This is a genomic window from Arthrobacter sp. UYEF20 (genome assembly GCF_040546335.1).
Classification (GTDB): domain Bacteria; phylum Actinomycetota; class Actinomycetes; order Actinomycetales; family Micrococcaceae; genus Arthrobacter.
In genome coordinates this window covers 165,357-220,563 of the sequence record NZ_JBEPNP010000006.1, presented here as the reverse complement: position 1 = coordinate 220,563, position 55,207 = coordinate 165,357, and the positions used below count along the sequence as shown (strand labels likewise).

Below are 55,207 nucleotides of genomic sequence, written 5' to 3'. Positions count from 1 at the left end.
GAACGCAGGCCCCTTTGCTGTACCGGGAATTTGCTGTACCGGGAATGCCGGCGCCTGTAACTTTGGGACGGACAGCCGCGCCGCAACAACGGCCGCGCGGGCGCAACGGAAGCAACGGGAGGAATCGATGAGCGCCGGATCCAAGGAACCAGAGGACATCGTCAAAGACGGCGTCGAGGGAGAGGCCCAGGCCGGCGGAGCTCCGGCAGCCCGCGGGGAGGGTGCCGCCGCCCCCAAGGGGTCCGGCGCCACCGAGCAGCAGGCCGCCGTCGAGGACCGGGGTGCCAAGAAGGCGACCGGCCCGGCGGAAGAGCAGGATGAGCGGACCGCCGATGACCGCGGCCTCACCACGGATTCAAGTCCGGACTGAGCCCGCGGCCGCGGCGGTTCTGGCAGCGGCGGGCCCTGACTCCGGGTCAGGAGGACATGCCCATTCCTCGCGCCCGGGACCGGGCACAACCGGAATATGCCCATCCGCCGACCCCGGAGCGGGGCATGTCCTTATCCCGGGGGCACGTGCGGGTGGCTCCGCTGCGGGGGTCGGCCGCTCTCCGGGAGGACATGCCCATTTTTCGCGCCCGGGACAGGGCATGATCGGAATATGTCCAACCGCCGGCCCCGGCGGAGGGCATGTCCTGATCCGGGCGCACGTGCAGTGGCTCCGCTGCGGGGATCGGCCGCTCTCCGGGAGGACATGCCCATTTTTCGCGCCCGGGACAGGGCATGATCGGAATATGTCCAACCGCCGGCCCCGGCGGAGGGCATGTCCGTATCCCGGGGGCATGTGCGGGTGGCTCCGTTGCGGGGATCGGCTACTCTCCGGGAGGACATGCCCATTTTTCGCGCCCGGGACAGGGCATGATCGGAATATGCCCATCCGCCGGCACCGGCGGAGGGTATGTCCTTCAGCCCGGCCACCCCGCCAAGCCCGGACACCCCGCCGCCTGGACCTGAACCCCCACGAACTAGCGAAAATGCCTACTATGTGGCAGCCGGGGCCTGACCCGGCTCGGGCCCGACGTTGACCAGCCAGTCGACACCGAACTTGTCCTTGCACATGCCGAAGATGTCACCCCAAGGCGCCTTCTCCAGCGGCATGGACACGGTGCCGCCGTCGGACAGCTTGTCAAAGTAGCCCCGCAGTTCGCTCTCCTCGGAGCCACTGAGGGACACCGAGAAGTTGCTGCCAGGGGTGAATTCCATGCTGTTGGGCGTGTCGGCGCCCATCAGCACCATGCCCTTGGGGGTGGTCAGCATGGCGTGCATGATCTTGTCTTTCTCGGCCGGGTCTTCGGTCGCGTGGTAATCGCCAAAGGTGCTCATGGCCAGGTCACCACCGAACACGCTCTGGTAGAAGGTCATGGCATCTTTCGCATTGTCGCGGAAACCTAGGTAGGGGTTGAGCGTGGTCATGTCCGGACTCCTTGCAGCTTCGGGACGCCCGCCGCGATACCGCAGGGCAGCGACGGGACGGGTGCAGTTACAGGGCATATCCTGCCCCACTTCGGACGGACTGGGTAGGGGGTGCCGGGCGGTTTAGGCCGTCTGGCCGGCGTGCTCGCCCTCTGCGATCTCTTCCAGCAGTTTGTCGTTGAAGGCGGGCAGGTCGCCCGGGTTCCGGCTGGTCACGAGGCCCTGGTCCACCACCACTTCCTCGTCACTCCAGTTGGCCCCGGCGTTCCTCAGGTCCGTCTGGAGCGTGTGGTAAGAGGTGACGTTCCGTCCGCTGACGACGCCGGCGTCGATCAGCAGCCAGGGGCCGTGGCAGATCGAGGCAGCCGGCTTGTGCTGTTCGAAAAAGGCGCGGGTGAACGCCTGGGCGTCCTTGTCGGCGCGGAGGTGGTCGGCGTTGACGACGCCGCCGGGGATCACCAGGGCATGGAAGTCGGCGGCGATCGCCTCGGCAACGGTGAGGTCGACGTCGAACTTCTCGCCCTTGTCAGTGCCGTGGTAGCCCTGCAGCTTGCCGCTCTTGGGCGCCACCAGGGTGGGTTCTCCGCCGGCTTCCTTCACGGCATTCCACGGGCTGGTCAGCTCCACCTGCTCCACGCCGTCCGTCAGCAGAAACGCGACCTTCTTGCCTGCAATGTTGTGCTCTGACATTTGTCCTCCTCATGCCGAACGAGGGTCCAGAAGACCGTTTCGCCGTTCGTGGTGACCCCGCGCAAACTGTGATGCCTTACATCCCAACCCTAGGGAGCACCAAAATAATAAGCAAGCTGATGATGGAACAAGGCCGGTGCTCTGGCCACCACACTTCCGCCTCACTACGCTGGCGGAAGAACGCTACGCAGAAAGAAGGCCGTCATGGACGAACAGCACATCCTGCAACGAATCTCAGCCTTGGTAGAGGAAGAACAGGCTCTTCGCGAAAAGGCACCCTCCGCCTCCCCCGACTACGAGCACGGCCCCGATCACGCACGGCTCAAGAGTCTTCAGGAGGATCTGGACCAGTGCTGGGACCTCCTCCGGCAGCGGCGGGCGAAACGTCAGTATGGCGAGAACCCCGACGAGGCGGAACCCCGCCCCGTCGAGCAGGTGGAAAACTACGAGTCCTGACCGTCCGCGCCAGCGATCTCCCGGTTCACGGCGGGCATGATCTCGGTGGCGAGCAGTTCGATGGACCGCGCGGTCTCGGCGAAGGGCAGGCCGCCCAGCCCGATTTGGGCCAGGTAGCGGCTGTTGCCGAGGGTCTGGTGGATTTCCAGCAGCTTTTCGATGACCTGCTGCGGGCTTCCCACCAGCAGTCCGCCACCGGGCTCGGTCCAGTCGTCAAAGGTGGAGCGGGGGAAATGGTCAATCGGGCGCGGCATGTTCTGCTCGAAGTAGGCCCGGTAGTAGGGGTAAAAGGTGTCGCGCGCCTGCTGTGAGGTGGGGGCGGCGTAGAAGTGCCCGCCGGCGCCCACCTGCAGCCCGGCAGGGTCATGGCCGGCGTCGGCGGCGGCCTGGTGGTAGAGCTCCACGAGCCGGCGGAAGCGTGCGGGGCCGGACAGCAGGGCAATGAACAACGGCAAGCCCAGCCGGCCGGCGCGGGCGAAGCTCGCCGGCGTGCCGCCGACTCCAACCCAGACCGGGAGCTTGTCCTGCGCCGGGCGGGGTGCGATGTCCATCCCGGGGATGCTCTGCGTGAGCGTGCCCTGCCACTCCAGCGCGGCATTGTCCCGCAGTTCCAGCAGCAGGCAGAGCTTCTCATCAAAGAGGGCGTCATAGTCCTCCAGTTGGTGGCCGAACAGCGGGTACGACTCCACGAAGGCGCCCCGGCCGGCGATGATCTCGGCCCGCCCGTCCGAGATCAGGTCCAAGGTGGCGAATTGCTCGAAGAGGCGAACCGGGTCCTGGGTCGAGAGCACGGTGACGGCGGTACCCAGCCGCAGCTTCGTGGTCTCCCGGGCGATCGCGGCGAGGACGATTTCGGGAGCCGAGAGGGCGAAGTCCCGCCGGTGGTGCTCGCCCAGGCCCAGGAAGCTGAGTCCGGCCTGGTCGGCGAGCTTGGCCAGCTCGATGATGTCCTTCAGCCGCTGGTGCGGGGACAGCGCCCTGCCGATGCTGATGCTGCGGGAAAGCTCGCCAAAGGTAAAGATGCCAAAGTCCATATTTAGTTGAACTTTCAAGTTGCGGATTTCATTCCATCCCGCCAGAAGCTCTCGATCACGTTGGCCGCCGTCGTCATCGTGGCAGTAGGCCCGCGCGGGGCCCGCGAGGCCCGCGCGCGAGACCTTCCATCGGGACCGGGCTCCAGAGATATCCGCGGAACAGGGCAGACGCGTACCCTCATTTTGTGGACGTTGTCGAATTCCTGTCCCAGCGCATCGCAGAAGACGAGGCTGCGGCGCGGAATCTGCTTAATGACAGGTCCGTCTCCGAGTCGGGCAAATGGTACGAACGCCGCGTCCTGCTCGAATGCGAAGCCAAGAAACGGCTGATCGGCATCGTGGAATCCGCCCGCCAGGCCGCCCTGGCGGCGATGGTCCGCCACCCCGAGGGCGACACGCCGTGGATCCCGGAAGCCATCGAATGGACCACACTTTCCCTCAACGCCCTGGCGCTGCCGTACGTTGATCATCCGGACTTCGAGCGGCGCTGGCTGGGAACGTGATGTGGGGCCGCAGGACGTGACGGTGCCCGGGATCTAACGGCTGCGTAATCCGTACGCCCGTGTGACACTGGAGCATCGGACTCAACCGAGACTGTCTAACCTCATGCAACGCAGCAGCCACTCCAAGGAGTCACGCAGACATGAATGGTCAAGAAAAAAACGCATTCGACAGCCCCCGCACACATCGGCAGGGTGAAGCCCGGCCCGACCTCAGCAGTCCCCATGTCCGCGAGGACATAGCCCTGGCTGGCCGCTGCGCCAACGTCCACCTCCCCACCGGCCGCACCTGCACGGAACCGGAGCGTCACCGCGGCTCCTGCCGGTTCGTCGGGCCTGAAGACGCGGAGCACGCCGCCGCCCAGTAGCCGCGCCCTCGATCCGCGCCCCTCTTTGCCGGTCCCAAAGCTGTCCAAGGTTTTGCCGGTCCCAAAGCTGTCCAAGGTTTTCCAAAGGGCCTACCATCGGAGGGGGGCACTCGATAGCGAAGACGCTCAATGGGAGGCCACGATGTACAGCCGAATCCGCAGTCATTTTGCCCGAACGCAAGCATCATCGGCTGCGGCGTGGCCGCGGCGGCGCTGGGGTACCGCTTATCCACCGACGCATGGCGCGTGGTACCGGCGGATGCTTGGGGCTTTTGCAGCGATGGCGTTGGCTACCGGTGGCGGGATTGTGGCGGCTGCCCCATCGCTCGGCGCCGAGGCGGCGGAAAGCTACATTGTGGTCCTCAAGGACAGCGTGCCGGACGCGGCTGCGGTTGCGGCCGCACAAGAGAGCAAATTCGGTTTCGCCGGCGCCAGGGTCTACAGCTACGCGGTGAATGGGTACGCGGGCACGATGACGGCGTCCGAGGCGCAGGCCGTCGCGGCCGAACCCGACGTCGAGTTCGTCTCGCTGGGCCGGCACTTTGACAAGCCTCGCGACCCGGAACCGCCGAACACCCAGGTCGCGCCGTTCTGGTGGCTGCGCATGGGCGGGAACGTGGACAAGGCCCGGGACCACGCCGTCGGGGATGACGGCCGTAACGGTTCAGTCGACGTGAATGTGGCGGTCATCGACAGCGGGATCGACGGCACCCACCCGGACCTCAACGTGCGGGGCGGCATTGACTGCTCCTCGGGGACTCCGGTCAAGGTGGTGACCCCCATTGATGTCATGGGCCACGGGACTGCCGTGGCGGGCGTCATCGGCGCCCGGAACAACAACATCGGGATCATCGGCACGGCTCCCGGCACACCGCTGTGGTCCGTCCGGGTGGTCAACGACGCCCACGAAATCACCGAAGAGAGCCTGATCTGCGCCATCGACTGGGTGACTTCGACGCGCAAGGACAAGAACCCCAGCAACGACATCGAGGTGGCCAATATCAGCATCGGCGGCCCGGGCAGCGACACTCCTAACTGCGGGCGCGGCACGGATCCGATGCATTACGCGATCTGCCGCTCGGTCAAGGCCGGAGTCGCATATGCCGTCGCGGCCGGAAACGAGAGTGCCGACATCGCCGGAACCGTACCGGCTGCCTATCAGGAGGTGCTCACAGCGACCGCCATCGCGGACTTCGACGGACGTCCCGGCGGACTGGCTGCGCCGGTCTGTGGGACGGAAAAGTGGGCCGCCATCGGACAACTGGACGACCATCCAGCGGTCTTCTCCAACTTCGCCACACATTCCCAGGACAAGCGCCACACCGTCGCCGCCCCCGGCGTCTGCATGCTGTCGACAGCTCCGCTGGCGACAACGCCCGGCTACAGCGTGAACGCCGGAACGAGCTTCGCAAGCCCCGCTGTGGCAGGCTCGGTGGCCCTGTGCATCAGCAAGAAGGTCTGCCATGGCTCAGGCAAGAATGTCATGGAGGAGTTCCTGGACCGGGCCGCGGCCTTCAACAAGAAGGACCACGACCATGGCTTCGAGGATGACCCGCTCCACCCTGCCGACACGAAGTACTACGGCTACCTGACCCAGCTCACCATGTTCTGACCTCACCCCGCACTGAGCACCTGTTAACGTCCCTGAAACACGGCCGTCGCGTGATTGTCACGCCGGCACAATTCCCGTAACTTCCCTGCAACGTGCCGCCCCACTCCCGGAAACACGAATCCGGGAGCATTGAACCCGGACTGGGGGCCGGCGGCGATGCGCACCGGTACGGCGAATTGTGGAGAAGGGACGCGCCGGTGGAACTCACTGCGGGAAATGTCTGGGTGATGGTATCGGCAGGGCTCGTCTTGCTGATGACCCCGGCACTCGGCCTCTTTTACGGCGGCATGACCAGGGCGAAAGCCTCCCTGAACATGATCATGATGAGTTTCGTCTCCGCGGGGATCGTCGGTGTGGTCTGGGTCCTGTGGGGCTACTCCATGACGGGCGGGCGCGGCGTTCTGGGCCTCTTCGGTGATCCGTTCGCCAGCTTCGGCCTGCAGAACCTCCCCGGCTCCGCTGAACTGATCAGGGCCGGCTACGGCGCCACGTTCGCCATCATCACCGTGGCCCTGATCAGCGGCGCCATCGCCGACCGCGCCAAGTTCACCTCGTGGGCCCTCTTCGTGCCCATCTGGGTCACCCTGGTGTACTGCCCGCTCGCCTTCATGGTCTGGGGCGGCGGCCTGATGAGCCAGCAGGGGGCCGTCAGCTCCGTCTTCGGGCAAGTGATCGATTTCGCCGGGGGAACTGTGGTCGAAATCAGCTCCGGCACCGCCGCGCTGGTCCTGGTCCTGATCCTGGGCAACCGCCACGGCTTCGGCAAGGACCCCGCCCACCGCCCGCACAACATTCCCTTCATCATGCTGGGAGCCGGCATCCTGTGGTTCGGCTGGTTCGGCTTCAATGCCGGCGCCGCGACGACGGCGGCGCAGGCCGGCCTGATCTGGGTCAACACCCTGGCGGCCCCGGCCGCGGCCATGCTCAGCTGGCTGGCCACGGAAAAGGTCCGCCACGGGCACCCCACCTCACTCGGTGCCGCGTCCGGCGTGGTCGCCGGCCTGGTGGCGATCACCCCCTCCTGCGCCAATGTCAGCCCGGTCGCCGCCATCGGCCTGGGCCTGCTGGCGGGTGCCGCCTGCGCCGTGTTTGTCGACTTGAAATTCAAGCTCGGTTTCGATGACTCGCTCGACGTCGTCGGCGTCCACCTCGGCGGCGGGCTGGTCGGCACGCTGGCGCTGGGCTTCATCGCCCTGCCCGTCGACGGCGCCGGGGGCGGCCTGTTTTACGGCGGCGGGATCCAGCAACTGATCGCCCAGCTGGCCGCCGTCGTCCTCACCGTAGGGCTGTCCGGGTTTGCAACGGCGGTGATCGGGTTTGCCATCCACAAGACCATCGGCTTCCGGGTGAGCGGCGAAGCAGAAGTTTCCGGCGTGGACCGCTCCGAACACGCGGAGAGCGCCTACGAATTCGCCGACCTGGGCCAGAGCCGCTTCAACCCCTTCGGCCACCACGTCCGGGCCCGGCAGGTCCAGGCCCGGCATGAGAAGGAAGACAGCCTCGTTTAGGGAACCCGTCCGGGGAGCCCTTCCCCGAACCTGACAGAATGGCCCAATGGACGTCGCCCTCGGACTGCTGGTTCTCGTGGCGGTGGTGTGTGCCGGCAGCGCGCTGGGCAGGAAGCTCAACGTCTCCGTCCCGCTGCTGCTGGTGCTGGCCGGCGTTGCGGGTTCCTTCCTGCCGTTCGTCCCGCGGATCGAGCTGAATCCCGAACTGGTCCTGGTGGGGCTCCTGCCGCCGCTGCTCTATGCCGCCGCGCTGCGGACCTCGCTGTTCGACTTCCGCTCCAACCGCCGCGCCATCGGCCTGCTCTCGGTGGGCTACGTCATTTTCGGCACCATCACCGTGGGCCTGGTGGTGTGGTGGCTGTTTCCGGAGATCCCGCTGGCCGCCGCCATCGCCCTCGGCGCCGTGGTGGCGCCGCCGGACGCCGTGGCCGCGACTGCGATCGCCCGCAAGGTCGGCATGCCGCGCAGGATTGTCAGCATCCTCGAAGGCGAGTCGCTGGTCAACGACGCCACCGCCCTCGTCTGCCTGCGCGCTGCCATCGCCGCTCTGGCCGGATCGGTCTCCGTGGCCCAGATCGCCGGTGATTTCCTGATTGCGGCCGGCGGCGGACTCGTGGTGGGCCTGGCCGCGGCCTACGTCCTGACGGAGTTCCGCAAGCGGATCCGCAACGTCGCGATCAATACCACGACGTCGCTGATGGCGCCCTTCCTCGCGTACCTGCCGGCCGAAGCGATCCACGCCTCGGGGGTCCTCGCTGTGGTCGTCACCGGCCTGGTGATGGGCACGAAGGCGCCGTCCATGCCCAACGGCGCCGCTCGCCTGAGCCAGCGCAGCAACTGGAACACGGTGCAGTTCCTGCTGGAGAACTCCGTCTTTCTGCTGATCGGCCTGCAGGTCCGGACCATCATTGAAGGCGTCCAGGATGACTCGCTGGGGGCAGCCCGGATCTGGACCGGCTGCGCCGTGATCCTGCTTGCGGTGCTGGTACTCCGGCCGGTCTGGGTGTTCCCCGCGACCTATCTCCCCCGGCTGATCCCCGCCGTGCGCCGGAATGACCCCGCCCCGCCGTGGCCGTTCGCGGCAATCGTGTCCTGGGCCGGGATGCGCGGGGTGGTGACCCTGGCCGCGGTACTGGTGCTGCCCTCGGACCTGGAACACCGGACGGTGCTGATCCTGGCCGCCATGGTGGTGGTCGGCGGCACCCTGGCGCTCCAGGGCTTCACCCTCCCGGCCATGGTCCGGCTGCTGCGGGTGCAGGGCCCCGACCAGCGCGAAGACGCCCTGAACCAGGCCTCCCTGATGCAACTGGCTACCGCCGCCGGTGTGGAGCGCCTGCAGGAACTCCGCACTGACAGCGATCCGCCGGAGGTCATGGCCATGCTGAAACGGCGCACGCAGGAACGCGGCCTGGCGGCCTGGGAACGGCTCGGCCGGCCGTCGGCGGAAGCGGCCACTCCGAGCCAGCGCTACGCCCAGCTGCGCCTTGCCATGCTGGATGCGGAGCGGGCCAAGGTACTGGAGCTGCGGCGCGGGGGCGAGTACGCCCACGAGATCCTCAGCGCCGTCCTCGACCAGCTGGACGTTGAGGAATCAATGCTCGACGTGGCGCTGGACGAGCTGGACACATCCGGCGAGGGAGGCGGGGAAGGCATCGCCAGACCGGGCGGGATCTGCGGGCACCTGGAGTCCGCCACGTCCCCGGACGTGCCCGGCGGCGCTTATTGCGCGGACTGCGTCCGGGAAGGCACGACGACGGTCCACCTCAGGATGTGCCTGGCCTGCGGCAACGTGGGGTGCTGTGATTCCTCACCCGGAACGCACGCCTCCAGGCACTTCGACGCCACGGGCCACCCGGTGATGCGGAGCATTGAACCGGGCGAAGACTGGCGCTGGTGCTATCAGGACGATCTGCTGGGGTGACGGGCCTCCAGTGACCCGGAAGGGTCGGTCGGTGCCGTGAATGTGGCTACGAGTCGCCGATCCTCAAGGGGCTAGCGTTTGGGCGAGCCCGGCAAGTACCGGCTCACGGCCCAACTCGATATGTGAGTAGGCCAGCGAATAGGCCAGGTCCGGACGGCCCTTGAGGATAGCGTCGCAGAGCTCCACATGTTCGTCGCGTTGGAGTTCATTGCTGCGGTTGTGAGCCAGCCCGAAGATCCAGCGCATTCGGCCGAAGAGTGGCTTGACCGATTCGACCAGCAGACGGTTGCCTGAAAGCCGGACTATCTCGGCGTGGAATTCCGCACTGAGGCTCGCGACGTCCGCCGTCCGGCCGCTGTCGATGGCGAGCCGTGTTTCGTCCACCAGTTCCTGCAGGCGCATGCCGTTTTCGCCCCCCGCAACCCGGACTGCCGCCATCCGGGCAGCGAAAGTTTCAAGGCAGAGCCGGACGTCAAAGAGTTCGTTGACGTCTGTGAGCGTTAGCCGCCTGACCGCCGCGCCCCTGCGGGGGAAGGTCTCAACGAAACCGTCCTGTTCGAGGCGCTGGATGGCCTCCCGTACGGGAATTCTTGACACGTTATGGAGTTCCGATAGTTCCCGTTCGCGCAGCCGCGTGCCCTGCTCATATTTGCCGGCGACAATGCCCTCAAGGACCAACTGATACACGTTTTCAGCCCGGACCTCGTCGTCCCGACCGTTCAGCGCATCCCCCTTCGGTTCAACCACACTCACACCGCCATTCATCACTCACCCCGTGGCCCTGGCGGACGCGCCGCCCGGCGTTCCACCTGAGCATACACGTGCCCGACTGTCGGTTCCGGGCACCTTCAATGCCTCCCGCGCAGCCGGCCCCCAGTGCCCTGCCGAAGGGAAGGGCAGGCTGGCCACTTCGCAGTGGAACCCAGGCCAACAACTTTCTCTGGTATTCCAGGTCTCACCAATTTGTGATTTACATCGCACAAATGGTGCTCTAATCTTTGCTTGGTATACAAAACGATGGAGCTTGCTCCTTGGACCCTGAATCGAGCGTTCCCGATGACCCAGCTTCAGTCCGGTGCCGAACCAACTGCTGCGAGTCCGTTCCCGGCCGACCGCGACGACGGCGCGAGCCGTCCCTTGTCCCCCGGTGCCCAAACCACCCTCAGTGCTGTCCCCGCCGACGCACGGTCGCTGCTGGCCACGGCGTGGCTAAGGATCCGCAGGAGCAAGATCGCCCTGCTCAGTCTCTGTGTCGTGGTGGCAATCATGCTCTTTGCCGTCCTCGCGCCTTTCCTCAGTGCCTGGTCCGGAAATGATCCCTTCACCTCCAACACCAGCCCCGAAGTGCTTGATGACTTCGAAACCCCGGGCCTGCCACTTCCCGGCTACATGTACCCCTCTGGGCAGCACTGGCTGGGGGTAGAACCCGGGCTCGGGCGGGATCTGTTCGCCCGGCTTGCCTTTGGTGGTCAGGTTTCCCTCACCATCGCCCTCCTGTCAACCGCCGTCTCGGTTGTCCTTGGCACTGTGCTCGGCGCGGCGGCCGGCTACTTCGGAGGCAAGACGGACGCGATCATCAGCCGCATCATGGATCTTTTCCTCGCCTTCCCGCACCTCTTGCTGGTGCTCTCACTGACGCCCATCCTTCAGTCCCGGCTGCGCGGCACCGCCCTGGGCCAGGGCAGCTTCCTGCCCATGGCCTCGCTGGTAATCATCCTGGGGTTCTTCGGCTGGGCGTATCTTGCCCGGATCGTCCGGGGCCAGGTCCTCAGCCTCCGGGAGCGTGAATTTGTTGAGGCCGCCCGCTCGTTCGGTGCCTCGCACCTCAGCGTGCTGTTTCGGCAGATCATCCCCAATGTGATGGGCGTCGTGCTGGTTTACGCCACCATGCTCATCCCCACCAACATCTCCGCGGAGGCCGCACTGTCCTTCCTCGGCGTCGGCGTCAGGGACCCGACGCCGTCGTGGGGCCAGATGCTCAACGCCGCCCAGTCCGGCAACTGGTACCTCAGCGATCCATGGTTCCTGGCCGTCCCCGGCGCCATGCTGATCGTCACTGTCCTGGCGTTCAACCTGCTCGGAGACGCCGTTCGTGATGCCTTGGACCCCAAGGCATCACGCCACTAGCACCCATCACCATCACCCACCCCGTATGAGGAGAACCATGAAATACCCATCCAGAGTGCTGGCACTTGCTGTGCTGATCTCCATGGCCGCCACCGGCTGTGCCGCGTCCCAGGGCCAGCCGGGCACCACCAAAACCAGCGGCGCAGCGACGGAGCTGGCCGCGGCGGTGGTGAAGCCCGGCTTCACCACGAAGGGCGGCAACATCAATGTCCTGATGTCCTCCGACTTCCAGACGCTTGACCCTGGAAACAGCAACTACGTCCAGACGGCCAATGTCGGACAGTTGTACTATCGGACGCTCACCATGGCCAAGGAAACCGCGGGCCAGCCGCCCACCATCGTCCCTGACCTCGCCACGGACACTGGGAAAGTTTCCGCCGACGGCCTCACCTGGACATTCACGCTCAGGGACGGCGTCAAGTTCGAGGACGGCCGGCCGATCACATCGGCGGACGTCAAATACGGCATCGAACGCACCTTCGCCCAGGACGTGTACACGCAGGCGCCCCAGGAGCTGAATTCCGCGCTCGACGCCGGCGGCTACAAAGGGCCCTACAAGGATCCGGCCGCAGTGCTCCAGGCAGTCGAGACCCCGGACCAGCGCACTGTTGTGTTCCACCTGAAGAAGCCGTTCGCTGAATTTCCGGCGCTGGCCTCACGGTCCAACACCGCTCCTGTGCCCCAGGACAAGGACACCAAGCTGGACTACACGAACCACCCTGTCTCGTCCGGCCCTTACATGGTGGAATCGTACAACCGCGGCAAGTCGCTCAAGCTCGTCCGCAACCCGCATTGGGATCCCGCGGCGGACCCCAACCGCCCGGCGCTCCCGGACACCTTCAGCTTCTCGCTGTCCACATCTCAGGCCACCATCAGCCAGCAGCTGCTGGCCAACGCAGACACCAACGCCATCACCCTGGACTCGAACGGTGCCTTGCAGACCTCTGATTCGGCCAAGCTGGCCGATGCCCAGGTCAAGGACCGGGTCGCCTCGGGGCTGCTGGGCTGCAACGACGTGCTGAGCCTGAACACGCAGAAGATCCCGGACCCGGATGTCCGCAAGGCAATTGCGCTTGCCCTGGACCGCCAGTCGATCCTGGTCCAGTACGGAGGACGCCGGTTCGGCGAGCTCACCCAGACGCCGCTGAACGACAAGATGCGCGGGTACGTGGCCCAGGAGTTGGAGATCGATCCCAGCGGCAAGCCCAAGCTGGACGAAGCCAAGAAACTCCTCGAAGGCAAGACGTACCCCAAATCCCTCACCTTCGGCTACGCCAACAACCGGGACGCCTACAAGAACACGGGCACGGTGGTCCAGGAAAATCTCAAGGCCCTGGGCATCGACGTACAGCTGGTGCCGATTCCGGCCCCGAACTACTACTCCGTCATGGCCAGTGAGCAGCTGCCGGACATCGGACGTTCAGGCTGGTGCGGGGGCGCCGATCCCGCTTCGATCCGGACCTCAGCGGACCCCATCCTCGGCCCGAACAACGATGGCACCACTTACGGATTCTCCAACACCTCCCGCTACTTCGACCCTCAGGTATCCAAGGCCATGTTTGAGCTGCGGGACACCGCGGGGACCTCGGAGGAGCTGGGCAAGAAGTGGTCCGAGGAGTTCGGAAAGGCCCTGAAGACCTACCCAATCATTCCGCTCGTCCGCAGCCACACGAACAGCGTCGTCGGTTCCAACGTCCGCAACGCCCAGGTGGGCTACTTCTTCGGCGGCATCGACCTGTCCATCGTCGGCGTCGAGCACTAACCGGTCCTCACAGAAGGAGACGCGGGCCGCCCCGCTTCAGGCGGGCGGCCCGCAACCACAATGATCAGATTCATACTTCGCCGGACAGGCTCCCTGGTCCTGCTACTCATAGCCGTCAGCTTCATCACCTTCACACTGTTCCAGCTGGGTCCGGCGGATCCGGCCTCGGCTGCCTGCGGCCAGGAATGCACGCCGGAACGCGTCGCCGAGGCGCGCGTCGCCCTCGGCATGGACCAGCCGTTCTTCATCCAATACGCCGACTACATGCGCGGCCTGGTTTCGCCGCGCATGATCGGCGCACCCGGCGCCGAATCCGTCTGCCAGTGGCCCTGCCTCGGAAAATCGTTCCAGACGAATGAGAACGTCTCCGACATCATCAGCCGGTCCCTGCCCTACACGCTCTCGATGGCAGTCGGCGCCCTGGTACTTTGGACGGTTTCGGGCGTGGGCCTCGGCCTGCTCGCAGCCCTCAGGAAAGGCAGCGCCACCGACAAGTTCATCGTCGGCGCCGCGTCCGTGGGCGTCTCGCTGCCGATCCCGGTCACGGGCCTGTTCCTGCTGCTGGTGTTTGTCAATCAGCTCCATCTCCTGCCGTTCACCACCAATGAGATCAACAGCCCGTTCGGATCCCAGGGGCCGTGGGCATGGATGCTGAACTATCTGCTGCCGTGGATTGCCCTCGCCGTGCTGTTCAGCGCCTCCTATATCCGGGTCACCCGCACCAACATGATTGAAACATTCGGTGAGGACTTCATCCGCACGGCCCGGGCCAAGGGACTGGCCCCGCGGACCGTGACGTTCAAGCACGGCGTCCGGGCCGGAATCACCCCGATCGTGACCATGCTCGGCATGGACATCGGTCTGCTGCTTGGCGGCGCCGTCCTCACCGAACAGATCTTCTCCGTGCCCGGTCTCGGGTTCACCGCGGTCCGGGCCGCGATTTCCGGCGACCTGCCCGTCACCATGGCCATCACCATGCTGGCCGCCTTCTTCGTCATCGTCGCCAATGTCGCCGTCGACCTCGCCTATGCCGCCATCGATCCCCGAGTGAGGCTCCAATGACCCAGACCCATCCCAGCTCGGCGGCCACTTTCCCGTCCTCCGCGCCAGCCCCTGCAGCGGACGGCGGCGCGGCCGCCGCCTTCCTGGACGTCCGGAACCTGTCAGTGGGGTTCCCCACCGACGACGGCCTGGTCTCGGCCGTCAACGGCATGGATTTCACCCTTGAGCGCGGGCAGACGCTTGGCATCGTTGGCGAATCCGGATCCGGAAAATCGGTGACCAGCCAGGCACTGATGGGCCTGCTGAAAGGCACCTCGGCCCAGGTCTCCGGCCAGGCCCTGTTCCAGGGCAAGGACCTCATCACGCTGTCCGAGTCGGGGATGCGCCAGCTGCGTGGCCGGAACATCGGCATGATCTTCCAGGACCCGCTGTCGGCACTGCACCCGTTCTACACGGTCGGCCACCAAATTGCCGAGGCCTACCTCGTCCACCACCAGGCGAGCAAGAAGCAGGCCCGGGCTGCGGCCATCAATATGCTCGGCCGGGTGGGGATTCCCAGCCCCGAGCAGCGCTACGACGAGTACCCGCACCATTTCTCCGGCGGCATGCGGCAGCGGGCCATGATCGCCATGGCCCTCATCTGCGAACCGGAACTGCTCATCGCGGACGAGCCCACCACGGCCCTGGACGTGACCGTCCAGGCGCAGATCCTGGACCTCATGGCCGAACTCCAGGCGGAAACCAACTCTGCGCTGATCCTCATCACCCACGATCTGGGCGTCGTGGCCGAGGTCTGCGATTCCGTGCTTGTCATGTACGGCGGCCAGTGCGTCGAGTCCGGACCGGTGGACGAGATCTTCTACGACACCCGGCATCCGTACACCCTTGGCCTCCTCAATTCCATGCCGACGCTCGCCGGCACCTCCGGCCGCCTCAGCCCGATCCCCGGCCAGCCGCCGTCGCTGCTTGACCTGCCGTCAGGGTGCATCTTCACCTCCCGGTGCGACTACGCCGCGCTGGCCGGCGCCGACGTCTGCCGGGAGCAGCGGCCCGAGCTCCTGGTGGAGGCCGGCCACGGCAAGCGCTGCCATCTCAGCGGCCCCCAGCTCATCACTATCCGGACTTCGCGTTAGGACCCGCCATGGACAGGCAGCCAATTCTCCAGGTGGAGAACCTTCAAAAGCATTTCCCCGTCAAGGGCGGGCTCTTCTCCCGCGGCGGCGGCCGCGCAGCCAAAACAGTCAAGGCCGTCGACGGCGTCTCGTTCAGTCTCGAACGAGGCCAGACGCTCGGGCTTGTGGGTGAGTCCGGGTGCGGAAAATCCACGACGGGCCGCATGGTCGCCCGCCTGCTGGACCCCAGCTCCGGTCGGGTTGTCGTCGGCGGCGTAGATATCAGCAAACTGCGCGGGCGGGATCTGTACAGCTTCCGCCGCGAAGTGCAGATGATCTTCCAGGACCCGTTCGCGTCACTCAACCCGAGGCAGACAGTCGGTACCGCGATCGCCGCGCCGATGGTGGCGCAGAAGATCAATCCGCCCGCAGGGCTGAAGAACCGCGTCAAAGAACTCATGGAGCAGGTGGGCCTTAAACCCGAACATTACAACCGCTTTCCGCATGAGTTTTCTGGCGGCCAGCGCCAGCGGGTGGGCATCGCCAGGGCCATTTCGCTGCAACCCTCTGTGATCGTGTGCGACGAACCGGTGTCCGCCCTGGACGTCTCCGTCCAGGCGCAGGTGATCAACCTGCTCCAGGAGATCCAGCGTGACACCGGTGTCGCGTACATCTTCATCGCCCACGACCTATCCGTCGTCCGGCACATCTCCCACCAGGTGGCCGTCATGTACCTCGGCAAGATTGTCGAACAGGGCCCCCGTGAGGAACTGTTCCGCCTTCCCCTGCACCCGTACACGCAGGCGCTCCTGTCCGCGGTGCCGCTGCCCGATCCGCGCGCGGCCCGGCAACAGGTGAAGATCCGGCTCCGCGGAGATCTCCCGTCGCCGGCCAACCCACCCAGCGGTTGCGTCTTCCGCACCCGCTGCCCGCTGTTCGGCAAGCTGTCCGAGAGCCAGCAGCAGCTCTGTATCAGCGACATTCCCTCGCCGGCCGGCCCAGCCGCCCCGGCCTGCCACCACGCGGGGCTGGCAGCTGCCGCCCCCGCCGGTGTGAAATAGACCCAACACAAAGGAGCATTACATTGACTACCCTGATCCGCGCCGTCCGTCCCTGGGGACAGGCCCTGAGCGACGTCCTGCTAAAGGACGGCAAGATCGCCGGCGTCGAGCCGCATGACCCCGTTCGAACCCCGGCGGACTCGTCCGGCCCCCTGGGCGGGTCGGTAACCGTCGTCGAAGGCCGCGGCCGGCTGCTGGTCCCGTCCTTCTCCGACGTCCATGTTCATCTGGACTCGACCCGCATCGGCCTGCCGTTCCGCGAGCACACCGGCGGCCCCGGCGTCTGGACCATGATGATGAATGACCGGCAGAACTGGCGCCACGCCGAGGTCCCCCTCCAGGAACGCGTCAACCACACACTCGGCCGGATGATCGCGCGCGGCACCACCCGGGTCCGCTCCTACGCCCAGGTTGACGTGGACTGCCGGCTGGAGCGTTTCGACGCGGTCCTGGCGGCCAAGGAACAGTTCAAGGACCAGGCCGACGTCGAAATCATCGCGTTCCCGCAGGCCGGCCTCCTGCTTGAGGACGGCACCGTGCCGCTCATGGAGGAGGCCCTCAGGGCCGGCGCCAACGTCATGGGCGGCATCGATCCGTGCAGCCTGGACCGCGACCCCGCCCGGCATCTGGACCTCGTCTTTGGCCTGGCCGAGAAGTACCAGGTCCCCATCGACATCCACCTCCACGAGCCCGGCGAACTCGGCGTCTTCAGCACGGACCTCGTGCTTGAGCGCACCCGCGCCCTGGGGATGCAGGGCAAAGTCACCATGTCCCACGCCTACCAGCTGGGCAGCGTCTCCGAGGCCACCACGCACCGGCTGATCGAGGAATTCGCGGAGTTGGACGTTTCGATGGCCTCCGTGGCGCCCGCCCAGTCAGGGCAACTGCCGCTCCCGCTGCTGGCCGAGGCCGGCGTCCGGGTTGGCCTTGGGGAAGACGGCCAGCGCGACTACTGGTCCCCGTACGGCAATACGGACATGCTGGACCGCACCTGGCAGCTCGCCTTCACCCACGGTTTCCGCAGGGATGAGCTGATCGAGCACTGCCTGGCGATCGCCACCGTGGGCGGCGCCAGCGTGCTGGACCCGGCTGCCACCCGGTTGAAGGGGAGCGCGCACCGGCCGGGCCTTGAGGCCGGGGATCCCGCCGAGCTGCTGCTGGTGGACGGCGAGACGGTCGCCTCCGCAGTCATGGACCGGGGCACGGACCGCACCGTGATCCACCGCGGCCGCGTCGTGGCGGACCAACTGCAGTTGCTTCCCTAAGCCCACAACGCCAAGTGGCAAGCCCCTCCGCTCGAGGGACCTGCCACTTTTCCTTTGTGTGTCTTCTACCCGGCTCAGCTTCCGACGACGGCCGGCTGGGCGTCCGCGGCCGGTACGTCCCTTGCGTCGACGGACACCATCGGCCCCTTCGCTGCGAAGTATCCTGCCAGCGCCAGCAGCCCTGCTTCGCCGGCCAGGGCCCAGAACGTCGCCTCCCAACCGCCCGTCAGATCATGCAGCAGCGCAGCGCCCAAGGGCCCCAGCGAGGCGAGGGCAAACCCCAGGCCCTGGCTCATCGCCGAAAGCCTCCCGGCGGCCTTGGGCCCTGACGATCGGAGCACGACGAGCGCAATGGCAAGGCCGAATCCAGCGCTCTGGGCGACGCCCAGAACACCCACCAGAAGGAACTGCAGCTCAGCCGGGCCCGTCAGGACACCGAGCAACGCGGCCGCCACCAGCAGCCCCAAGCCGGGCGCCATGACCTTGAGGATCGCCGGCCGGCTCGCCAGAACCGGCGCCAGCAGGCTGGCGGGGAGGCCTGCCACGCTGTACCAGGCAAGGAGTGCGGCGGCGTCGCCGGTTGTCAGGCCTCGCGAGACGAGGTAGACCGTGAGCCACGAGGTCACGGCGAAGTACAGCATCGCCTGCAGGCCGAAGAACGCTGTCACTGCCCAGGCGGTTGCCTGCTGCCGCAGCGGCCGTGAGGCACGGGTGCGCCCCGGGGTGCCCGCGGGCAGGCCCTCAGCGGAGGAGCACGACGCGTGAGCGGAGACGTCAGTCTCCACGGGTGCCCGCGCACGGCCCCCCTGACGCAGGATGAGTGCCGCGCCCAGCAGTGCCGGAACAGCCCACACCGCAAGCGCCCCCGCCAGGTTTCCTCCCAGGACGCGTTGCAGCGGCTGAATCAGCCCGGCTCCCAATGCCGCCCCGAGACCGAAGCCCATGCTGCACAGGCCAGTCCACCAGCCCGAGCCCCGGTTGGCTTTGACGATCTGGGGCAGCAGCACGCTTGCCGTCATGATGGCCATCCCCGCAAGGAAAGTCCCGGGGAGCATGAGGGCAGGTACCAGCACACGAGCGGTCAGTGCCACGGCAAGCAACAGCATCGCAAGAGCGACGGCCTTCCTTGCGCCCAGCCGCCGGGCGAGCCACGGTCCGCATGGTGCGGAAATCCCGAAGGCAAGCACCGGAAGCGCCGCCAGGAGCGGGAGCGTCTGAGCAGCCACCCCGAGCCCTTCTTCCAGCTGGCCCATGGATCCGGCAATGGTGGTAATCGCCGGCCGAAGGTTGATGGAAACGAGGGTCAAAGCGATAAGGGTCAATGCGGCCTTGGCACCCGCTCGGATTCCGGACCGCCCCTTGGGCGCTTGGCGGATTTTTTCCACAGTCGTCTCCTGACTAATTTGGTATACCAAGGATACTCATCCTGGGGTGCGGGGTGGAATTGAGCGGGAGAATGCGGGGAACGACGCGCTTCAGACTCATTTTGGGATACCAAAGCAGTCTGAGTTTCAGGCGCGCAGAGGGGCGCCGGCGGTTTTCCGCCGTCGCCCCTCTGCGCCTCCCCGTCTACCCGGCTCGTTGGGTTCCGCGGCAGCCTCGCTAGCCGCCGAGCGCAAACTGGCCCAGTGCGGCCGCTGCAACAAAGGAGGCACTGTAGGTCAGGAGGGCGACGACGACGATCTTCCAGCTCAGGGACTTCAGCGCCTTGATGTCCCTGCCTACGGTGAGCCCGATCAGTGTCAGTGCTGGCAGCCCTATGAGGATGACGTCCAGGTGCTGGGTGAGACCCGCGATGAGCCCCGCAGTGGGCAGGAACGGCGCCGAAAGCACGGTGGTTAAGGTCAGTACCCACACGCTGGATGGCACCGAAGGCAGCAGCCGGGCGAGGCGGAAAGACAGGCCCGTCAGCAGCACAAGCACGGCCACGCCCAGCGCGTCATTCCACGTGACGCTCTTTGTCCCGACGTAGTTCATCAAAAGAGCCGATGCTCCGGTGATCGCATAGGCGAGAATCGCGGTCCGCCGGGTCACCCTGAGGGGCGGATCGACGTCCACTGCCACCGGAGGGGCAAGCTGCGTTTGGGCGGGCGCCGCCCCCGTGTTGCGGACCCTGCGGGTGGACGCGCCGTCGTCATCCCTTCCGACGAGACGGCTCCAGAACACGTAGAGGCGGCGGCACAAGGGCAGGGACAGGAACACTCCCGCATAGAAGCCCACGATGTTGGTGACAAGGTTGGACAACGCGGCCAGTGCCATGATTTCGCCGGCCTGGTCCGGGTACAGCAGGGACAGTGCCCCGACGCCTCCAAGCATCATCGATGCTGAGCCGAGGCCAAGCCCCAGGGCGAGCGCGCGCGGATCGAAGATATTCAGTCCGCCAAGGAATCCTGCCAGGAGGGAGATGAACACGGCGCCGAACAGGCTGCCGAGAAGCCACACCGAGAAGACGCCCCTGTACTCCCCGGACCGGACGCCGAACCGCTGTATGGCATAGGCGAGGAACGACTCGCGGTCGATGGACCACGTGGCTCCGACCGCCACGCGGCCCAGCCCCAGGGCCACGGCAACCGGCAGCGCCAGGATGACTGTGCCGAAGATATGACCCACTTCCTGAAGGAGGATCGCCGGGCCCAGCTCGGTGAGTTTCGCCAGGGACGGCCCGATCTGGGTGCCGAGCCTGGCGAGGAAGAGGATGATGCCAATCTCCAGGAGCAGCGTGGCAACGGCGCGGCTTGCACCGGAAACACGCCGGACTCGCTGGGTTCCGAGGATTCCACCGAGGACCACGGCCCAGATGATGGGGAAGAGGACCACCGGGGCCGGGCCAAGCTGGAATTTATGGGTGCCGATCAAGACCGCCGCCACTGAGACAAGCAAGGAAACGGCCACGACCGTCCACCAGTGACGGCGGGTGATCTGTGGTTCCTGGACCGGGCCAGGGGTTTGATCGATGAGCTGGGTTTCTGACGCCATGGGGTAACTGTCCTTGTGGGGAAGGTCTTCCGCCGGTACGAGGCGGGGGCGGGGGCGGGGTGGTGGAGGTGCATCCTGCTAGGAACCGTTTTGTATACCAAAATAGAATAGGTGAGCCGTGTCGAGATGTAAATCACTTTTTAGTTTGGCTCTTTGGAGGGTTTTTAGCCCAGCTCCCTCGACGTCCGTTAAAGTCCCGCTCTAGCGCCGGTATACCAAAACCGCTATGGTTTTGTTTGTGCGGTCCGACTGAGGTCCGCCCGGATCATCGAATCGGAGGTTGGTTTGCGCACCAGATTCAGCGCGGAATTCGTGCTCGGGCATGAAGCCGGTCAGCACGTTCTCATCCGCAACGGAGACGTTGTCTATGAGGACAGTCGCATTGTGTACGTCGGGCCGGACTACGAGGGTCCGGCGGACGAGTCGTTTGATCTGGGCCGCTCCCTCATCACCCCGGGATTGATCGATCTTGACGCACTCACCGACATCGATCACCTGCTGATCGATTCGTGGGCGTCCGCGGACCGCGTCAATGGCCTGCAATGGTCCGAAGACTATTTCCGCAACCGCCGCACGGACGTCTTCACCGCGCAGGAGCGGCAGACCATCCGGAAATACGCCTTGGTGCAGCTGGCCCTGCACGGCGTCACGACGTATATGCCCATAGCCTCGGAGATCCATTCCGCCTGGGCAGAAAGCTTCGAAGAGCTCGCGGAGATGGCTGAAACATCCCGGCAGATCGGGCTGCGCGGCTACTTGGGCCCGGCCTACCGTTCCGGAGTGAACGTGGTCAGGCCCGACGGGAAACGGGACGTCGCCTTCGATGAGGAGCAGGGGCGTACCGGCCTTGCCGACGCCGTGCGGTTCCTGGACCATGCCGAGGAACTGGCGGATCCGCTGGTCAACGGGGTGCTCTTGCCGTGCAGGATTGAAACCCTCACCGCGGATCTCCTGCGCGCTACGGCTGCAATCGCCCATGAACGGCACGCGCTGGTCCGGCTGCACTGCCTTCAGGGCGCAACGGAGCGGGAGCTGCTGCAGCGCTGGTACGGGCTGACGCCTCTCCAGCTCCTGCAGCAGACGGGACTGATCCGTGAGCGCCTGCTCATCCCGCACGGGATCTTCGTGGACCGGAACCCTCTCGTGGACGGTGACGATCGAGGCGATCTGCAGACCTTGGCGGACGCCCGCGTCACCATCATCCACTGCCCGCTCACATCCCTCAGATATGGCATGGCCCTGGACTCGTTCGCCGCTTTCCGGGACGCCGGAATCAACCTGTGCCTCGGAACGGATTCCTTCCCGCCGGACCTCATTCGAGGCATGGACACGGGCGTGCAGCTGGCCAAGCTGATCGATGGCAAGCTGGACGCGGCCCCGGCGGAGCACTACTTTGAAGCGGCAACGGTAGGCGGTGCCCGAGCCCTGGACCGGCCGGACCTTGGGAAGCTGGAAGTCGGCGCTCAGGCTGATCTCGTTGCCTTCGCTCTGGATGACATCAGGGACGGCGTCATCGACGATCCGATTCGAACCCTGCTGCTGAGCGGAACGGCCCGGCAGGCGACGCATTCCGTCGTCGCCGGCCGCCTCGTGATGCGAGACGGCCGGATCCCCGGTATTGATGTCCAGGCCTTGAAAGACGAGGCCCAGAGACTCTTCACCACGATGCGTGATGCCTATTCCGACCGTGACACCGAACGCCGGACGCCTGGGCAGCTGTTTCCGCCGGCTTTTCCCTACGCACGCGACCGGGCTCCGGCTGTTCCGCGGGATCGCGAAAGGGCAGGGAGCCACGGATAGCTGCGGCGAGGAATCGCCTCGATGAAATATCTCCGCCCCGGCTGCTGTTGGCCCGGACATGACAACAATCGGAATCATCGGTGCAGGACACATTGGTGGCCAGCTTGCCCGCAAGGCGGTGCAGCGCGGCTACGACGTCGTGATCAGCAACTCCCGCGGTCCGGAGACGCTGGCGGAGCTGGTCGCGGAGCTGGGTCCCCGCGCCCGGGCCGCGACGCCGGCCGAGGCTGCGGCGGCGGGCGATTTCGCCGTCGTCACCGTCCCGCTCAAGAGCCTCGGGGCGATACCCGTGGAACCGCTCGCCGGCAAGATCGTCATCGACACGAACAACTACTACTGGGAACGTGACGGCCACGTCCCCGCTCTGGACAACGGCGAGGCCACCACCTCCGGGCTGCTGCAGGAACACCTGCCGCACTCCAAGGTGGCCAAGGGTTTCAACCACATCATGTATACCCAGATCGGCACGGACGGGTCCCCGGCAGGATCCCCGGATCGCCGGGCACTTGCCACGGCCAGCGATTTCCCGGAGGCCAGCGAGCTCGTGGCCACGCTCTACGACGAGTTCGGCTTCGACACGGTCAGCATCGGCCCGCTGTCCGAGAGCTGGCGGCTGGAGCGGGACCGGCCGGCCTACGTCGTCCGCCAGAACGCGGCCGAACTCGCCGAGAACCTCGCCAAGGCGCCGCGGACCATCTGACGGTCACAGCCTAGTAATATGGCCGCCATGACCAGGCCCGACGTTGAGGTTGAGGTCCGCGCCGTGAGTGGCGAGACTCCTTACTCGATGCTGGACAAAGTGTTCTTCGTGGTCGGCGGTGTCTCGGCGGTGTGGCTGACGTCCTTGCTGTTGCAGGCGAGCTTCCAGTGGGGCTGGGCCCAGCTCTGGTTCCTGTTCGTCTTCTGGGCGCTCCTCGCCTATCTGGTACTCCCCCGGCTGCACCGGATCCTGACGCGCATCTATGTTCCGGACTACTTCATCGGGCGGGCGCGCACCAGCGACGGGCTGCTCGGCGATCCGGTCAATGTGGCCCTGCTGGGATCAGAGCCGCAGGTGCACGGTGTGATGCGGGCCGGCGGATGGACGCTGGCTGATGACCTGACGCTGGCCAGCAGCCGCAGAATAGTCTCCGCAACCGTCCTTCGCCGCAGCTATCTCCAGGCCCCGGTGAGTCCGTTGTACCTGTTCGGCCGCCAGCAGGATTTCGCCTACCAGCAGGAAGTCGACGGGACCCCGGGAAAGCGCCACCACGTGCGTTTCTGGCGCTGCCCGCCCGGCTGGTTGCTGCCCGGCGGGCTGGCGGCGGACTGGCTGGCCGCCGGAACCTACGACCGCAGCATCGGCTTTTCGCTCTTCACCCTGCAGATCACCCACAAGATCGACGAGCGGACTGACGCCGAACGCGACCACGTTGTTGCCAGCGTCGTCCGGGCCGATCCGGCGGCGGCAGTCAGGGTGATCCGGGACTTCTCGACCGGTTACCACTCCCGCAATGGCGGCGGAGACACAATCACCACCGACGGCGACCTTCCCATCGTCGATCTCCGGAAGACCACCGCGCCCGGGACATCCGCTGCCGGGCCCCCGAGCGACAGCCGCAGCAAGCGGCCCGCCCCCACGATCATCGGCGCGGCCCTCGTCGGTGCGCGGGCGGTGGCCGCCGGCCTCCTGGCGCTTTCGTTCTTCCTGTTCCAGGAGGAGCATCTGGAACCGCTGCTTCACCCGGAAAACGGTTCCGGAATCACCGTCGGCCAGGCGGAAGGCATGCTCCTCGCGTCACTCGTGGTGGTGCTCGTATTTGCGGTGGCGGAGCTGCTGCTCGCCTGGTTCGTGTTCCGGGGGCGGAACTGGGCGCGGACCTCGGCAATGGCGTTGAGTGCGTCGGCCATCTTCCTCCAGGCACTTGACGTGCTCAACGGCGGCCCGGGAATCACGCTGCAGTCCAATCTCCCCGGGCTGACGCTCGACATCCTGCTGATCCTTGCCCTCTCGAGCGAACGGGCGCGTGTTTACGCGCTGCGCGCCCGGAAGGAGCCCAAGCGGGATTCGGCCCGGCCCGGCGGCCGGGCTGCCTACTGAACGCTCCGGGCTTTGCCAACGTGGCAAAGAGGGCGACGGCGGGAGGATCGCGCCGTCGCCCTCTTCCGCGCCTGCCGCTCAGGGAGCCGCCCGGCCCGTTGCCGGCGCCGATCTAATGGCTCAGCGGTTGACGGAGTCCAGCTTGAGCATCTTGGCGATCACGCTGTCCAGCGAGTACGCCCACGAGACGTGGGGTGCTGTGATTCTTCGCCCGGAACGCACGCCTCCAGGCACTTCGACGCCACGGGCCACCCGGTGATGCGGAGCATTGAACCGGGCGAAGACTGGCGCTGGTGCTATCAGGACGATCTGCTGGGGTGAAACGTCCCGGGCGGACTGTTAGGCGGCCAGGGGGATGTCGAATAGCGCTGCGGCCCGGCGGCCCAGATGCCGCGGCAGCTCGGCTGCGCCGCCGTGTTCGGTGTGGCCCAGGAACACGGCGGTCCCCCGGACGACGTCGGCAAGGTCCAGTCCGCATTCGTGCATTAACTGACCTGCCCGGAGATTCGGCGGCAGGTTGCTCAGTTTGCCGACGGAGTTGAAGTAGACGTCCCAGTCGCCGCGCTGCACGGAGTCGACATCGCCGTCGACCATTCGTTGGAGCGTTTCCAGGCAGGCGTCCAACGGCTCGATCCGGACGGGTTCGGCCAGCTTTGCCGGGACGATCAGTGCTGTGCAGGTGGTGCTCATTTTTTTCTTTCCTCAAGGAATTTAACCCCCGGGGCGCCGCAGATGTTCCCGCGAAATGGCCTGTGACAGACGTCCGCCCGGGCCGGCGCAGGGCCGGCCCGGGCCGAAACCGGGGTTACTTGCCGGTGGCGATCAGCTGGTTGACTTCGTTCTTTTCCCGGCTGGCCCAGGTTTCCCGCGTGACCAGCGCCGCGATGAGTCCGATGGCTCCGCATGCCATGTACACGATTGACACGCCGCCCCAGCCCCAGGCAGCCGCGGTGGCTGCCGCGATCAGGGGGATGAAGCCGGAGATCGCGGCGGAGAACTGGTAGCCGATGGATGCCCCGGAGGTGCGGGTGCTGGCGTGGAACAGCTCGGAGAACCAGGCGCCCTGGGAGCCCGCGAGCATGTCGTGGAGGATCGGGAGGCCGATGATGTAGACGAGGATGATCAGGAACGGCACCCCGGTGTTGACCAGCATGAACATCGGGAAGCCGAAGAGAATGATGCCGGCTGAGCCGATGATGTAGAGCTTGCGGCGTCCGATCCCGTCGGTGAGGCGCCCCCAGAGAATGGTGGCGGCGACTCCCAGTGCCGCGGCGAGCACCAGGCCGGTCAGTCCGGTCTGGCGGTCGACGATCTTGTTCGTGGTGATGTAGGAGAGCAGGTAAGTGACGATGACGTAGAAGCCGCCGGATTCGGCGAGCCGAAGGCCGATGACGCGCAGGATGGTGCGCCAGTCATTTTTGATGACGGTCAGAAGCGGATTCTTGACGAGTTCGCCCTTGGCCTTGGTTTCCTCGAACTCAGGTGATTCGCTGACTTTCAAGCGGATGATGATGCCGGCGACGATCAGGATCGAGCTGGCGAGGAACGGTACGCGCCAGGACCATTCGTTGTTCCAGCCGGTGGTGGCAAGGAAGACGAGGTTGGCCAGCAGCAAACCAAGCGGGACGCCGGCCTGCGGGATTCCCGTGTAGCGTCCCCGTTGGCGCCAGGGGGCGTGTTCGAAGGTCATCATGATGGCCCCGCCCCATTCGGCGCCGAACGCCAAGCCCTGGACGACGCGGATAGCGACGAGCAGGATCGGAGCCAGAACGCCCACCTGCTCGTAGGTGGGAAGGACGCCGATCAGGAATGTCGCGGCCCCCATTACCAGCAGTGCGCCGACCAGGACCGGTTTGCGTCCGTACTTGTCGCCGAGATAGCCGCCGATCAGTCCGCCGAGCGGTCGCATGGCGAAGCCGACGGCGAGGGTTGCGAAGGCGAGCAATGTGGCCGCCAGCGGGTCCTGGCCCGGGAAGAATGCCTTGCCGAAGTACAGCGCCGCTGCCGTGCCGTACGCGAGAAAATCATAGTTCTCAATGGTCGTTCCCACGGCACTGCCGATTGCGACTTTTAGTTTGTCCGGCGAGCCTTGCTCGGCCTGCCTAGCGTGTGACTGCGTGAGAGCGCTCATGTGCGTCCATATCCCCTTCGATATGGGGCCGGGATAATCCCTGCCCCTGCTTGTCGCAGACGCTGTACCTGGTGAGGCCGGCGTGCCGGCGTCACGGAGGCTGGTTCAGGCCCCGACGTTTCCTATGTTGTAAAAGCTGCGAATGTGGTCACCCACGCACTGCCTGGCCGCGGTCGGCTCGCGCCGTTGAAGGGCGTCCAGGATTTCCCTGTGTTCCCGCCGCACCACGGTGGCCGTTTCTTTCCAGTTCTCCAGCCGCGCGTAAGCTTCGATCATTTGCCGGTTGATGGCGATCCGCAGGGACCCCATCAGGTGCGAGGTCAGGGAATTTCCCGTGGATTCGGCGATCCGGACGTGGAAGGCCGCGTCCAGGCGGTTGAACTCGTCTGTGGTGATGTCCGGGTTGTCCATCCGGTCCAGGATCAGACCAAGTTCCCGGTGGTCCTGCTCGGTGGCCCGCACCGCGGCCTCCTCGCAGCACCACGTCTCCAAGGCGATGCGGGTTTCGAGAACTTCCGTTTGATGAAACTGGCCGAGTGCTAGTTGGAGCTTGAGGAGGTTTACAAACCCCAGGCCGGGCTCACCCACGAGAACAGCCCCGCCCTCCGCCCCGCCGCCGGGGCGGATGTCCACGATGCCGAGTGCTTCCAGTACCCGGAGGGACTCCCTCAGGGACGGCCTTGACACGCCCAGCAACGCGGCCAGATCCCGCTCGCTGGGCAGTTTGTCGCCGGCCTTGAGCCGGCCATCGAGAATGCGCTCCTCGATTTGGGCCATCACCTGTTCGTAAGTACGGACCCGTTGTACCGGTTCCCATGCTTCAGCCGTCATGCGGACCACTCCTTCGATTTCCGGCCGTCAGTCTGCCGCTGACGGTCCGGCCCTTCCATCGTAGTTGTTGGCCTGACGGTCAGACCTACATGCTTAAAAGCAATTCCGAGCGGAATTCGCTCTCGAGCTGGCGCCTGATCTGGACCGCGAGCAGGGTCTCGTCGGCATCCACGTCGTCCCAGGACACTGTTCCGTCCTTGGGCACGTCGCGCTTGAGCTTCATGCCGTGGGCAAGTCCAAGAGGCAGGGCGTTGCGTTCCAGCGAGATCCTTGCCGGGGCGAGTTTTCCAAAGGCGGTGTAGCCGCCTTCCCCGTCCAGCACCTCGCCGGCTTTGAGGTCTTTCTTGGCGGTGGTCATGACGTCCCCGCGGAAACCCGTGGCCGACCCCGTGGCCTCGCCCCGCAGAACGGCGGCCGCGATACTTACTCCCAGTTCCAGCCCGATCATGTGGTACGGGCGGTAGAGCGAACCGTAGCGTCCGGTCGAGTCGGTCTTCACCCCATACTCGGCAAAACACTGCGCCGCGTAGTCCGTCTTAGCCTCGAACGTGACGTACACCCCCCAGCGGAGATCGCGTTCGACTTCGGTTCCGTCGCGGTTGAGGCTGGAGGCAATTTCGACCGTCCCGCGCCGCGTGAGGATGCCTCCGACGGACTTTTCGCGGTAGATGTGGGGCAGGTCATCGACGCCGGCGGGCGGGAAGAAGAGCCCTTCGTCCTGCGGGGTCAGACCGGTCCCGTTGGCCACGGCGGCCATTTCGATAGCGGACTTGGTGCCGTCCAGGAAGGAGTTGAACATTTTCGGGTTGAAGTCCCCCGACGCAAGCTGCTCGTCGCTGAAGCCGTAGTAGTTCCAGACCGTGTCCGGGGTCGAGTAGTTGTACTCGGGCAGGTATTTCGTGCCCTTTCCCGCCGCAACAATGTCGAACCCGACGGTCCGGCACCAGTCGACCATTTCACAGATGAGAGCGGGCTGGTCACCGTATGCCATCGAGTAGACGACTCCGGCCGCCTCGGCGCGGCGCTGCAGGATGGGCCCGACCATGCAGTCCGCTTCGACATTGACCATGATGATGTGCTTGCCGTTGTCAATGCTCTGCACGGCATGGGCTGTGCCGACGATCGGGTTGCCGGTGACCTCCAGGATCACTTCAATCTGGGGCAGCTGGATCAGGTCCGCGGAGCTGTCCGTGACGAACGTCGTCCCGTGGCGCAGGGCCTCAGCAAAGTTCTTCGCGGAGTACCGGTCGGCCGGCCAGCCCGTCCGCTGCAGCGCACCCCGAGCCTTGGGCACGTCAATGTCCGCCACGCCGACCACATGAATCCCCTCGGTGTTCAGCGCCTGGGTGAGGAACATGGACGCGAATTTGCCGGCACCGATGACGCCGACCCGGATCGGCCCATGAGCGGCAGTTCGTTTCTGCATGAGCGAAAAAAGATTCATAAAGCTACTCCTTATGTAGAACAGGGAAAACAAACCAGATGTAGAACAGGGAAAACAAACCAGAAAGTTGAGCGAGTGGCCAGTTGGTCTGACCATCTGATGTTGATACCATCCCATGTGACGCAGGTCATGTCAAGGGCACCTTCTGGCTCTACGCACGAGGGCGCCGCGGACCATCTGACACCGGACGCAAGAGGACGACGGCGGGAGCATCCCGCCGTCGTCCTCTTTGTCCTGCTGTTGGGTCTTGCTGTCCGGCCGCGCCGCGGAGCCGGCGCCGGCCTAATGGCTCAGCGGTTGACGGAGTCCAGCTTCAGCATCTTGGCGATCACGCTGTCCAGCTCGGAGTCGTCGAAGATCTTCTTCCAGTCGTCCTTGATGATGGTGTCCTTGCCGTACTGGATGGCGATTTCGCAGGCCTCGGAGAACGGGTTGGAGCCGCGCAGGGCGTTGGTGAGGGCGATCTGGACGTGGCCGAAGAGCATGGCCTTGGCGGCTTCCTCCGGGACGCCGGCAGTGTGCACGGTTTCGTGGAGTGCCTCGTTCAGCAGGGTGCCGATCATGCAGGCCACGGTCTCCACGAGGGTGGGTTCCAGGATGGCAAGCTGCTTCACGGTGACCCAGTGCACGTCGATCACGGGGGCGTAGATGACCTTGATGGTGGCTTCGGCGGCGGCCCGGCTCTCCTCGGAGGCGTCCTCGTCGATGGCGGCGACGACGTTCTGCGGGGCGGCCTGGCCGCCGAAGGTATCGGCCCATTCCTCCTTGGTGGTGCGTTCCAGGAACACGGACGGGTGGCACGGGTGCGCCACGGCCTGGACGACGTCGTCGCGCTTGGCCAGGAGGCCGGCGTAGGCGGCGGCGGGGTCAAGCGTGAGGAGGATGGCGCCCGACTTCATCTGGGGAACCACGCCCTGGGAAACGACGCCCAGTACGGTGTCCGGGACGGCGAGGATCACGACGTCGGCGTCCGTGATGGCGTCCTCTGTGCTGCTGATCTCGCGCCCTTCGGCCCGGACGCGTTCCTGTCCGGCGGGCGAGTTCTCGCTGTAGAAGACGGTGTGGGCGCTCTTCTGGAGGTTGGCTGAAACACGCAGCCCCATTTTGCCTCCGGCCCCGATGACGGCGACGGTCAATTGTTCTGCTGACATTTCACTTGCTCCTTAGGAAATCGAGGCTTTGCTGGGTCCACTGGTTTTCGAGGCGGATGGTCTCTTCTTCGGAGTCCTGCCACGGCAGCCAGTGCTCGACAATCTGGTTGATGTTTCTTTCTTTGGGCTGAAGCTTTCCGGCCATGTAGTCATAGTCCAGAAGGCCTTCGCCGAGCGGCGCGCCGGCGTATGTGAACCCGACCCACCCCTCCTTGCGGCTGAACGCAAAGTCTTTGATGTGCATGTTGAGGACATAGGGCGCGACGGCGTCAATCACGTCGCGGGGCAGCTCAAGGGCCGCGACGGTATTGGCGGGATCGCTGCAGATACCCAGAGAGGGGCTGCCGACGCTGCGGATGACCTCCAGGATCCGCGCGGTGGGAACTTGTTCGTAGGTTTCCACAGCGATCTTCACCCCGGCGGCCTCGAACTCCGGCAGCACTGCGGTGAAGATCGCGGCAGCTTCCTCCGCGGAAGGAGAGTGGCCCGGCACGTTGAACATGGTCCGCAGCAGCGGCGAGCCAAGGATGCGGGCAATCCGCAGGAACTTCCGGAGGTGGTCCGGGCGGATGCCCTTAGTGCCCAGTTCCAGCGCGATTCCCAGCGAGCCGGCCGTGGCCCGGGTGGCTTTGAGTTCCGCTTCGCTCATGGCTTCGAGCGGTGCGTAGTCGCAGATCTGGAACAGGTCCACGCCGAGGACCGCGGTGCGCTCCAGCGCCTGGTGGAGGCTGATGGGCTCCGAAACCTTCTCCGAGAGCTGCCAGAAGAAGGCGTAGCTGCTCAGCCCGATGGTGCTGGTGCTCATGCTCATGCCGTCGCCCCTGTCCGGGCCAGGAGCCCCAGCCGTTCGGCGGTCTCGTCCAGGATGGTCCTGAGTGCGGCCGGGTTGTGGGCGAAGCGGCCCAGGAAGAGCCCGGCCACGGCGGAGTCCAACTGTCCGATGAGGCCGGATCCGGCGCTGCCGCCGTAGATGACCGGGCTGTCGGGCTGCCCGGGACGGCTGCGGAGGTGCGCATCCAGGCCGCGGATGACGTCGCTGATGAAAGACGGCGTGGCCGGTTCGGCCGCGCCGATGGCCCACTGCGGTTCGTAGGCGACGATTGTCCGTCCGGACTGGAGGAGGCTTTCGGCCCGGTTAAGCACCGCATCAATCTCGCGGATGCAGTGCCTGACGGCGTCCGCTGCCGTCCCGCGGCCGGGTTCTCCGACGCACAGGACCGGCGTGAGCCCGTTGCGGTAGGCGGCCGCGGTCTTCAGCCCGATGACGTCGTCATCCTCGCCGAAGATGCGGCGCCTCTCGGCATGGCCTACTTCCGCGTACCGGCCGCCGACCTCGGCGATGATCTTTCCGCCGACTTCGCCGGTGAAGGCGCCCTCGTCCTCCCAGAAGATGTCCTGGGCTCCGGTGCCGGCCCCGGCCGGGCCCAGGATCCGTGCCGCTTCGGCGAGCACCGGGTGGGCGGGTAGGGCGAACAGTTCGAGGTGGCCGCTCCGGACCGCCGGGTGTGCCGACGCGATTTCGGCAACCTCCCGGCACCATTGCAGCGTGCGCTCGTAGCCGAGGTACATCTTGAGGCTGACGCCGATGACGGCCCCTGGCGTCACGGAAGCGGCGGCGCTGCGCTTAGCGGGAAGTGACACCTTCATAGTCCTTAATCAGGGTGACTTTCCCGGCCGAGGCGGAGGATTCGTCGAACGTGTAGCTCAGCCACTCCTTGGCGAGCCGGCGGGCGAGTTCCAGGCCTACGACACGCTGGCCGAAGGTGAGCACCTGGGCGTTGTTGCTCAGGACGGAACGCTCCACGGAGTAGCTGTCGTGGGCCGTGACGGCCCGGATGCCGGGGACCTTGTTGGCCGCGATGGCGACGCCCAGCCCGGTTCCGCAGACCAGGAGGGCACGGTCCGCCTTGCCGGCGGCGATGAGTTCGGCAGCCGCGATGGCCACCGAGGGGTAGGGCGTGTGGCTGGTGGCATCCACACCCACGTCGTGGACGGATTCGACGAGGTCGCTGGCCTCGAGGTCGGCTTTCAGGGCCTCTTTGTAGTCGAATCCGGCGTCGTCGGCTCCGATTACCAGGCGCAGTTTGGCGCTCATGCGTTCTCCTTGACTGTATTTGTTCTCGGTGAGGTGCTCTCGGCGGGGGTGCCCTCGGTGAGGGTGGCGTGAATTGCCCGTACGATCAGCGCCATGGAGACGGCACCGGCGTCGGGGGTGCCGAGGCTCTTCTCGGCATGGGGACGTGCGCGTCCCATCAGCGGCAGCAACCCGGCGGTGTCTTCGGCCGCCTGCTCCGCCACGCGGGCCGCCGCGCCCCAGGCCTCCCCAAGGGACTTACCGGCGTCGACGCCGGCGCTGAGGGAGTCGCGGAACGGGACCAGGACGTCCACCAGTGTTTTGTCGCCGGGTTTTGCCTTGCCGAATTCCATGATCGCGGCGGCAGCGCCGGCCACGCCGTCGGCGACAGCCCGGGCGTCGGGAGCCTCGGAGTCGCCCAGGGCGTCGCCCACGGCCCGCAGCGCCATGCCCCACAGCGCACCGGAGGTGCCGCCGGCTTTGTCTGCCCAGGCATCACCTGCGAGGCGGAGCGTCGTGGCGGCTCCAGCCCCGCGGCCGACGGCGTCTGCGGCGGCACCGACGGCCGCCCCGACTCCGCGTTCCATGCCGATGCCGTGGTCGCCGTCGCCGGCGATGGCATCAATCCGGCCGAGTTCATCGGCGTTGGCGTCCACCACGGTCTTCGCCGCGCCCAGAACGGCCAGCACACGGACGGCCCCGGCCCGGGATTCCGCGGTGGCCTCCGGGATGGACAGTTCGACTTGGGCCGCTTCGGCATATGCGGCGCCGCCTGTTCCTCCGGCGGGCGTTTCCAGCGCCGCGGCCGTAACGGCGCCGCGGCGGAAGGCAGGGGCGTCGGCGGGGGCATTCCAGAGGGTTTCCAGTTCGTCATCGAGCCAGAAGAGCGTCAGCGAGGTTCCGGCCATGTCGAAGCTGGTCACGAGTTCGCCCACCTGGGGGTCCACGACGTCCAGGCCGGCTGCGGCGAGGAGCTGGGCGACGCGGCGGTAGACCACAAAGAGTTCCTCGTATTTGACGCTGCCCAGGCCGTTGAGGATGGGGACCACGCGGCGCGGGCTGCCGGTGCCGGTGCCGGCGTCTTCGGGGAATTCGGGGATTTCGGTGAGCAGCTTGGCAACGAGCAATTCGGCGAGTTCGTCCGCCGTCGGGATGTCCGTTTCCCCGATGCCGGGCTCACCGTGGATGCCCATGCCGACGGCCATGCGGCCCTCCGGAACGGAGAAGAGCGGGTGGTCGGCGCCGGGCAGGGTGCAGCCGGTGAAGGCAACACCGAAGGAGCGGGTCCGGTGGTTGGCGCGTTCGGCGATCTCCACGGTGGCGTCCATGGAGTAGCCGGCCTCCGCTGCCGCGGCAGCCACCTTGAACACCGTCAGGTCACCGGCGATGCCCCTTCGCTTGGCCCGTTCGGCCGGCGGCGCGGAAGAGACGTCGTCGGTGACCGCGATGCTCCGGCAGTCGATGCCCTCCTTGCGGAGCCGTTCCTGGGCCTGGTTGAAGTGCAGGACGTCGCCCGCGTAGTTGCCGTATCCCAGCAGCACGCCGGCGCCGTTGTCGGCGGCCTTGGCCACGTTGTAGACCTGTTGCGCGGACGGGGAGGCGAAGAGGTTGCCCATCGCAGCGCCGTGGGCCAGGCCCTGGCCCACGAGGCCGGCGAAGGCCGGGTAGTGGCCGGAGCCGCCGCCGATCACCAGGGCAACGGTGCCGGGTGTGCTGCGGGTGTTGCGGACGACGCCGCCGGAGACGCGCCTGACCCAGCGGCCGTGGGAGGCAACAAAGCCCTCGATCATTTCGTCAGCGAAGGCTGAAGGTTCATTGAACAGGCGGGTCATGCGGTGTCTCCCGGAAAATATAGAGGCTAGCTGAGGGAAATTGTTCTTGGGGGGCGGGTCGTGTCTGCGGACGGGGGCGGCGGTCGGTGGCGGGACGTGGCGGCGGCGGGGCTGCATGCGCCGGCTGGCGCGGATTGGTGCGGGGGCGTCCCCGGGTAAGGGGGACGCCCCCGGGCCTGTCAGGCCTGGCTGTGGTGGCCGGCCCCTGCTTCGTCCAGCGCTTCGGCGGGCACTCCTTCGCTCACCTTGCCGGAGCGGCTCAGGACCACCATGAGGATGGCGGAGAGGAGCATGAAGCCGCCGACGACGAACATCGGTACGGTGTAGGCGCCGGTCAGGTCCTTGAGCCAACCGGTGATGTAGCCGGCGCTGAAGCCGGCCAGGTTGCCCACGGTGTTGATCAGGGCGATGCCGGCTGCGGCTGCGGCTCCGGTGAGGAACTGCGTGGGGACCGTCCAGAAGTTGGGCAGTGCGGCGAAGATGGACATGGCCGTGATGGTGATGACGGCGATGGTGGCAGCCGGCGATCCCGCGAACAGGGCCAGAGGGATGCTCAGCCCGCCGACCAGGGCGGGCAGGGCGATGTGCCAGGTCTTGACGCCGCGCTTCGTGGCGTCCTTGGACCAGAAGTACAAGGCAAAGGCCGCGGGCAGGTACGGGATGGCGGTGATGAGGCCCTTCTGGAGGACGTCGAACTTGGTGCCGTAAAGGCCTTCGAAGCCGGCGATGATGGTGGGCAGGAAGAATCCGAGCGCGTACAGGCCGTAGATGAAGCCGAAGTAGATGGCGGACAGCATCCAGACCTTGCCGTTGCCGAAGACTGTGCGGACGCTGACGTGCTTGTTGCTGGCGGCAGTCTCCTTCTTCTCTGTTTCCAGGGCGCCGGTCAGCCAGGTCTTCTCGTCCGGGGTCAGCCACTTGGCCTTGGCCGGGGAATCAGCCAGGTAGAACCAGGCGACGATGCCGATGATGATGGCGGGAATCGCTACGCCGAGGAACATGACTCGCCAGCCTGCGAGGCCGAAGAGGCCGTGCTGCTGGATGAGGAGGCCGGCCAGCGGGGCTCCGATGACGGTGGTCAGCGGCTGGGCCAAGTAAAACAGGGCCAGGATCTTGCTGCGGTGCCGGGACGGGACCCAGAGGCTGAGGAAGAGGATGGCACCGGGAAAGAAGCCGGCCTCGGCCACACCGAGGATGAAACGCAGGACATAGAGCTGCTCAATACTTCCCGCCCAGGTGAACAGCAGGGAGACGATTCCCCAGCTGACCATGATGCGGGCGAGCCAGCGGCGGGCGCCGAACTTGTGCAGTGCCAGGTTGCTGGGAATCTCCAGCAGGATGTAGCCGATGAAGAAGACCCCCGACGCAAAGCCGAACTGGGCTGCCGCGAGGCCGAGGTCTGCGTTCATGCCGTTGGGACCGGCGAAGGAGATGGCCGTGCGGTCCAGATAGTTGATGAAGAACATGAGGGCGACAAACGGCACCAGCCGGATTGCCACTTTCCTGATTGCAGATCTTTCGACCACTGATTGTGTGGTGTCCACATTGACTCCTAGATGTTGGTCTCCCGGCGGCTTCCTGCGCTGGATGCCTGGGGATGCGTCTCTGTGCCTAGTTCGGGAAAGCTGGCCGGGCCGGTACTAAGCGTGTGATTTAAACCATAAGACCGTTTGGGAAATTGGTCAACCGGTTGACTTGTCTATTTCTGAAGCAGTCCCGCGCGCCCTGCCGCGGGCTCCGGTTGTTAGGCTTTGACTGTGTCCGCTAACTCCGCCGCCTCGACGGCCAAAATCAGTGCCGCGCTCGGTTCCATGGAGCAGGGTTCGGTGGTGTCCGAGGTTGCGGAACGCCTGCTGGCGTACTTCACGAGCGGCGAGATCGCCGTCGGGACCCGGTTGCCGGCGGAGCGCCAGCTCGCCGCATCCCTCGGAGTCGGCCGCTCCGCGGTCCGGGAGGCGCTGGCCGCGCTGGAGATCCTGGGAATCGTCATCGTCCGGCCCGGCTCCGGAACCTACCTTCGCGACGGCATTTCCGAATTGCTGCCCCGCACCCTCAGCTGGGGGCTCATGCTGGGCGCCCCGCGCACCCGCGAACTGGTGGAACTCCGCGGCGGCCTCGAGGTGCAGGCCTGCCAGCTTGCGGCCCTGCGGATCACCGACGACGCGCTGGAGCGCATGCGCGGCAACCTCGCCACGATGGAACACAGCCTCGACGATCTGGGCGCTTTCGTGGAGGCCGACGCCGCATTCCACCGGGAAATCGCCACGAGCTCGGGCAACCAGGTCCTCAAGGAACTCCTCCAGAGCATCCGCTCACTGCTGCGCATCTGGGTTGACCGGGCCCTGACGGAGAAGGGCCACGCCGCGGCAGCCCTCGCCGAACACTGGGAAATCTTCCGCGCGCTGGAGTCACACGACGAGGCTGCCGTCACGGCGGCAATGCACTCGCACATGGACACGGCCGCCCGGCGCCTGCTGGCCGGGTTCGACGCCGACCACCCTGAGGCCGGCGCCTGACTGTTGCTCCGGATCCGCGCTCGGAACGCGAGCGGGCGGCGGACGGTCCGCCGTCGCCCTATTGCGTCATCCCTGGCCGCTAGCCCATCTTCCCCCGGCGCCACCAGGAGCGCCTCGGCTCCGCTGGGGCCGCAGCGGCGGCCGCCGACCGGCGGGCGCGCCAGCGTTCCAGCTCGGCGTCGACGTCCCGGGTTTTCGTGACCACGGGCGGCCCGCCCTGGAGCTGCCGCCTCGCATCCACGACGCGTGCGTTGAAGTCCTCCACAATGTCCCGCACCTGCTTCTCGGAGTACTGGGCCTCGAGCCTTGCGTCCAGTCCGGCGTCCTCGGTCCGGAGCAGAATGGCCTGCGGGCCCAGCCCGGTGATGTGCTCGCGCTGCAGCAGGCCCTTGACCCACCAGTCGGGATCGTAGGCCTCCCCCAGACCGGGAATCGGCTTGCCGGCGTACTTCAGGTTGTCGAACTTCCCCTGCGCCATGGCGTCGCGGATCAGGTATTCGGCCTTGGCGGCGTCGTCCACCGTCGCGCGTTTCTGCCGGAGTTCCTCCTCGGCCGCGGTCAGCTTGTCGTGCTCATGGGCCGTGCTGCCGGCCGACCGGACGGCGCGGAGCTCGGCTGCCCGTTCCACCCGGCGCCGGAACGCGCTTCCGCCGCTGCTCATAATATGTCACCCCTTCGTCCGAGGGACTTCCGCTACTGCCTTCCAGTATGCGGATCAGCGTTCCGGCAGCTCAAGCTTCTGATCGTTTCGGCATAGTCGGGCGGCCGGGTCCCGTCGTTCGCGTGTCCTGGAATCATCTGGCTAATGCGGCGCGGCCCCCGTCGTCGGACGTCAGAGCCGCGGCATGACCTGCTCGCGGACCTGTTTGCGCAGGATCTTGCCGAGCATCGAGCGCGGCATGTCCCCGATCGCGACGATCCGCTTCGGGACCTTGTAGCCGGCGAGGTGCTCGCGGCAGTGTGACCGCAGGGCATCCTCGTCCAGCTCGGTGCCCGGTTCAAGTTCGACGGCGGCCGCCACCATCTCGCCGCCGCCTTCGAGCGGCTTGCCGATCACCGAGGCGTCCCGGACATCGGGGTGCAGGCGGAGCACGCTCTCCACCTCGGTGGGCGAGACGTTGAAGCCGCCGGTGATGATCAGTTCCTTGGCCCGGTCCACGATGGTGGTGAAGCCGTCCGGGTCCACGGTCACGACGTCGCCGGTGCGCAGCCAGCCATCAGAGGTGAGGGTCTTCGCGGTTTCCTCCGGGTTGTTCCAGCGAGGGCACTCCCGGCCTCGGCCACGGACTGTTCCAGCTTCGCGACGAGCGACTCCATGGGTAGTTCGATCTCGGCCGGGACTCCCGGCTGGTAGTTCTTCACCCAGGGCTGCTGGTCGGTTTTCGGCATGCTCACATCCTGCCGTGAAGTTCTACGCGGCGGCGAATTGCCGGACTGATTGCAGGACTAAAGGGACGGGAGGTCCTGATGCGGCTCGCAACGTGCTTGCCGCCCGGTGCGTCATTCGTCGCCGTTGTCCTGCGCTTCAAGGTGCTTCGCCATCGCCTCGCAGGCCTGGTTCCACCGTGCGGTGAGGGCATGCCGGCTCAGGGGCTCGAACATGCTGTTGAGGACCTTCTCGACTGCATCGTATGCGGCGTCCCGAACCCGTTCCTGCGCCGCCGGGCTGTAGTAGTTCATGACAGGAATTCGACGCCGGCAGCCTCACGGATGGTCGGCCCCGGCTGATTGCCGGGGTGCTCTGCTCGCCCCTCATCCGCCCGACACTGACAAGCGGCCAGGCGCTCCAGAGCACGATCAGGACAGTCCCGGACAGCGTCGGCACGGCATTGCGGAAGTAGCCGCGGGGCGCTGGAGCCAGGAAAACGCGAATGACTACGTCGCGGCGTTCTGGCACAACCTCACCACGCCGGCGCCGCAGCCGGCCAACAGGATCGCAGCCAAGTTCGGCGAAGTCCTGGCCGCGGGCCTCAACATTGGCGGACCCAGGGCGGGGTGGTACGACGAGGGCGGTACGGCCAGATATTGGGACGGTCAGCAGTGGACGCACCGCACCACGCGTGTTGAAGTCGCCCGTTCGCTCGTCCGGCAGCTCGCTGCCGAGGAGAAGTCGGCGCTGGCGGCCTCTGTCCACCACCCCACAGCGATCCCCGGGCAAGCTTTCAGCCGATGCACGCATGCCGCCGGCCGAGCCCTCACTGTCCGCTCAGCAGACTCCGCCCGCGCCGCCGTCGGGCTGATACCCGACTGCGACGCCCGGCGTCCTGGGGTTCTGGGACGGCAGGACGTGGACCGGTCAGACCCGGCATGGATAGCGCAATGAGGACGACGGCGGGAAGCTCCCACCGTCGTCTTCCTGCCTGTCCCGTTTTGGGCAAGGCCACTGAGATGATTGGCCGATGAAGTCTGAAGAAGATGCCGACCTGGACGGCGTATTGATCGGCGGCCGCGAAGAACGAACCATTGTCATTGTGGAGTACGACCATGAGTGGCCCCGACGCTTCGAGACTTTAGCCAAATCCATCAGTGGCGCTCTCGGCGAGAAGGCCTTGTCTGTCGAGCACATCGGATCTACCGCAGTTCCACGTCTGGCGGCAAAGCCCATTATCGACATCCTGCTGACCGTCCTGGACGTTGATGATGAGGCGACATACGTTCCGGCATTGGAGAACGTTGGCTTTGTACTTCGCGTCCGCGAGGCCGGGCACCGCATGTTGAAGACGCCGTCAAGAGATGTGAACCTACACGTCTTTCACCCGGCGCACGATTCCGTGCCCAAGTACAGAGATCTCCGCGATTGGCTCTGCGTCGATGAAACCGACCGCGCCCTATATGCCGATACCAAGAAGAAGCTCTCCCAACGGGGGTGGCGCGATGTGAACGAATACGCGGATGCAAAGACCGGCGTCATCTCGCGAATCCTCGACCACGCCAGGGTCTGGCGCGAAAAGCAGCCTTCGTCATAAAGATTCACCATCTGCGCCCGGCGTCCTGCAAGCCGGTCGTCATGAGGGCACGTGTCCGGCAGCCGTCGTTGGCACCCTTCCAGCGGAGCACTTTGGCACACTCCAGCCGATGGGCCAGTTGGCCAGGCCTCTTTCAATGGACGGTCAGGCCTCTCCCCTCATGGAACAGACCCGGGCGCACGTGGGCCTGCAGGGTCCGAGGCGGCGTCGTCCGTGGCATCGTCGAAGAACCGCCGAGCCCTCGGTAGCCAAAGTGGGCCGATGAGGACAATGGGGACCAGGAAGATCAGCCACTTCCAAGACGGCGGCCAGGAGAAGCCGACGCCGTACAGCAGGACGGTGTAGCTAAGGAAGTAGCGGATGTTGCGGTCGCCGTCTTTGAGGGTTAGCACGAAGCTCGCACCGATCAGAGAGAACAGCAGCAGGATGAATCCGAAAAGCCAGGGGACCCATGCCGGCTTGGGTTCTTCTGCTGTCTGACCTGTCTCCATTTGGAAGATGGCGAATGCGCCGAGGATGTCCAGCGCTGCGATGGCCACCATCAACGACCAAACAGCGAAGAGTACCTCGAAGGGTGGTTTCCTTCCGTCCTTCCGGGCACTCACCGGGCCTCCGTTCCGCCGCTTGTTGTTGCAACACCTCTGGTGGCTAGGTAGTTATCAGAAGATCACGCAGGAGAACCGCCTTTCCCAACTCCTTTGCGGACAGCCTCGACGGCTTCGATGGCCTGCCGGATGTCCGCCATCCCGTTGTACAGGTGGGGCGAAATGCGCACCCGTTTGTCTCCGGTCCAGGCGAGCACACCGTGGGCCTCAAGACCGCGGCGCCAGACGCCCTCGTCGTCGACCTCGAACGCGACGATTCCTGCCCGCCTGGCGGAGTCAGCCGGGGTGAGCATGCGCATCCCAAGGGCGTCGAGCTCAATCCACAAAACGTCGGTCAGTGCCCGCACATGGGCCTCGATTCTGGCCAGTCCGCTGGCGCGCAGGTAGTCGATGCCGGCTCCCAGGATCTGTACGCACAGGGCGGCCGGGTTGCCGAGTTCGAAGCGCCGCCCGTCCCGGACCGGGGTAATGGAGGTGTCGCGGACGTCCGCATCGACCCACACTGCAGAGGTCCAGCCGGATTCCCGCGGCTGCCAGCCAGGCTGCCGGGCAGCGTTGCAGTACGCGACCCCGGCGCCGTGGGTGCCCAGGGCCCACTTGTAACCGCACGCGACGGCGAAATCAGCCAGCGAAATGTCGAAACCCGCAACACCCAAGGCCTGGGATACGTCCACGACCAGCACCGCGCCGCAGGAATCCGCAATCGCGCGGTATTCATTCAGGTCGATCAGCTCGCCGGTGTAGTACGAGACCAGGCTGGTCACGATCGCCCTGGTCGCAGGGTCCACAGCGTCGCCGAAACGCTGTGGATCCATCAGGTGGTCCGGGCTCCGGACCAGCCGGATTTCCATATTCGTGCCGGTCCGCCACGGATACATGTCGGACGGGTATTCCCACTGCGGCATGACTACGTTGCCACCGGGAACGTCGATGCTGCGCGCCACCATGTTCACGGCCTGCGCGACGTTTTGGGGGAATCCAAGCTCGGCCGGCCGGCAGCCAAGCAGGGCGGCCAGCGAGTCCGCAGTCCGCGAGACCTTGGCGTAGATGCGCTCCCGCCCGCCCATCCCGAGGGCCTTGTCGTGCATGAATTCGCTGAAGAGTGCCTCCTGGGAGGCGAGCATGGGCGTCTCCCCCGCGGCCGCCAGGTGGCACAGCCCCGGAAGGCCGGCGAAATCGGCCTGGCTGACTAACGGCGGCAACCCTGGATCGGGATAACCGCGGACCTCTTGGGACATGCCGCCGCACCTCTTCCGGAGCGCCGGCGCCACACTGGCCGCCGGTCCCCCAACGGTTCAATGCTGGCCCGGGCCCGCGCCGGATACAAGTGTTGACGGACACTTGGCGACAAGAGAGCACGACGGCGGGAATCTCCCGCCGTCGTCCACTTGCACTGCGCCATTTGGGCGGGCGCCGCTCCAAGTGGCTGGTCAGGCGTGGGCGCGCTCGGCGAGGAGGGCGTCGATCTGGCCGGCCGCCTCCTTCATGCCCTCTTCCATGCCCATCTCGACCATCTGGTTCATCTGCTCTTCCGACTCGAACGTGGAGAGCACGGTCATCCTGGTGCGGTCGCCGATCTCCTCAAGCGTGACGGTCGCGTGGGTGGTGCCCATCGCCTCGACCGGCGCACCGTTCTCGTCGGCAAAGCCGTCGTCGAACTCCAGCTGGTTCGGAGCCTGGATGGAGGTGATGCGCCACCAGCCGCGCGCCTTCGTACCGTCGGGGCCGGTCATGTAATAGGCGGCTTTCCCGCCGGGCTGGAAGTCGAGCTGCTCGAAGGTGGCCGGCCAGGTTGGCGGACCCCACCAGCGCTCAAGCTGCCGCGGGTCCTCCCAGATCTGCCAGACGCGTTTAACGTCCGCATCGAACTCGGCGACGAGGGTGAAGCTGAGTGCCTCAAGATTCTTGGTGGAACTGACAACAGTCATTACGGAACCCTTCCTATCCTTCAGCGAGAATGTCTGCGATCCGCTCGGCGCGCTGCCGCCAGATCGCCTCGTACTCATCGAGCAGCCGCCGGGCTTTCTGCAGGCCTTCATGATTGCCCCGCACGATCTGCTCCCTTCCGCGCTTCTCCTTCGTGACCAGGGAGGCGCGCTCCAACACCGCCACATGCTTCTGGACGGCGGCAAAACTCATGGCGTAGAGGGCGGCAAGGCCGGAGACCGAATACTCCGCCACCGTCACCCGCCGCACGATGTCCCGGCGGGTGGCGTCGGCGAACGCCCGGAACAGGCGATCGACCTCGACATCACTCAACTGATCTACAACCATTTGGTTGTAGGCTATGACGGCGGCGGAGAACTGTCAAGGGTTCCGGGCAACAGTCACAGGGCGGACCAGCCGCCGTCGGAGGCGAGGATGGCGCCGTTGACGTTGGTGCCGGTCGTCGCTGAGCAGGAAGGTGATGGAGGCGGCGAGCTGCGCCGCGGTGGCAGGGGCTGGAATGGTGGCACCCATCAGCGGGCCGAGGCGCTCGGCCGCGAGCTGGGATCCCCAGGTGACCTCGATGTTGGTGATGGTGGCGCCGGGGGCCACGGCGTTGAAGCGCAGTCCCTGGGGCCCGTACATCACGGCCGAGTTTTTGGTCAGGCCCACGACGGCGTGCTTGGACGCGGTGTAGGCGGCGCCGGCGGCGGAACCGCGCAGGCCGGCCTCGGAGGCGATGTTGACCACGGAGCCGGCGCCTGCCTCGAGCATCAGCGGCACCACGGCACAGGTCAGGCGCATCAGGGCGGTGACGTTGATCCGGAAGACCCTCTCCCACAGCTCGTCGTCCACTTCGTGGATCGGGGCGAAGTTGTCCATGATGCCGGCGACGTTCGCGAGGGCGTCGACCCGTCCTTCGGCGGCGGCGACGACGGCGGCCACGGTCTCCTCGGTGGAGATGTCGCCGGGCACCGGAACCAGGTCCAGGCCGGCGTTCTCGACCACGAGGTCGTCCAGGCGTTCCTTGCTGATGTCCGCGGCGATGACCTTGCCGCCCTCCTTGGCGATGCGCAGGGCCGTGGCCTGGCCGATCCCCGAGCCTGCGCCCGTGACGATGACGGTCCTGCCGGCGAAGCGGCCCGTGGTGGTGGTTTCCTGCCATGAAGCTTCGGTGCCCATGATGTCCTTCCGAACGTTGGAGATTGCGTCACCGCCGGCTTATGACACGCTGTGTCATTATGTAAGGGTGGATACTGGTGGGATGCCTGAGGAAGACCGGGCGCCCGCCGTCACACGTGTCGCCGGGCGCCCGGTGACGATCGACCCGGACGCCGTGGCCGGCATCGCGTTGCGCCTGTTCGCCGCCCAGGGCTACGAGCAGACCTCGATGGAGGACATCGCACGCGAGTCGGGCATCGGCCGGAAGAGCCTCTACCGATATTTCGCCAGCAAGGCCGATCTCATCTGGGGCGGGATCGAACCGGTGGTTGAGGCCTCCGGGCTGGTCCTCGAGCACGCCCGGGTCAACGCAGCAGCCGACGGGGACATCCTGGCCGGGCTGCGGATGGCGGCCCTGGCCGGGGCGGCAGTGATTCCCGACCTCGCCGTGACGCGCGGACGCCTGCGCCTGATCGCCGAACATCCCGAACTGGCAAGCCGGAGCTACGCTTCGCTGGCGCCCCAGGGCGAGCGCGCCCGGCTTTACCTCGCTGCGGCCGGCGTCGACGAAGACACTGCCGGCTATTTGTGCGCCGCCTATATCGGGGCGACTTTTGAGGCGTGGACCCGGTGGGCCGCAGGGGCGGACCCGGATCCCGTGCCGTATCTGCAGGCGGCCATGGACGTGCTGCGGCTGCCGCAGGGCTGACTGGCGCTTCGGGGGTAGGCGGCGGCGTGATTTTCGCTGCGCAACTGCGCCCTCGCTGCGCAAAATACCCTGCGCTACGGGCATACGCGTAGCGCCGGGTATTTAGCGCAGCGCCTTTACGCGGCCACCAGCCGGGCGGGCTAGCTGCCGAGCGAAGTGACCTTCAGCAGCAGCGCGTGCTCCGGGTTGAGGATCGGCATGGGCAGGCCCACCTCGGCCAGGAAGCGGCCGTTGGCCTCGGCTCCCGACTGGAGCCACGCCGGGGGCTGCACCTGCGTGAAGGTGTGGGCGTAGTCGGCGTCGCCGGGGGCCGGGAAGACGGCCTCCACCCGGTAGTTGCCATCGGCGGGGAGACCCGGGATGGCGATCCGTCCCGCCTGCTCCGAAAACGAGGTCCGCGTGCTTACCAGGGCGAACAGCGCCGCCGTCGTACCCGGCGTCGCAACAGCCACACCTGAGTCCAGGTCCGCCACGACGCCGTGCAGCATCAGGGCGTCGTCGGGCAGGTCCGCGCGGACCATCCGGCCGCTGTGGATCAGCGCCCGGTGCTCCTTGTAGAGCGTGATGAAGCGCTTGAGCTCCTCGCGCTCGGCACCCTTCACCTGCCGAACGTCCCATTCCATCCCGAAGTGGCCGAACAGGGCCGTGATGGCGCGGAAGGAGAGGTCGTGGGTGCGGGCGGTCGTGTGCGAGGTGGTGGGGCCGATGTGCCCGCCCACGAGCTCCGGCGGGACCACCAGCCCGGTCCAGCGCTGGATGGTCTGCCGCTCCAGGGCGTCGTTGCAGTCCGAGCCCCAGATCCGGTCGGTGCGCTCGAGGATCCCGAGGTCCACCCGGGCGCCACCGGACGAGCAGCTTTCAATCTCGACGCCGGGGTGGGCCTTGCGGAGCTCATCGAAGAGCCGGTAGGCGGCCAGGGTCTGGGCGTGCACGGAGGCGCGGCCGGCGTGGCCGTGCTCCAGCAGGTCCCGGTTCTGGTCCCACTTGAGGTAGCTGATGTTGTTCTCCCGCAGGAGCGCATCCACGCGGTCGTAGATGTACTGCCAGGCGTCCGGATTGACGAGGTCTATGATGTGCTGGTGGCGCCATTCCAGCGGCAGCCGGCCGCCGTCCTTGTAGCTCTGGGCGGAGGGCCCGGCAAGCCATTCCGGGTGGGCTCGGACAACGTCGGAGTCCAGGTTGACCATTTCCGGTTCCACCCAGAGGCCGAACTCCATGCCGCGGGACGTGACGGCCTCGATCAGCGGCGTGAGGCCGTCCGGCCAGAGGGCCTCGTCCACGTACCAGTCGCCGAGGCCGGCGTAGTCGTCGCGGCGGCCGCGGAACCAGCCGTCGTCGAGCACGAAGCGCTCGACGCCGAGCTCGGCGGCGGAGTCCGCGAGTTCGATCAGGGTGGGGAGGTTGTGGTCGAAGTACACGGCCTCCCAGGTGTTGAGCACCACCGGGCGCGGCTTCCCGGCGCGAGTGCCGGTCGTGGTGGCCGGGCCGGCGGCCGGAAGCACGTGGTGGGGGCGGTTCCGGAACCAGGCGTAGAAGGCTTCGCTGATGCCGTCGAGTCCGCGGTCCGAGTACGCGGCGAAGAGTGCCGGGGTGGTGTGGCTGCCGCCGGGTTCAAGGATGACCTCGGCGGGGCCGAGCAGTTCCGATCCGCCGATCATGGTCCGGCCGTCCGCGACGCTGTCCGCGAACTGTTCGTGGTTGCCGCTCCATGCAAGGTGGGTCGCCCAGACCTTGCCGTGGCGGTTGCCGAAGCCGGCGGTGCCCGCGGCGAAGAGCAGCGAGGAGTCGTGTCCGGTGCGGCCGTGCCGGCCGGTCCGCACCCAGGTGCCCTGCTGGATGGCGCGGCGCTGCGGGTGGCGTTCCCGGCACCAGCGCCCGGTCAGGTCCAGGAGTTCGACGGCGTCCCGCGCCACAGGGAGCATGGTGGCCAGTTCGTCCACCTGGAAGGGCGAGTTCCCGGTGTTGGTGACGGTGTGGCTGAGTTCCAGCAGGCCGCCGTCGTGCAGTGTCAGGGTGGACGCCACGCTGATGCCGGCGTCGGCGTCCGTCTGGACAATCACCACGGAATTGGGAGCGGCGGATTTCCTGCCGTCACCGTTCACGGTCACGTCCGCGACGCGGAGGCGGACGGAGAAATCGTGGCCGGGCACGCCATCGGCGATCCGGTGGCCGCGCAGGCCGGGACGGCCCTGCCAGCTTGAGGATGCCTGCGGGAGCAGCCCGGCGGGGACGGTGGCGTCGACGGCGGAGTGCGGGACCGGCTCGCCGAGGATGGCGAGGTCGGGAAGGGTGGCGCCGAGGTCGGCGCCCCAATGGATCACCTCGGCCTCTCCGCTGTCGAAGCTGATCACCAGGCTGGTGCTGGCGGAGCGGAGGTGCAGGGGATCCATGGCGGGTCTCTTTCGGTGGTTCGGCGCGCGTCCGGGAACGCAGGAGTCTTGAAAAGTGCGGGGTGGTGCGGGTGGGAAAGTCCCCGGGCGCCGCCGCCGCGAGGAGGAAGCGGCGGCACCCGGAGCGGGTGACGGCGGGCGGCGGATACCGCAGGCTGCGCCTGTCGTATCCGGCGTTTGGGCCCTACTTGAAGAGGGCGTTGACCTGGTTGTTGGCTTCGGTGAGTGAGCTGGCCGGCTTCTTGCCGGAGAGGACGGCGTCCATGGCCGGCTTCATGATGCCGTCCACCTTGGCTGCCTTATCCGCGATCGGGAACAGGAACGTGGTGTCCTCCTTGACGTGGGTGGTGAAAGCGGAGACGTCGGTGCCCTTGGCCTTGAAGGCCTCGGCGGCCTTCTCGGAGGAGCTGGTGATGGCCGGGAACACAACAGCCTTGGAGGCTACGACGTCCTGGCAGGCGGTGGAGGCGAGGTATTCGACCCATTTGACCGAGCCGGCCGGGTTCTTGGTGCCTGCCCAGACGGAATCGGCGAGGCCGTTGAACATGCTGGCGCGCTTGCCGTCGGGGCCCTTCGGGGTCGGGGCGAACGCGGTCTCCACGCCCTTATAGCTCTGGTACTGGCCGATCAGCCAGTCACCGGTGGTGTTGATGGCGGCCTTGCCGGCGCCGAAGTTGTCCGCCAGGCTGGCGCCGACGGTGGTTTCGAGCTTGGGCATGTAGCCCTTCTCGGTCAGGCCGGCCCACCACGCGATGGTCTCCTGGAATTTGGGGTCGTCGTAGTTGAACTTGGTGCCCCAGGGGTTCTTGTCCGTTGCGGTCCAGCCGGTGGTGGCGGTCAGGAAGCTCCACTCGGTCTGGCCCTGCCCGGAGCCGCTGCCGGCCAGGCCGAGGCCGTAGACCGCCACGTTGTTCTTGTCGAAGCCGGCCTCGTCGCCGCGGACGCCGTTCTTGTCCACGGTCAGGTGGGCGATTGCCTTCCCGTAGCTGCCGCCGTCCTGCGGGTTCCAGTCCAGGTTGGCCATCTGCTCGGCGCTCAGGCCCGCGGAGTCCGTCAGGGCCTTGTTGTAGAACAGGCCCACGGTGTCCCAGTCCTTGGGCAGCCCGTAGCGCTTGCCGTCCTGGCCGACCCAGAGCTCGGGGAGTCCCTTGGTGTAGCTCTCGAGCTTGATGCCGTCCTTGGCCACGGCGTCATCGAGGGCGAGGAGCTGCTTCTTCGCGGCGTACTCGGGGTACTTCGAGAGGTGGTTGGTGAAGACGTCCGGGGCGGTGCCGGCGACGAAGCCGTTGGTCAGCGTGGTCCAGTAGTCATCCCAGCCGCGCTGGGTGATCTTGACTTTGATGTCCGGGTTGGCCTTGGTGAAATCGTCCGCGCACTGCTGGTAGGCCGGGAGCTGGTTGGCGTCCCAGAGCCAGTAGTTGATCTCGCCCTTGGACTCGGTTGATGCCGGGCCGGACCCGCCGCAGGCGGACAGGGAGAGGGCGATGGCTGCGGCGGCAGCGACGGCGCCGAGGGTCTTCTTCATGGTGGACCTTTCGTGGAAGTGCGTCATTGAGGGGAACGCTTGGTGAGGGCGGTGCGTGTTAAGGAAAGTGCGTGGGTCTGGGTTATTTGATGCCGGAGAAGCCGATGGAGTTGACCACCCGTTTGCCGAAGGCGATGAAGAGCAGCAGGACCGGCAGGGCCGCGATGAGTGTTGCAGCCATCAGCCCGGACCAGTCGGGGGCACCCTGCGGGGACTGGGACTTGAAGACGCCCAGTCCCACGGTGAGGACCCGGACGTTCTCGTCCTGGCCCACCAGCAGCGGCCAGAAGTACTCGTTCCACTGCCCGATGAAGGTCAGCAGCGCCAGGGTGGCCAGCGGGGCCGCGGCGTTGGGGAGCACGATCTGGAAGAAGATCCGCAGGTGCTTGGCGCCGTCGAGCATGGCCGCCTCTTCCACTTCACGGGACATGGAGAGGAAGAACTGGCGCAGGAAGAAGATCGCGAAGGGCGTCATGAACAAAAACGGCAGGGCCAGGCCAGCGAAGGTGTTGAGCAGGCCGAGGTTCTTGATCATCAGGAAGTTGGGCAGGGCGGTGAAGATCGGCGGGACCATCATGGTGGCCAGGAACAGGCCGAACACCACGTTCCGGCCCGGCCAGCGGAGCCGGGAGAAGGCGTAGGCGGCCATCGCACTGAAGAAGACCTGCCCGGCGGTGGTGACGGTGGCGAAAATGATGGAGTTCCGCAGGTAGAGCCAGAAGTTGATGGCGGCGCCGGAGCCGCCCTCGGCGATGGCTTCCTCGGGGCTCTGCAGCCCCAGGACCCGCTTGAAGGCGCCGAGGTTGAAGTCGGCCGGCAGGAGGTTGCTGGCGTTCGAGGCCAGCGAGGCGTTGCTGGACAGTGCGGTGCGGAGCATCCAGAGGAACGGGGCCACCGTCACGGCGACGGCGACCGCGACGAGGGTCCAGGCGCCGACGCGGCGCCAGTTGACGGGCTTCCTGGGAGCGGTAGCGTTGGCAGGCTTCTTGCGGGAAAGTTCGGAAGTAGTCATGGCTGGGGTTCCTTAGTCCAGATCCGATTCGTTGCCCTTGAGGAACTTCATCTGCACGAAGGCCACAAGAGCGAGAATGACGAAGAGAATGACGGACAGGGCCGAGGCGTAACCGAAGTCGGATTCACCGAAGGCCTTCTGGTAGATGTACATCTGAATCACCCGGGAGGCGTTGATCGGACCGCCGCCCGTGGTCACAGCCACGGTGTCGAAGACCTGGAAGGAACCGATCACGGTGACCACCAGGACCAGCACCAGCACCGGGCGCAGCAGCGGCATCGTGATGCTCCAGAACGTCCGGGTCGGGGACGCCCCGTCCAGCGAGGCGACCTCGTAGACGTGGTTGGGGATGGACTGCAGCCCGGCGAAGATCAGCAGGGCCGTGTAGCCCATGTGCCGCCAGACGTTCACGCCGGCGATCGTGGGGATGGCCCACTGCTCGCTGCCGAAGAAGGCGATTCGGGGCAGGCCCATCCAGTTGATGATCTCGTTGACGATGCCGATCTGGTAGTCGAGCATCCAGAACCACAGCAGGGCAACGATGACGTTGGCCACCAGGAACGGCAGCAGCAGGGCACCGCGGATGAACGTGGACTTCGCTACCCGGTGCATCAGCAGCGCCAGCCCGAGGGCGATGACCGTCTGGAAGCCGATGTTCAGGCCGACATACTGCACGGTGACGGCCGTGGCGTTCCAGAACAGCTCATCGCCGAGGATGGCCGTGTAGTTCTTCGTGCCGATCCAGGTGGGATCCCCCAGGACGCTGTATTCGGTGAAGCTGAGGTAGATGCCGCGGACCGTGGGGACCAGATAGAAGGCCACGAAGCCGATCAGCGCCGGAAGGATGAACAGCAGCGCGATCCGCAGATCGCCGAGGCGGCGGCCCCGGCCGGCCCGGGGACTCTTCCCGCGGTGCGAGGGCTTGGATCCGCCAGCCACTGGATCCGGAAGTTTGGTGATGGTAGTCATCGTTGACTCTTCCTGCTGGTGTGATGTGGGTAACAGCTAGAAATGAATCTACACGAGTAGATATTGGCTGGCAAGACATATTTCCTGCAATTGCTGACCTTTTTCGGTACTCGCCGGTAACCATTGACTCGAGTAGATTCCCGTGGGACGCTTTGCTGAAGCCCGCACGGGCGCGTGGCCCGGCTGTCCGGGCAGATCGGAAAAGGTAACAATGACGTTTTCAATCGGGGTCGTGGGTGTCGGCCAGTTCGGCGGCCACTTCGCCCACCTCTTCAAACTCCACCCCGGTGTCAGCAAGGTCTACGCCGTCGACGAGCGTCCGGAACGTGCCGAAGCCGCCCGGGAGCAGTGGGCGCTGGACGGCACCATGGGCAGCTTTGAGGAACTGCTGGCGTCCGACGTCGACGCGGTCGCCATCTTCACCCAGCGCTGGACCCACGGCCCGCTGGTGGTCCAGGCCCTGCGCGCCGGCAAGCACGTCTATTCGGCGGTGCCGATGGCAGTCTCCGAGGCGGAGATCGGCCTCATCATCGATGCCGTCCGCGAGACCGGACTGGTCTACGCCATGGGTGAGACCAGCTACTACAACCCGGCCACGGTGTACGCGCGGGACCAGCATGCGGCCGGCAAATTCGGCCGGATTTTCTATGCCGAGGGCGACTACGTCCACGACATGGATCTCGGCTTCTACGAGGCGTACCAGTACAGCGGCGGGGAACGCTGGAAGGAAACAGCCAGCTACCCGCCCATGCTGTACCCCACCCACGCGATTGGCGGCGTCCTGGGCGCTGTGCCGGCCTACGCCGTGAGCGTCAGCTGCGTCGGCGTCAAGGACGACCGCCCTGACGGCGTCTTTGACAAGGACGTCAGCATGTTTGGCAACGATTTCTCCAACGCCACAGCGCTGTTCGAGTTGAACGACGGCGGCGTGATGCGCACCAACGAGATGCGCCGCGTGGGCTACCCCTCGCATATCCGCGAATCGCGCTTCCGTTTCTTCGGGACGGAGGCGAGCTTCGAACAGCTCGCCACCGTGAGCGTGTGGCAGGACAAAAAGGACGTCTACGACATCTCCGAGCAGATGGAGACCCGGCCCAGCATTCCGCTGGACGACCCGTCCCTGGCGGACGTCGCCCCCGAACTGCGGGACGCCTTCATCTCCGGCCACGCGCCCGTGCACGACGTCAGCCGGCTCCCGGAGGAATTCCGGGGCGCGCCGAACGGGCACGACGGCAGCCACCAGTTCCTCGTGGACGACTTCGTTACCGCCGTCAACAGCGGGTCCCTGCCGCCGGTCAATGCCTGGGTGGCGGCACGCTTCACCCTGCCCGGGATCGTGGCGCATGCTTCGGCCCAGCGCCACGGCGAACGCCTGCCTATCCGCGACTTCGGCACTGCGCCGTCCGCATCTAGTTAGCATGTACACCATGACGACTTCGGCAGTGCACACCCCCCGCGGCCCGGTGACCCGCAAGGACGTCGCCCGCTACGCCGGGGTGAGCACCGCCGTCGTCAGTTATGTCGTCAACGGCGGCCCGAAAAAGGTGGCCCCGGCCACCGAGGCGAAGGTCCAGGATGCCATCCGCATTCTGGGATACCGCCCGAATGCGGCCGCGCGCGCACTGAAGCTGGGGTCCAGCGAGACAATCGGACTCGTCATCCCGGACAACACCAACCCCTTCTTCTCCCTGCTGGCCCATGCCGTGGAGGACGCCGCGGCCGAGCTCGGCTTCGCCCTGCTGCTGACCAACTCGGACGGCAACCTGGCGAAGGAACGCGGCAACATCCGCAACCTCGCCGCGCGCCAGGTGGACGGGGTGGTGCTCGCGAGTGTGCTGTTTGAACCGGACCTTGAGGCCCTAGAGGCGGCCGAGATCCCCGCCGTGCTCCTCAACCATGGCGGCCGGGCCCCCGGCTTCAACAGTGTGGGCGTGGACCTCGCCGCCGGCGCCCGGATGGCGGTGGACCACCTGATCGGCCACGGGCACACCAATATCGCCCTCGCCATGGGCACCAACGTCGCCAACGACTTCGACCTCCGCGAAGCAGGCTGGCTGCAGGCCCTCGCCGCGGCCGGGCTGCCCGAGGGGCCGATTGTCCGCGGGGACTTCAGCCGGGCGGGCGGGTACGCCGCCGGCCGCAGGCTGCTCGCCTCGGCGAACCGGCCCACCGCCGTTTTCGCCAGCTCGGACATGCAGGCGATCGGCATCCTGCGCGCCATCCACGAAGCGGGCCTCACCGTCCCCGGCGACATCGCCGTGACATCCTTCGACGGCGCCGCCGAGGCCGAATACAGCTGGCCGGCCCTGACCACGGTGGAGCAGCCGGTCAAGGTCATGGCGGAAGCCGCTGTCAGCGCCCTTGTGGGAGCCGGCCGGGGGAAGCAGCCCGGACACCGGACCTTCCCCACCCGGCTGCGGATCCGGCAGTCCTGCGGGTGCGTCGCCCCGGTTTAGTTTTCATCAGGAAACGCGTTCCGCTCCTGCCGCCGGCGTGACGGTAAAGATGTCCGGCCGGGTGAATCCTGCGTCGGCAAACGCGCGGACGACGGCGTCGCGGACCTGCTGCTCGTCCTGCACCGGGGTCAGGGCGATGGCCGAGCCGCCGAAGCCGCCGCCGGTCATCCGGGCACCGATGGCGCCGTAGGCGCGGGCCGTGTCCACGGCGAGGTCAAGTTCCGGGCAGGAGATCTCGAAGTCGTCCCGCATGGAGGCGTGGCTGGCGTCGAGGAGGCTCCCGATGTGCGCCGGCCCCTGGATCCGGAGGACGTCCACGGCCTGCAGCACGCGGTCGTTTTCGGTGACGATGTGGCGGACCCTCCGGAAGGTCACCGGATCGAGCAGGCTGCTGGCCTCCCCGAGGTCCGCGACGGCAACATCCCGCAGGGCCCCGGCGCCCAGGACGTCGGCGCCGAGCTCGCAGGAGGCGCGCCGGGAAGCGTAACCGCCGTCGGCGTGGGAATGGGAGACCTTGGTGTCGATGACCAGCAGCACGAGTCCGGCTTTCTCCGTCTCGAACGGAACGAGATCCACGGCCTGGTCCCGGCAGTCGAGGAAGACGGCGTGCCCGCTGGCGCCGCGCAGCGACGCCGACTGGTCCATGATGCCGGTCGGGGCGCCGACGAAGGCGTTTTCCGCATGCTGGGTCAGCCGGACCATCTCCTCGGCGGACAGCCCGGCGCCCGTGAGCTCGTTGAGGGCCGTGATGACGGCGCATTCAATCGCGTGCGAGGAGGACAACCCGGCCCCGAGCGGCACATCGGAGTCGAGCAGGAGGTCGAAGCCGGGGATCTCGATGCCGTGCTGCTGCAGGGCCCAGACCACACCCAGCGGGTATCTTGCCCAGCCCGTGACGGTGCCCGGTATTAGGGCGGCCGCGTCGGCCTCGACGAGCTCCTGGTCGCCGAAAGTGGACAGCAGCCGGATAGTGCTGTCCTTGCGGACGGAATCGCTGCGGAGCCGGACCGCTGTCCTGGCGCGTTTGTCGATGGCGAAGGGCAGCACGAAGCCCTCGTTGTAGTCGGTGTGCTCGCCGATCAGGTTGACCCGGCCGGGGGCGGCCCAGACGCCGTGCGGGGCTGCGCCGAAGGTGGCCTCGAAGCGGTCCGCCAGGCTGCCGGCCTGGGCGCCGGTGCGTGGTGTCGGGTTCATGCGGGGGCGCCTTCCGGGGTCAGGGTGGCCGGGGTCAGGGTTGCGGGAGTCAGGGTTGCGGGGGGCGCGACGCCGGCCACTTCGCCGGCGACTTCGCGCAGCCGGGCCGCGACGGATTCGGGCGTCGTGTCGTTGATGAAGGCGCCCATGGCAGCTTCGGAGCCGGCCAGGTACTTGAGTTTGTCCGCGGCGCGGCGGGGTGAGGTCAGCTGGAGGTGCAACTGGCCTGCGCGGCGCATGGCCGGGTCCAGCGGCGCCTGGTGCCAGGCCGCGATGTAGGGGGTGGGCGTCGGGTAGAGGGCGTCGAAGCGCCGGAGGAGCTCGGGGTAGAGCTGCGCCAGTTCGTCGCGTTCCGCCCCGTTCAGGGCGGCGAGGTCCGGGACCTGGCGGTGCGGGACGAGGTGGACTTCCAGCGGCCAGCGGGCGGCGAAGGGGACGTAGGCGCTGAAGTGTTCGCCTTCGAGGACCATCCGGCTGCCGTCGCTGCGTTCGGCCTGCAGCAGGGAGGAGGTAAGCGTCGCCGTGCCGTCCGAGTTGTCGACGTATTCGCCGGCCGCGGCGGCCAGCACCGCGGCACGGGGCGTCACGTAGGGGTAGGCGTAGATCTGCCCGTGAGGGTGGTGCAGGGTGACGCCGATTTCCGGGCCCCGATTTTCGAACGGGAAGACCTGCTTGATGCCCGGCAGGGCGCTGAGTGCTTCGGTCCGGTGGGCCCAGGCATCGACCACCGTCCGGGTGCGGCGCCAGCCCAGTTCGGCGAAGGACCCGGTGTGCTCCGGGGTGAACGCCACCACTTCGCAACGGCCCACGGCGGGCGTGGTGGTGCCCCAGACCGGCGACGAGGGGATTTCGCCCGCGTCCGGACCGAGCGAGGGGAAGCGGTTTTCGAAGACGGCCACGTCGTAGTCCGGCGCGGGGATCTCGGTCTGGTTGGCCGGCGTCGTGGGGCAGATCGGGCACTGGTCCGCCGGCGGCAGGTGCGTGCGCGCTTGCCGGTGCGCGGCCACGGCCACCCATTCCCGGCTGAGCGCATCGAAGCGCAGCTGGCCGGGCTCGGGGCGGGCGGGCAGTTCCCGGTGGTCCACCAGGGATTCCGCGGGGCGCGCGGCTGATCCGGCGTCGTCAAAGTAGAGGATCTCGCGGCCGTCGGCCAGTCGGGTCGTCGTGGTTCGCGTCATGGTCCATTTGTACACGATAAAACATTTTCAAACAATAGAACACATAATGAATCAGGAAGCGTGCAGTCTCGCTGGATGCGCAGGGAAGAATAGGATGTGCAGGAGCAAGCCGGCGCAGTCGCCGTCGTCCGTTCCCGCACCACTCATTCAATACGCCAGTAAGGACCAGAAATGCTTGCCGCAGCCCGCCACTCAGCCATCGTCGCTGAGGTCCAGCGCGAGCGGATCGTCCGCGTTGCGGACCTCGCCCGGCTGCTGGGCGTGTCCCTCATGACCGTCCGGCGGGACATCGAGGCCCTGGACGCGGCCGGCGCCGTGGAAAAAATCCACGGCGGGGCCAAGCTGCCCGGCGCCGTGAGCACCCACGAGCCCGGCTTCGAGCTGAAGGCCACCCAGCTGCAGGAGCAGAAGAAGGCGATCGCGCACGTGGCCGCCGCCCAGGTCCGCGAG

The 55,207-nt window shown here is 66.5% G+C and carries 53 protein-coding genes and 2 pseudogenes (1 of these 55 running past the window's edge); 24 read left to right on the top strand and 31 right to left on the bottom strand.

Annotation, left to right across the window (positions count from 1 at the left end; all coding sequences use genetic code 11):
* Positions 1 to 127 precede the first annotated feature (127 nt).
* On the top strand, positions 128 to 370 hold the full coding sequence (locus ABIB26_RS09660; protein WP_354241897.1) for a hypothetical protein: 243 nt from the start codon (positions 128 to 130) through the stop codon (positions 368 to 370).
* Between the two features lie 611 nt (positions 371 to 981).
* On the opposite strand, the gene ABIB26_RS09655 is transcribed toward ABIB26_RS09660, so the two are convergent.
* Together ABIB26_RS09655 and ABIB26_RS09650 are read right to left on the bottom strand one after the other, a co-directional pair.
* Positions 982 to 1,413 (bottom strand): VOC family protein, encoded by a 432-nt coding sequence (locus ABIB26_RS09655; protein ID WP_354241894.1) that lies wholly within the window; start codon positions 1,411 to 1,413, stop codon positions 982 to 984.
* A gap of 123 nt (positions 1,414 to 1,536) precedes the next feature.
* Positions 1,537 to 2,103, bottom strand: coding sequence for a type 1 glutamine amidotransferase domain-containing protein (locus tag ABIB26_RS09650; RefSeq protein WP_354241891.1), 567 nt, complete (start codon positions 2,101 to 2,103; stop codon positions 1,537 to 1,539).
* A 204-nt stretch (positions 2,104 to 2,307) separates the two neighbouring features.
* On the opposite strand from ABIB26_RS09650, the gene ABIB26_RS09645 reads away from it, so the two are divergent.
* On the top strand, positions 2,308 to 2,559 hold the full coding sequence (locus ABIB26_RS09645; protein WP_354241889.1) for a DUF2630 family protein: 252 nt from the start codon (positions 2,308 to 2,310) through the stop codon (positions 2,557 to 2,559).
* On the opposite strand, the gene ABIB26_RS09640 is transcribed toward ABIB26_RS09645, so the two are convergent.
* Positions 2,547 to 3,611, bottom strand: coding sequence for an LLM class flavin-dependent oxidoreductase (locus ABIB26_RS09640; protein ID WP_354241887.1), 1,065 nt, complete (start codon positions 3,609 to 3,611; stop codon positions 2,547 to 2,549). The two genes, ABIB26_RS09645 and ABIB26_RS09640, sit on opposite strands and share 13 nt — an antisense overlap.
* A gap of 167 nt (positions 3,612 to 3,778) precedes the next feature.
* On the opposite strand from ABIB26_RS09640, the gene ABIB26_RS09635 reads away from it, so the two are divergent.
* The 5 genes from ABIB26_RS09635 to ABIB26_RS09615 all read left to right on the top strand — a co-directional run bounded on the left by ABIB26_RS09635 (position 3,779) and on the right by ABIB26_RS09615 (position 9,502).
* Complete coding sequence (locus ABIB26_RS09635; protein ID WP_354241885.1) at positions 3,779 to 4,096, top strand: DUF6221 family protein; 318 nt, start codon at positions 3,779 to 3,781, stop codon at positions 4,094 to 4,096.
* A 140-nt stretch (positions 4,097 to 4,236) separates the two neighbouring features.
* On the top strand, positions 4,237 to 4,461 hold the full coding sequence (locus tag ABIB26_RS09630) for a hypothetical protein (protein ID WP_354241882.1): 225 nt from the start codon (positions 4,237 to 4,239) through the stop codon (positions 4,459 to 4,461).
* A 307-nt stretch (positions 4,462 to 4,768) separates the two neighbouring features.
* Positions 4,769 to 6,073 (top strand): S8 family peptidase, encoded by a 1,305-nt coding sequence (locus ABIB26_RS09625; RefSeq protein WP_354241880.1) that lies wholly within the window; start codon positions 4,769 to 4,771, stop codon positions 6,071 to 6,073.
* A 197-nt stretch (positions 6,074 to 6,270) separates the two neighbouring features.
* Positions 6,271 to 7,581, top strand: a complete 1,311-nt coding sequence (locus ABIB26_RS09620) for an ammonium transporter (RefSeq protein WP_354241877.1) — start codon at positions 6,271 to 6,273, stop codon at positions 7,579 to 7,581.
* Between the two features lie 46 nt (positions 7,582 to 7,627).
* The gene (locus ABIB26_RS09615; protein ID WP_354241875.1) at positions 7,628 to 9,502 is read left to right on the top strand and encodes a Na+/H+ antiporter; all 1,875 of its coding nucleotides are present in this window, start codon (positions 7,628 to 7,630) and stop codon (positions 9,500 to 9,502) included.
* A gap of 63 nt (positions 9,503 to 9,565) precedes the next feature.
* Here ABIB26_RS09615 and ABIB26_RS09610 read toward each other — a convergent pair whose 3' ends face one another.
* Complete coding sequence (locus ABIB26_RS09610; protein ID WP_354241872.1) at positions 9,566 to 10,255, bottom strand: GntR family transcriptional regulator; 690 nt, start codon at positions 10,253 to 10,255, stop codon at positions 9,566 to 9,568.
* 303 nt (positions 10,256 to 10,558) lie between these two features.
* On the opposite strand from ABIB26_RS09610, the gene ABIB26_RS09605 reads away from it, so the two are divergent.
* From ABIB26_RS09605 to ABIB26_RS09580, 6 genes are read left to right on the top strand one after another with little or no spacing between them, the layout of a single operon-like run.
* Positions 10,559 to 11,629, top strand: a complete 1,071-nt coding sequence (locus tag ABIB26_RS09605) for an ABC transporter permease (protein ID WP_354241869.1) — start codon at positions 10,559 to 10,561, stop codon at positions 11,627 to 11,629.
* A gap of 37 nt (positions 11,630 to 11,666) precedes the next feature.
* Complete coding sequence (locus ABIB26_RS09600) at positions 11,667 to 13,391, top strand: ABC transporter substrate-binding protein (protein ID WP_354241867.1); 1,725 nt, start codon at positions 11,667 to 11,669, stop codon at positions 13,389 to 13,391.
* Positions 13,392 to 13,451: 60 nt separating this feature from the next.
* The gene (locus ABIB26_RS09595) at positions 13,452 to 14,453 is read left to right on the top strand and encodes an ABC transporter permease (protein ID WP_354241864.1); all 1,002 of its coding nucleotides are present in this window, start codon (positions 13,452 to 13,454) and stop codon (positions 14,451 to 14,453) included.
* Positions 14,450 to 15,526 (top strand): ABC transporter ATP-binding protein, encoded by a 1,077-nt coding sequence (locus tag ABIB26_RS09590; protein ID WP_354241861.1) that lies wholly within the window; start codon positions 14,450 to 14,452, stop codon positions 15,524 to 15,526. The genes ABIB26_RS09595 and ABIB26_RS09590 overlap by 4 nt, the downstream gene beginning before the upstream one ends.
* 8 nt (positions 15,527 to 15,534) lie before the next feature.
* Positions 15,535 to 16,566, top strand: coding sequence for an ABC transporter ATP-binding protein (locus tag ABIB26_RS09585; protein WP_354241858.1), 1,032 nt, complete (start codon positions 15,535 to 15,537; stop codon positions 16,564 to 16,566).
* 23 nt (positions 16,567 to 16,589) lie between these two features.
* A complete protein-coding gene (locus ABIB26_RS09580) occupies positions 16,590 to 17,831 on the top strand; it encodes an amidohydrolase family protein (protein ID WP_354241856.1) in 1,242 nt (413 codons plus the stop codon).
* Between the two features lie 74 nt (positions 17,832 to 17,905).
* Here the strand turns inward: ABIB26_RS09580 and ABIB26_RS09575 are convergent, their stop codons facing one another.
* A complete protein-coding gene (locus ABIB26_RS09575; RefSeq protein ID WP_502913647.1) occupies positions 17,906 to 19,207 on the bottom strand; it encodes an MFS transporter in 1,302 nt (433 codons plus the stop codon).
* 226 nt (positions 19,208 to 19,433) lie between these two features.
* Positions 19,434 to 20,807, bottom strand: coding sequence for a DUF3100 domain-containing protein (locus ABIB26_RS09570; protein ID WP_354241851.1), 1,374 nt, complete (start codon positions 20,805 to 20,807; stop codon positions 19,434 to 19,436).
* Between the two features lie 285 nt (positions 20,808 to 21,092).
* On the opposite strand from ABIB26_RS09570, the gene ABIB26_RS09565 reads away from it, so the two are divergent.
* The 4 genes and pseudogenes from ABIB26_RS09565 to ABIB26_RS09550 form a co-directional block, all read left to right on the top strand.
* Complete coding sequence (locus tag ABIB26_RS09565) at positions 21,093 to 22,607, top strand: chlorohydrolase family protein (RefSeq protein ID WP_354241848.1); 1,515 nt, start codon at positions 21,093 to 21,095, stop codon at positions 22,605 to 22,607.
* A gap of 58 nt (positions 22,608 to 22,665) precedes the next feature.
* Positions 22,666 to 23,307: an NADPH-dependent F420 reductase gene (locus tag ABIB26_RS09560; protein ID WP_354241846.1), complete on the top strand. Its 642-nt coding sequence runs from the start codon at positions 22,666 to 22,668 to the stop codon at positions 23,305 to 23,307.
* A gap of 27 nt (positions 23,308 to 23,334) precedes the next feature.
* Positions 23,335 to 24,687, top strand: coding sequence for an LssY C-terminal domain-containing protein (locus ABIB26_RS09555; RefSeq protein ID WP_354241843.1), 1,353 nt, complete (start codon positions 23,335 to 23,337; stop codon positions 24,685 to 24,687).
* A gap of 186 nt (positions 24,688 to 24,873) precedes the next feature.
* Positions 24,874 to 25,008, top strand: a pseudogene (locus ABIB26_RS09550) (UBP-type zinc finger domain-containing protein); the annotation flags it as partial.
* A gap of 18 nt (positions 25,009 to 25,026) precedes the next feature.
* Here ABIB26_RS09550 and ABIB26_RS09545 read toward each other — a convergent pair.
* The 10 genes from ABIB26_RS09545 to ABIB26_RS09500 form a co-directional block, all read right to left on the bottom strand.
* On the bottom strand, positions 25,027 to 25,377 hold the full coding sequence (locus ABIB26_RS09545; RefSeq protein ID WP_354241838.1) for a DUF3846 domain-containing protein: 351 nt from the start codon (positions 25,375 to 25,377) through the stop codon (positions 25,027 to 25,029).
* 115 nt (positions 25,378 to 25,492) lie between these two features.
* Positions 25,493 to 26,818, bottom strand: coding sequence for an MFS transporter (locus tag ABIB26_RS09540; RefSeq protein WP_354241835.1), 1,326 nt, complete (start codon positions 26,816 to 26,818; stop codon positions 25,493 to 25,495).
* A 105-nt stretch (positions 26,819 to 26,923) separates the two neighbouring features.
* Positions 26,924 to 27,649 carry a FadR/GntR family transcriptional regulator gene (locus tag ABIB26_RS09535; protein WP_354241832.1) on the bottom strand — a complete coding sequence of 242 codons (726 nt, stop codon included), beginning with the start codon at positions 27,647 to 27,649 and terminating at the stop codon, positions 26,924 to 26,926.
* Between the two features lie 85 nt (positions 27,650 to 27,734).
* Positions 27,735 to 29,093, bottom strand: coding sequence for an NAD(P)H-dependent oxidoreductase (locus ABIB26_RS09530; protein WP_354241829.1), 1,359 nt, complete (start codon positions 29,091 to 29,093; stop codon positions 27,735 to 27,737).
* A 290-nt stretch (positions 29,094 to 29,383) separates the two neighbouring features.
* Positions 29,384 to 30,244, bottom strand: a complete 861-nt coding sequence (locus ABIB26_RS09525) for a phosphogluconate dehydrogenase C-terminal domain-containing protein (protein ID WP_354241827.1) — start codon at positions 30,242 to 30,244, stop codon at positions 29,384 to 29,386.
* A 1-nt stretch (position 30,245) separates the two neighbouring features.
* Positions 30,246 to 31,055: a sugar phosphate isomerase/epimerase family protein gene (locus ABIB26_RS09520; protein ID WP_354241825.1), complete on the bottom strand. Its 810-nt coding sequence runs from the start codon at positions 31,053 to 31,055 to the stop codon at positions 30,246 to 30,248.
* Entirely contained in the window at positions 31,052 to 31,885 is an 834-nt protein-coding gene (locus ABIB26_RS09515; RefSeq protein ID WP_354241822.1) for a triose-phosphate isomerase family protein, read from the bottom strand. Before ABIB26_RS09515 ends, ABIB26_RS09520 begins: the two co-directional genes overlap by 4 nt.
* Complete coding sequence (locus tag ABIB26_RS09510) at positions 31,869 to 32,339, bottom strand: ribose-5-phosphate isomerase (RefSeq protein WP_354241819.1); 471 nt, start codon at positions 32,337 to 32,339, stop codon at positions 31,869 to 31,871. Before ABIB26_RS09510 ends, ABIB26_RS09515 begins: the two co-directional genes overlap by 17 nt.
* A complete protein-coding gene (locus ABIB26_RS09505; RefSeq protein WP_354241816.1) occupies positions 32,336 to 34,150 on the bottom strand; it encodes a dihydroxyacetone kinase family protein in 1,815 nt (604 codons plus the stop codon). Before ABIB26_RS09505 ends, ABIB26_RS09510 begins: the two co-directional genes overlap by 4 nt.
* Positions 34,151 to 34,329: 179 nt before the next feature.
* Complete coding sequence (locus ABIB26_RS09500) at positions 34,330 to 35,694, bottom strand: MFS transporter (protein ID WP_354241814.1); 1,365 nt, start codon at positions 35,692 to 35,694, stop codon at positions 34,330 to 34,332.
* Positions 35,695 to 35,907: 213 nt separating this feature from the next.
* On the opposite strand from ABIB26_RS09500, the gene ABIB26_RS09495 reads away from it, so the two are divergent.
* Positions 35,908 to 36,666 (top strand): FadR/GntR family transcriptional regulator, encoded by a 759-nt coding sequence (locus tag ABIB26_RS09495; protein ID WP_354241811.1) that lies wholly within the window; start codon positions 35,908 to 35,910, stop codon positions 36,664 to 36,666.
* A 79-nt stretch (positions 36,667 to 36,745) separates the two neighbouring features.
* Here the strand turns inward: ABIB26_RS09495 and ABIB26_RS09490 are convergent, their stop codons facing one another.
* The 4 genes from ABIB26_RS09490 to ABIB26_RS09475 all read right to left on the bottom strand — a co-directional run bounded on the left by ABIB26_RS09490 (position 36,746) and on the right by ABIB26_RS09475 (position 38,346).
* Positions 36,746 to 37,327 carry a DnaJ family domain-containing protein gene (locus tag ABIB26_RS09490; RefSeq protein ID WP_354241808.1) on the bottom strand — a complete coding sequence of 194 codons (582 nt, stop codon included), beginning with the start codon at positions 37,325 to 37,327 and terminating at the stop codon, positions 36,746 to 36,748.
* 171 nt (positions 37,328 to 37,498) lie between these two features.
* Positions 37,499 to 37,858, bottom strand: a complete 360-nt coding sequence (locus ABIB26_RS09485) for an AMP-binding enzyme (protein WP_502913645.1) — start codon at positions 37,856 to 37,858, stop codon at positions 37,499 to 37,501.
* The gene (locus tag ABIB26_RS09480) at positions 37,855 to 38,055 is read right to left on the bottom strand and encodes a hypothetical protein (protein WP_354241805.1); all 201 of its coding nucleotides are present in this window, start codon (positions 38,053 to 38,055) and stop codon (positions 37,855 to 37,857) included. Before ABIB26_RS09480 ends, ABIB26_RS09485 begins: the two co-directional genes overlap by 4 nt.
* Positions 38,056 to 38,166: 111 nt before the next feature.
* Positions 38,167 to 38,346 carry a hypothetical protein gene (locus tag ABIB26_RS09475; protein ID WP_354241802.1) on the bottom strand — a complete coding sequence of 60 codons (180 nt, stop codon included), beginning with the start codon at positions 38,344 to 38,346 and terminating at the stop codon, positions 38,167 to 38,169.
* On the opposite strand from ABIB26_RS09475, the gene ABIB26_RS09470 reads away from it, so the two are divergent.
* On the top strand, positions 38,345 to 38,989 hold the full coding sequence (locus ABIB26_RS09470) for a DUF2510 domain-containing protein (protein ID WP_354241799.1): 645 nt from the start codon (positions 38,345 to 38,347) through the stop codon (positions 38,987 to 38,989). The genes ABIB26_RS09475 and ABIB26_RS09470 overlap by 2 nt on opposite strands.
* 76 nt (positions 38,990 to 39,065) lie before the next feature.
* A complete protein-coding gene (locus ABIB26_RS09465) occupies positions 39,066 to 39,632 on the top strand; it encodes a GrpB family protein (protein ID WP_354241796.1) in 567 nt (188 codons plus the stop codon).
* Between the two features lie 158 nt (positions 39,633 to 39,790).
* Here the strand turns inward: ABIB26_RS09465 and ABIB26_RS09460 are convergent, their stop codons facing one another.
* From ABIB26_RS09460 to ABIB26_RS09440, 5 genes and pseudogenes are all read right to left on the bottom strand, one after another.
* Complete coding sequence (locus ABIB26_RS09460; RefSeq protein ID WP_354241793.1) at positions 39,791 to 40,237, bottom strand: hypothetical protein; 447 nt, start codon at positions 40,235 to 40,237, stop codon at positions 39,791 to 39,793.
* Positions 40,238 to 40,299: 62 nt separating this feature from the next.
* On the bottom strand, positions 40,300 to 41,475 hold the full coding sequence (locus ABIB26_RS09455) for an aminotransferase class V-fold PLP-dependent enzyme (RefSeq protein ID WP_354241790.1): 1,176 nt from the start codon (positions 41,473 to 41,475) through the stop codon (positions 40,300 to 40,302).
* Between the two features lie 192 nt (positions 41,476 to 41,667).
* Positions 41,668 to 42,165, bottom strand: coding sequence for an SRPBCC family protein (locus ABIB26_RS09450; protein WP_354241787.1), 498 nt, complete (start codon positions 42,163 to 42,165; stop codon positions 41,668 to 41,670).
* A gap of 13 nt (positions 42,166 to 42,178) precedes the next feature.
* On the bottom strand, positions 42,179 to 42,511 hold the full coding sequence (locus tag ABIB26_RS09445) for an ArsR/SmtB family transcription factor (RefSeq protein WP_354241785.1): 333 nt from the start codon (positions 42,509 to 42,511) through the stop codon (positions 42,179 to 42,181).
* Positions 42,512 to 42,564: 53 nt separating this feature from the next.
* Positions 42,565 to 43,345: pseudogene (locus tag ABIB26_RS09440) on the bottom strand (SDR family NAD(P)-dependent oxidoreductase).
* Between the two features lie 82 nt (positions 43,346 to 43,427).
* Here ABIB26_RS09440 and ABIB26_RS09435 point away from each other — a divergent pair.
* The gene (locus ABIB26_RS09435) at positions 43,428 to 44,033 is read left to right on the top strand and encodes a TetR/AcrR family transcriptional regulator (RefSeq protein ID WP_354241782.1); all 606 of its coding nucleotides are present in this window, start codon (positions 43,428 to 43,430) and stop codon (positions 44,031 to 44,033) included.
* A 140-nt stretch (positions 44,034 to 44,173) separates the two neighbouring features.
* On the opposite strand, the gene ABIB26_RS09430 is transcribed toward ABIB26_RS09435, so the two are convergent.
* The 4 genes from ABIB26_RS09430 to ABIB26_RS09415 form a co-directional block, all read right to left on the bottom strand.
* Positions 44,174 to 46,423, bottom strand: coding sequence for an alpha-galactosidase (locus ABIB26_RS09430; protein WP_354241779.1), 2,250 nt, complete (start codon positions 46,421 to 46,423; stop codon positions 44,174 to 44,176).
* A 184-nt stretch (positions 46,424 to 46,607) separates the two neighbouring features.
* Positions 46,608 to 47,948, bottom strand: a complete 1,341-nt coding sequence (locus ABIB26_RS09425) for an ABC transporter substrate-binding protein (protein WP_354241776.1) — start codon at positions 47,946 to 47,948, stop codon at positions 46,608 to 46,610.
* A gap of 82 nt (positions 47,949 to 48,030) precedes the next feature.
* Positions 48,031 to 48,960, bottom strand: a complete 930-nt coding sequence (locus ABIB26_RS09420) for a carbohydrate ABC transporter permease (RefSeq protein ID WP_354241774.1) — start codon at positions 48,958 to 48,960, stop codon at positions 48,031 to 48,033.
* A gap of 12 nt (positions 48,961 to 48,972) precedes the next feature.
* A complete protein-coding gene (locus tag ABIB26_RS09415; RefSeq protein ID WP_354241772.1) occupies positions 48,973 to 49,929 on the bottom strand; it encodes a carbohydrate ABC transporter permease in 957 nt (318 codons plus the stop codon).
* Positions 49,930 to 50,140: 211 nt separating this feature from the next.
* Between ABIB26_RS09415 and ABIB26_RS09410 the strand changes: the two genes are divergently transcribed.
* Complete coding sequence (locus ABIB26_RS09410; protein WP_354241769.1) at positions 50,141 to 51,346, top strand: Gfo/Idh/MocA family protein; 1,206 nt, start codon at positions 50,141 to 50,143, stop codon at positions 51,344 to 51,346.
* Between the two features lies 1 nt (position 51,347).
* Positions 51,348 to 52,385 carry a LacI family DNA-binding transcriptional regulator gene (locus ABIB26_RS09405; protein ID WP_502913644.1) on the top strand — a complete coding sequence of 346 codons (1,038 nt, stop codon included), beginning with the start codon at positions 51,348 to 51,350 and terminating at the stop codon, positions 52,383 to 52,385.
* Positions 52,386 to 52,391: 6 nt separating this feature from the next.
* On the opposite strand, the gene galK is transcribed toward ABIB26_RS09405, so the two are convergent.
* On the bottom strand, positions 52,392 to 53,579 hold the full coding sequence (gene galK, locus ABIB26_RS09400) for a galactokinase (protein WP_354241763.1): 1,188 nt from the start codon (positions 53,577 to 53,579) through the stop codon (positions 52,392 to 52,394).
* Positions 53,576 to 54,757 carry a galactose-1-phosphate uridylyltransferase gene (gene galT, locus ABIB26_RS09395; protein ID WP_354241760.1) on the bottom strand — a complete coding sequence of 394 codons (1,182 nt, stop codon included), beginning with the start codon at positions 54,755 to 54,757 and terminating at the stop codon, positions 53,576 to 53,578. The genes galK and galT overlap by 4 nt, the downstream gene beginning before the upstream one ends.
* Before the next feature lie 171 nt (positions 54,758 to 54,928).
* Between galT and ABIB26_RS09390 the strand changes: the two genes are divergently transcribed.
* On the top strand, positions 54,929 to 55,207 hold the start of the coding sequence (locus ABIB26_RS09390) for a DeoR/GlpR family DNA-binding transcription regulator (RefSeq protein ID WP_354241757.1). Its footprint extends 516 nt past the window's final position; the window shows 279 of its 795 coding nt (coding positions 1-279); it begins with the start codon at positions 54,929 to 54,931; the stop codon falls past the right edge of the window.

What these genes read in the sequence shown, in the direction of transcription:
- ABIB26_RS09660 (WP_354241897.1), top strand. Translation starts at nt 128, where the DNA reads ATGAGCGCCGGATCCAAGGAACCAGAGGACATCGTCAAAGACGGCGTC.
- ABIB26_RS09595 (WP_354241864.1), top strand. Translation starts at nt 13,452, where the DNA reads ATGATCAGATTCATACTTCGCCGGACAGGCTCCCTGGTCCTGCTACTC.
- ABIB26_RS09615 (WP_354241875.1), top strand. Translation starts at nt 7,628, where the DNA reads ATGGACGTCGCCCTCGGACTGCTGGTTCTCGTGGCGGTGGTGTGTGCC.
- ABIB26_RS09505 (WP_354241816.1), bottom strand. Translation starts at nt 34,150, where the DNA reads ATGACCCGCCTGTTCAATGAACCTTCAGCCTTCGCTGACGAAATGATC.
- ABIB26_RS09475 (WP_354241802.1), bottom strand. Translation starts at nt 38,346, where the DNA reads ATGAACTACTACAGCCCGGCGGCGCAGGAACGGGTTCGGGACGCCGCA.
- ABIB26_RS09630 (WP_354241882.1), top strand. Translation starts at nt 4,237, where the DNA reads ATGAATGGTCAAGAAAAAAACGCATTCGACAGCCCCCGCACACATCGG.
- ABIB26_RS09410 (WP_354241769.1), top strand. Translation starts at nt 50,141, where the DNA reads ATGACGTTTTCAATCGGGGTCGTGGGTGTCGGCCAGTTCGGCGGCCAC.
- ABIB26_RS09645 (WP_354241889.1), top strand. Translation starts at nt 2,308, where the DNA reads ATGGACGAACAGCACATCCTGCAACGAATCTCAGCCTTGGTAGAGGAA.
- ABIB26_RS09425 (WP_354241776.1), bottom strand. Translation starts at nt 47,948, where the DNA reads ATGAAGAAGACCCTCGGCGCCGTCGCTGCCGCCGCAGCCATCGCCCTC.
- ABIB26_RS09455 (WP_354241790.1), bottom strand. Translation starts at nt 41,475, where the DNA reads ATGTCCCAAGAGGTCCGCGGTTATCCCGATCCAGGGTTGCCGCCGTTA.
- ABIB26_RS09520 (WP_354241825.1), bottom strand. Translation starts at nt 31,055, where the DNA reads ATGAGCATGAGCACCAGCACCATCGGGCTGAGCAGCTACGCCTTCTTC.
- ABIB26_RS09405 (WP_502913644.1), top strand. Translation starts at nt 51,348, where the DNA reads ATGTACACCATGACGACTTCGGCAGTGCACACCCCCCGCGGCCCGGTG.
- ABIB26_RS09465 (WP_354241796.1), top strand. Translation starts at nt 39,066, where the DNA reads ATGAAGTCTGAAGAAGATGCCGACCTGGACGGCGTATTGATCGGCGGC.
- ABIB26_RS09560 (WP_354241846.1), top strand. Translation starts at nt 22,666, where the DNA reads ATGACAACAATCGGAATCATCGGTGCAGGACACATTGGTGGCCAGCTT.
- ABIB26_RS09585 (WP_354241858.1), top strand. Translation starts at nt 15,535, where the DNA reads ATGGACAGGCAGCCAATTCTCCAGGTGGAGAACCTTCAAAAGCATTTC.
- ABIB26_RS09600 (WP_354241867.1), top strand. Translation starts at nt 11,667, where the DNA reads ATGAAATACCCATCCAGAGTGCTGGCACTTGCTGTGCTGATCTCCATG.
- ABIB26_RS09570 (WP_354241851.1), bottom strand. Translation starts at nt 20,807, where the DNA reads ATGGCGTCAGAAACCCAGCTCATCGATCAAACCCCTGGCCCGGTCCAG.
- ABIB26_RS09530 (WP_354241829.1), bottom strand. Translation starts at nt 29,093, where the DNA reads ATGAATCTTTTTTCGCTCATGCAGAAACGAACTGCCGCTCATGGGCCG.
- ABIB26_RS09415 (WP_354241772.1), bottom strand. Translation starts at nt 49,929, where the DNA reads ATGACTACCATCACCAAACTTCCGGATCCAGTGGCTGGCGGATCCAAG.
- ABIB26_RS09535 (WP_354241832.1), bottom strand. Translation starts at nt 27,649, where the DNA reads ATGACGGCTGAAGCATGGGAACCGGTACAACGGGTCCGTACTTACGAA.
- ABIB26_RS09435 (WP_354241782.1), top strand. Translation starts at nt 43,428, where the DNA reads ATGCCTGAGGAAGACCGGGCGCCCGCCGTCACACGTGTCGCCGGGCGC.
- ABIB26_RS09450 (WP_354241787.1), bottom strand. Translation starts at nt 42,165, where the DNA reads ATGACTGTTGTCAGTTCCACCAAGAATCTTGAGGCACTCAGCTTCACC.
- galK (WP_354241763.1), bottom strand. Translation starts at nt 53,579, where the DNA reads ATGAACCCGACACCACGCACCGGCGCCCAGGCCGGCAGCCTGGCGGAC.
- ABIB26_RS09480 (WP_354241805.1), bottom strand. Translation starts at nt 38,055, where the DNA reads ATGCCGAAAACCGACCAGCAGCCCTGGGTGAAGAACTACCAGCCGGGA.
- ABIB26_RS09510 (WP_354241819.1), bottom strand. Translation starts at nt 32,339, where the DNA reads ATGAGCGCCAAACTGCGCCTGGTAATCGGAGCCGACGACGCCGGATTC.
- ABIB26_RS09540 (WP_354241835.1), bottom strand. Translation starts at nt 26,818, where the DNA reads ATGAGCGCTCTCACGCAGTCACACGCTAGGCAGGCCGAGCAAGGCTCG.
- ABIB26_RS09525 (WP_354241827.1), bottom strand. Translation starts at nt 30,244, where the DNA reads ATGTCAGCAGAACAATTGACCGTCGCCGTCATCGGGGCCGGAGGCAAA.
- ABIB26_RS09555 (WP_354241843.1), top strand. Translation starts at nt 23,335, where the DNA reads ATGACCAGGCCCGACGTTGAGGTTGAGGTCCGCGCCGTGAGTGGCGAG.
- ABIB26_RS09420 (WP_354241774.1), bottom strand. Translation starts at nt 48,960, where the DNA reads ATGACTACTTCCGAACTTTCCCGCAAGAAGCCTGCCAACGCTACCGCT.
- ABIB26_RS09490 (WP_354241808.1), bottom strand. Translation starts at nt 37,327, where the DNA reads ATGAGCAGCGGCGGAAGCGCGTTCCGGCGCCGGGTGGAACGGGCAGCC.
- ABIB26_RS09430 (WP_354241779.1), bottom strand. Translation starts at nt 46,423, where the DNA reads ATGGATCCCCTGCACCTCCGCTCCGCCAGCACCAGCCTGGTGATCAGC.
- ABIB26_RS09590 (WP_354241861.1), top strand. Translation starts at nt 14,450, where the DNA reads ATGACCCAGACCCATCCCAGCTCGGCGGCCACTTTCCCGTCCTCCGCG.
- ABIB26_RS09470 (WP_354241799.1), top strand. Translation starts at nt 38,345, where the DNA reads ATGACAGGAATTCGACGCCGGCAGCCTCACGGATGGTCGGCCCCGGCT.
- ABIB26_RS09605 (WP_354241869.1), top strand. Translation starts at nt 10,559, where the DNA reads ATGACCCAGCTTCAGTCCGGTGCCGAACCAACTGCTGCGAGTCCGTTC.
- ABIB26_RS09650 (WP_354241891.1), bottom strand. Translation starts at nt 2,103, where the DNA reads ATGTCAGAGCACAACATTGCAGGCAAGAAGGTCGCGTTTCTGCTGACG.
- ABIB26_RS09545 (WP_354241838.1), bottom strand. Translation starts at nt 25,377, where the DNA reads ATGAGCACCACCTGCACAGCACTGATCGTCCCGGCAAAGCTGGCCGAA.
- ABIB26_RS09445 (WP_354241785.1), bottom strand. Translation starts at nt 42,511, where the DNA reads ATGGTTGTAGATCAGTTGAGTGATGTCGAGGTCGATCGCCTGTTCCGG.
- galT (WP_354241760.1), bottom strand. Translation starts at nt 54,757, where the DNA reads ATGACGCGAACCACGACGACCCGACTGGCCGACGGCCGCGAGATCCTC.
- ABIB26_RS09655 (WP_354241894.1), bottom strand. Translation starts at nt 1,413, where the DNA reads ATGACCACGCTCAACCCCTACCTAGGTTTCCGCGACAATGCGAAAGAT.